We start from the raw sequence: 57,671 nt of genomic DNA on the forward strand, positions 1-57,671 counted from the left end.
AACCTCGAGCTCCTGTCCACCAAGGTCTACAAGACCGGAGTCATCCTGCTGCGTTACGCCGTCATGCACGGGCAGTGAACGGCCGCCCCCCTGGAGGGTAGGCGGAGCACCGAGGCATGGGGTGCTCCGCCGCCTCATTCAGGTCCACATTGACGCCGGGGTCGAGTCCATCCAATAGAGGCCCTATGGAGATCTTCAAGGAGTTCACCTTCCAGGCAGCCCACCGCCTGCCTCACGTCCCGCCGACCCATAAGTGCCATCGGATTCACGGTCACACCTTCAAGGCGGCTCTCCATGTCCGCGGCCCCCTGCAGGAGCCCTACGGCTGGGTCATGGACTTCGCCGACATCTCCAAGGCGTGGGAGCCGCTCCACCAGGTGCTCGACCACAACTACCTCAATGAGGTGGACGGCCTCTCCAACCCCACCAGCGAGAACATCGCCCGGTGGATCTGGCGCAGGCTGCGCCCCAGCATGCCGCTGCTCTACCAGGTGTCCATCCACGAGAACGAGACCTGCGGCGTCATCTACCGCGGCGAGGACGATTAGCTACAGCACGCTGCTGCGGCCCCCATCCACATTGATGGCCTGGCCGGTGATGTAGGGCGCCTGCGTGGCGAGGAACACCACCGTCCGGGCGATGTCCTCCACCGTCCCCTCTCGCCCCAGCGGCACATGGGCAAGTTCCTCCTGGCGCCGCTCCTCGTCGAAGTCCGTGGGGAACGCCACCGCCCCCGGCGCCACCGCGTTCACCCGCACCCTCGGAGCCAGCTCCAACGCCAGCGCTCGGGTCAGCATCAGCAGCCCCGCCTTGCTCACGGCGTAGTGCACGTAGCCAGGAACGACGGGCCGCTCGGCTCCCACGTCCGTGATGTGCACCACCAGCGGGGACTCCGCCGCCTCGAGCGCCGGCAACAATGCCTGCGTCAGGAAGAAGGGCGCATCCAGGTTCACCGCCAGCATCCGCTGGTAGGCCTGACGGGAGATCTCCGCGAAGGGGATCTGCTCGTAGAGCCCCGCGTTGTGAACCAGCAGATCCAACACCCGCGTGGCGCGGCCCACCGCCGTCGCCAGCGACTCCACTCCCAGGGGATCCTCCAGGTTCGCTCTCAGCACGGTGGCTGAGCGCCCCAGGCCCCGGATCTCCTCGGCCACCTGCTCGGCCGGCTGCACCGAGCTGTTCACGTGCAGCAGCAGATCAAAGCCTGCCCGAGCCAGTGCCAGAGCAATGGCGCGGCCTACCCGGACCCCAGCGCCAGTGACGAGAGCGATCGGCATACGCTCCGTATGATGCTCGGGCCTCCCGCACCTTTCCAGCGCCGAGACCTGCTCGCGACGCCCGAGGTGCAGTCAGAGGAGCCGCACGGGCCCGGCCTCGCCTGAGCCCGTGCCGCCCCTAACGCATCACGGGCAGACGCAGTTACCCGTACACGCGTAATCACGCTCGCAGGTAGACCCGCCACACACCGCGGTGCACGCCGCCTGCGTGGAGTAGTACACCCAGTTGGAATAGCACAACCACTTCAGCGGGCAGATCGCCATCTGGTTCACGTCTCCAGGAGCCTTCTGCTCGTCGACGACCACCGTGTCTGCTTCCGGGGCCTGCTCCGGCACGACCGCACCGCCGCAACCCGTCAGCGCCAGGGTCAGACCCGCAACGACACCCGCAACAACAGAAGTGATTCTCATGGACAGGACTCCAAGGTGAGGTGAGGACCGCTCTATTGGCGCCTGCTCCGACTCGGGTGACGACCTGGCTGGATGGAGTGGCACCAACGCTCTGCTACCGGCACGCAAGGCCCCGGCTCCGTGATGGACGCCTGGGTTTGCATGCCTTCCTGAAATTACCTTGAAGTCTTCTCACCTGCCCAGTCTGATCTCACACTGTCCGTGCCTGGCGGGTTCACTCACCTTGAAAGATTCCGCGTTCTCAAGCTGGCCCGAGAAGGCCCGAGAAGGCCCGCGCAAGCTCTGCGTCACTGACGTCCCCGAGCCCCGGCCCCACCTGGAGCTCCGTCTCGACGACGCCCGGCACGCGCGTGGGGCTGAAGCCGCCCGCAACCCAGATGCCCTGCTCGCTCGCGATCCGATTCCGCTGGGCGTTGAGCGCCGCCGGCTCTCCTCGAAGGAAGACGCGGAACAGGTTGGTCTGCACGGGCCTCGGCAGCACGGTGATCCGCGAGTCGCCGGCCAGTGCCTCCGTGAGCGTCTTCGCCCGCTGCGCGTAGCCCGGAATGCGTGCCAACGCGTCGTCCAGCCTCATCGCCGCGGACGCCACGTACGGCATCAGGTGGAAGACGTTGCCGCCGTGCCGATGCCTCCACAGACGCATGTCGCGGATGAAGTCCTTGCCGCCCACCACCATCGCGCCGCCCAACGCTCCCACCATCTTGTAGAAGGACACGTAGACGGAGTCGAAGCCACGGCAGATCTCCGCGTACGAGCGGCCGTAGAAAGGCTGGCTCTCCCAGAGCCTCGCTCCATCCATGTGCAGCTTCGCCCCGCGCTCGCGACAAGCGCGCTTCAGATCTTCGAGCTGCTCCCACGTCTGCAACTGACCGCCCAGCCACCGCACCGGCAGCTCCACGCTCACCGTGCCCAGCGGCTCGCGCGTCTCGCGCACGTCGCCACCGAGCACCGGCCGGTTCCACGGAGACAGCTGCACCGCCCGCAGCCCGTGCAGCACCGCGTAGCTGTCATCCTCGTGGAGCACGTGGTGGGAAGAGGGATGGAACCCCACGTTCCGGTTGCCACTGGCATCCGCGTACACGCGCAGCACGCTGAGCTGCGCCATCGTCCCGGTGGGCATGAAACACCCATCTTCGAAGCCGAGCAGACCCGAGACCCGCTTCTCGAAGGCCTGCACGAACTCTCCATTGCCATACACATCCGAAGACAGGCCTTGCTTCTTCACCCACTCGCCTATCTTGATCAGCTCGTCCCCCGCCTCCTCCGTGCTCCCCAACGTGAGCGAAGATCGACAGCTGCGCCTCAACCGTCCCAGTTGCTCCCCCGTGAGCCCCGGAGCACCCGAGGGTTGCGCCCGAGCGGCCCCCTTGTCGGACGCTCCCACGCTCGCTGGCACACCCTTGGGCGTCGCGGCACTCCCCGTGCGAGGAACAAGTGACGATCCGGCCAGTAGGCCAGTGAGGGCGAGAAACTCACCCCGACTCAAATTCCGGTGAAACATCGAAAATCCTTTCTTTAAATCCGGATTGTTGCATCCCCACGAGAAACCATGGCGAGACAGCGTGTAACATCCCCCGTGTTGAGCAGACTGAGTCCCATTCGGGCGCGCCCGCGCGGGACACCTTTCATCGAGCACGCTCCATCATGCTGAACATTCCAGGTTATCGCGTTCTGGGCACCATCCGAGGCACAGGCGCCAACGTGTTGTTCCACGCGGTGCGTGAGGCCGACGCCCTGCCGGTCATCATCAAGACGCCCATGGTCCCCGCGCCCGGCCCGCGCGAGCGCGAGCGCTACCGCCGGGAGTTCGGCGTGCTCCAGCGTCTGCAGGAGGTGCGCGGTGTGGCCCGGCCGTATGCCTATGAGCGGATCCACGAGCGGCCGGTGCTGCTGTTGGAGCGCGTGCTGGGCGAGTCCCTCTCCGAGGCCACGGGCCACCCCATGGATCCCGAGCGCTTCCTGCGCGTGGCCATCTCCCTGGCCTCCACGTTGGCCGCCGTCCACCAGCGCGGGGTGATCCACAAGGACATCAAGCCCTCCAACATCATCCTCGAGCCCTCCGGAGAGGCCCGGCTCATCGACTTCGGCGCCGCCACGATCCAGAAGATCGAGCACCTGGACGCCGCGCCCGGCACCCTCATCGAAGGCACGCTGGCGTACATGTCTCCGGAGCAGACGGGGCGGATGAACCGGGCCGTGGACTACCGCACGGACTTCTACTCGCTGGGCGTCACGCTCTACGAGCTGCTCACGGGGCAGCGGCCCTTCCAGGCGAGGGACGCGCTGGAGTGGTTCCACGCGCACATGGCGCAGACGCCGAAGCCACCGCACGAACTCAACGCGAAGGTGCCCCCCGCGCTGTCCTCCATCGTGCTCAAGCTGCTGGCCAAGGCCGCCGAGGATCGCTACCAGAGCGCAGAAGGGCTCAAGGCCGATCTCGAGCGGTGCCGCGAGGAGCTGGAGCAGGATTCGCGAGCCCTCTTCGAGCTGGGCGAGCACGACGCGCCCAACCGGTTCCAACTGCTGCAGCGGCTCTACGGGCGCGAGGCCCAGGTCTCCGCGCTGCTCCAGGGCTTCGAGCGCGTGGAGCGGACAGCACGGCCGGAGCTGTTCCTCGTCAGCGGGTACTCGGGCATCGGCAAGTCCTCGGTGGTGAACGAGCTGCACAAGCCGGTGGTGCAGCGGCGCAGCTTCTTCGTCACCGGGAAGTTCGATCAGCTCCAACGCGACATTCCCTATGCCACGCTGGGCCAGACCATCCGCAGCCTGGTTCAACAGCTGCTGGCAGGGAGCAATGAGGAGATCGCCCGGTGGCGCGAGCGGCTGAACGAGGCCTTGGAGGGCAACGGACGGCTGCTCGTGGACCTCGTGCCCCAACTGGAGATGGTGGCCGGCCCGCAGCCCGCCCTGACGGAGCTGCCCCCGAACGAGGCCCGGCACCGCTTCCAGCGCGTGTTCCGCCAGTTCCTCCAGGTCTTCGCCAGCCCCGAGCACCCGCTCGTGGTCTTCCTGGATGATCTGCAGTGGGCCGACCTGTCCAGCCTGCAGCTCATCCAGCAGTTGCTGTCCCAGCCGGAGACGCCTCCCGTGCTGTGGATTGGCGCCTACCGCGACAACGAGGTGAGCCCCGAGCACCCGCTGACCTCGGTGCTGACGGAGGTGCGCAAGGCCGGCGCGCGAATGACGGACATCCGCCTGGAGCCCCTGAGCCTGGCCCAGGTCGAGCAATTGGTCGCCGACTCGCTCGCGGGGGCCAGCCCCGAGGTCATCAACCCCCTCGCGGCGTTGGTGCACGAGAAGACCGGTGGCAACCCCTTCTTCCTGCTTCAGCTCATGACGACGCTGAACCAGGACGGACTGCTGGCGCGCGAGCCGGGGGGCGGGTGGCGCTGGGACGCCGAGGGAGTCCGGGCCAAGGGCTACTCGGACAACGTCGTCGATTTCATGGTGGGCAAGCTGCGCCAGTTCCCCCCGGACACCCAAAGCCTGCTGCGGCTGGCGGCGTGCGTGGGCAATGTCTTCTCCCTGCCCATGCTGGGCACCCTGGCCGGCCAGGCGGAGCCCGCGGAGGTGGAGCACGGGCTGGAGCCCGCCCTCCTGGAAGGCATGCTGGTGCGCACCGGCCCCGAGCAGTACCGCTTCCTGCATGACCGCATCCAGCAGGCCGCCCACGCCCTCATCTCCGAGGTGGAGCGCCAGGAGATCCACCTGCGCATCGGCCGGCTGCTGCTCCAGACGCTGTCGCCCGAGCAGCTGCGCGAGAACCTGTTCGACGTGGTCAGCCAGCTCAACGCTGGCGTGGAGCTGATCCAGGATCCCACGGAGCGGCACACGCTGGCGCGGCTGAACGCGGAGGCCGGCGAGAAGGCCCGGGCCTCCGTGGCGTATCGTCCCGCCGTCACCTACTTCGCCACCGCCTTCTCCCTCATCCCCGGCGCTCCCTGGGAGACGGATTATCCCCTGGCCTTCCAGATCACGAAGACCTGGGCTCAGTGCGAGCTGCAGAACGGAGGCATCGCCGAGCTGTACCGCCTGAGTCAGGAACTCCATGCCCAGGCGCGGACGCGCGCCGACAAGGTGGCCGCCGCCTGCATCAAGAGCGACGCGCACCTCTTCATGGGCCAGTTCGACGCCTCCATCCAGGTCATGTTGGAGGCCCTGACCACGCTGGGCATCCCCCTGTCACCGCACCCGACCTTCGAGGAGGCGGCCGCGGCCCATGACGAGGTGTGGAGCCTGGTGGGTCAGCGCTCCATCGAGAGCCTCATCGAGCTGCCGCTCATGACCGACCCGGACGTGAAGTTGGCCATGAGCGCGCTCGCCTCGCTCTTCGGGAAGGCCTACCTCACCGACAACAACCTGTTCCTCGCCGCCATGAGCCAGATGGTGTCGCTCACGCTGCGCCACGGCATCACCGCGGACTCCGTGACCGGCCTCGGTTGGTTCGGGGTGCTCACGGCGACCTTCTTCAAGCGCTACGCCGAGGGCCGGGCCATGACCCGGCTCGCTCTGGCCGTCGTCGACCGGTACAACCTGCCATTCCACCGTGCGATCGCCCTGGTGAGCCTGTGGAGCTGCGGCTTCTACGTCAAGCCGCTGCCCGCGGTGCAGGAGCGCGTGCTCAGCGCGTTCCAACATGGGCTCCAGACGGGCGACTTCCGCCTGGCGGGCTACGCCAGCGTCCTGGGCCTCTGGAACCGGGTCGCCATGGGCCACAACCTGGATGACCTCTACCAGGACGCGGTCGCGCGCGAGCCCTTCCTGCACAAGATCCGGATGCGGGATGGCGAGGCCTTGCTGCTCTCCTTCCAGCGCCTCATACAGCAGCTGCGCGGGCGCTCGGACTCGTTCGGAACCATGAACGGTGAAGGCTTCGACGAGCAGGCGCACGAGGCCGAGCTCGCGACCAGCCATCAGAGCAACACCCAGGGCTGGTATTGGATCGTGAAGCTCCAGTCCCGCTTCCTCTGCGGCGACTACCCCGAGGCAATCGCGGCCGCCGAGAAGGTCACCGGGCTCATGTGGTCCCTGGTCGGCGCCATCATCCCGAGGGAGTACCACCTCTTCCGAGCCCTCAGCCTGGCCGCCGTCTTCGACGACACGCCCCCCGAGGCCCGGCAGGACACCCTGGAATCCATCCGGAGGCATCAGCAGAAGCTGGCGGAGTGGGCCGAGAACGTCCCCACCACCTTCCGCGCCGTGGAGCGGACCGTGGCAGCGGAGCTGGCCCGGCTGGAGGATCGGCCCGACGACGCGACGCGCGCCTACGAGGAAGCCATCCGCACCGCCCGGGAGAATGGCGCGCCCCACCACCTCGGTCTGGCCAGCGAGCTGGCCGCCAACTTCTGGCGCTCGCGGAACTCCCCCATCGTCGCCCACTCCTTCGCCCGCGAAGCCCATGCCGCCTACCAACAATGGGGCGCCTTGGGCAAGGTGCAGCAGTTGGAGGCCCAGTGGCCCCACCTCTCGTCCTCCCTGGCCGAGATGAGCCAGGACACCAGCAGCACGAACTCCACGCAGATCGACGCGCTCACGGTCGTCAAGGCGCAGCAGGCCATCTCCGGTGAGATTGAGCTGGATCGGCTGGTGACCACGCTGATCCGGGCGGCGATCGAGAACGCGGGCGCGCAGCGAGGCGCCCTGCTGTTGCCCAACGGGGACATGCTCGTCGTGGCCGCCATCTCCGGGGAGTCTCCGACCACGGTGACGGTCCCCTCGGGCGAGGAGACGGCCCATGCGCTGCCGTGGACGCTGCTCTCCTATGTCCGGCGGACGCGCGAGCACGTGCTGATTGGCGATGCATCCAAGCCCCACCCGTTCTCCGGTGACGAGTACCTGGCGCGCAGCAAGGCCCGGTCCGTGCTCTGCCTGCCCCTCATGCGGCAGGAGCAGTTCTCCGGCGCGCTGTACCTGGAGAACAACCTGGCCACCAATGCCTTCAGCCCCCGGCGGCTGGTGCTCCTGGGGCACCTCGCGTCCCAGGCGGCCATCTCCATCGAGAACGCCCGGCTGTACGCGGACGTGCAGCGGGCCAGGCAGGAGCTCCGTCAGGCCAATGACGAGCTGGAGCAGCGCGTGGAGGAGCGCACGCGCGAGCTGAAGGAGGCCCAGGCCCGGCTGGTGGACACCGCGCGCGAGGTCGGCATGTCCGAGGTCGCCTCGAACGTGCTGCACAACGTGGGCAACGTGCTCACCAGCGCCGTCATCAACCTGGAGATGATGCAGCGGTCCGTGGGCTCCTCCCGCGTCGGACGGCTGAAGCAGGCCACCCAGCTGCTGCTGGAGAACCGCGAGAGCCTGACGGAGTTCCTCGCGCAGGGCTCCCGCGGAGGAACCCTGCCCAACTACCTGGCCGCCCTGGCCGATGAGCTGATCGGCGAACAGACCCGTCTGATGGAGGACGTGGACGCCATGGGCCGGCACATCGAGCACATCCGCGCCATCGTCCAGGTGCAGCAGGCCTACGCCCGCACCTCGCTCATGCCCGAGGAGTGCGACATGGGCCAACTCATCCAGGATGCGCTGCGCATCCAGATGGTGGCACTCCAGCGGCACGGCGTGGACGTGCGGCGCGAGCTGGGGTCCATCCCCCGGCTGAAGGTGGACAAGCACAAGGTGCTGCAGATCCTCATCAACCTCATCACCAACGCGAAGTACGCGCTGGATGTGCTGCCCGAGGGACAACGCGAGATGGTCGTCCGGCTGGACATGAACGGCGATCGGGTGCGCATCCAGGTGGTGGACAACGGGATGGGGATCGAGCCCGAGGTGAAGGAGAAGCTGTTCAACCACGGTTTCACCACGCGCAAGGAAGGGCACGGCTTCGGCCTGCATGCCAGCGCTCTGGCGGCTCAGATGCTGGGCGGCCGGCTCACGCTGGAGAGCGAGGGCCCCGGCAAGGGCGCCGTGGCCACGCTGGAGCTTCCCCTCTCACCGGATGGGGCGCCCCTGACGCCTCCTCACACCGCGTAGTCCTTGAGCATGATGGCGTTGCCCGCCTGCATCGCCATCTTCACCACCAGCCCCTTCCAGGGCATGTACGGCAGCGTCCGGCACATCAGGTTGCGCAGCCAGATCCTCGCCTGGCTCTGCGGCACGAAGTAGACGCCGCCCTCCTGCCCCTGCTTCTGGCACTCGCGGACATAGCCCCGCATCTGCTCCTCGTAGCGGGTGAGGTGAACCTGACTGATCGAGTCGAAGTAGAAGTCCGGCGCGTCCCTTCTACCAGGCACTGCTCAGCGGGGTGATCGTGCAGTGGCTGGTCGACCCGGAGCGCGCTCCCTCCAGCCAGGATCTACCCGAGGCGCTGCGCATCATCTCCGCGAGCGTCAGCAGTTCCGAGAGCTCTTGAGGGACGCGTCGCTCACCGGTGCACACTCGCGCCATTCAGCTCGCCCGTGAGGCCGGGACCGGGTTATGCCCCTTCTACTTTCCACAGGAGCGACCATGGATCTCATCGGACAACTCACGCAGCAGCTTGGAGTCAATCCCCAGCAGGCCCAGAGGCTTGCCGGTTCCGTCCTGGGGCTCGTGCAAAGCACCGTGAAGGAGAAACTGGGAGATGATGCCGCCGGGCAGGTGGCTCAAGCCGTTCCCGAGTTGCAGGGCTGGCAGCAGGCCGCTGCGCCTCAGGCTGCTCCCGCGGGCGAGGGGGGAGGCTTGATGGGTGCGCTGGGCGGATTGATGGGCGGCGGTTCCGGGCTGGGAGGCCTGGGCGGCGCCCTGGGCGCTCTGGGAGGAGCAGCCTCGCAGGCCGGAGAGGTGGCGGCGCTGGTCTCCATCGCGCAGCGCTTCACCATCGACGCGAGCAAGGCCACATTGATTGCCCCCATCGTCCTCAACTTCCTCAAGTCCCGGCTCGACCCCTCGCTGGTGAGCAAGATCCTCGCGGTGGCGCCCATGCTGGCGGGGGCGGGCGGAGGTGGCTCGGGACCTTCCGGTGGAGGCGGGCTGGGTGGCGCGCTCGGTGGGCTGCTGGGATGAACCCAACCGGGGCCACCGGCATCGTGGCCCCGACTCCGTCGCCCGTCTTGCCTCGAGCGAGCCGCTTCAGACGAGCTGCTTGCCCTGGACGAACTCGAGACCCAGCATGTTGCCGCGGTAGTGGATGGGATCCAGCAACACCTTGCGGATCCTCCAGCCCTCGGCTGTCTTCTCCACGGAGAAGGTGTAGCGGGCAATGATGGTCCACTCCTGCGGCACGCCGCCCAGCGGGAAGTAGTGAGCCACCTCCGCGTAGGCCATCACCTCGGCCTGGGTGTCGCTCTGGAACTGGATGGTGACGCTCGTGGCCGTGGCGTGCTGGACCCGCTTGAAGGCCTTCAGGGCCGTCCTGCCCACGTCCTGCATCTGCTCGCGCTTGAGGGTGACAATCCCGGAGCCCATGAACCGGCTGTAGTCCGCCGTCACCTCGGGCGTGAAGACGTTCGACCAGCGGCTCCAGTCGTCCGTGTCCTTGCCGTGGTCGATGGCCTGGCCGTACTCCGCCGCCAATTGCTGGATGGCGATCCAATCCAGGGCGTACTGAAGGTCTTGCTGTCTCATGGCTGTGCACCTCGGTGAAGGGCGCTCCGCCGTGGAGCGGGAGCACCCGAAGTGGGGGTGCAGGCTCCTACCGGCCGTGTCCGGAAATGGGAACCGTCTTCCCACGACTGGTCATGGCCCAAGCGCCGGTGCCTGGAATCCCGGGTGGTTAGCGTCGGCGTGCCCTGGCGCGCCCATTGCTCTCTGGACGATGCTCGGTCTTCAGGGCTCGGAGAGGCAGATGAGGGACTTCATCCAGGAGTTGCGCCACGCGCTGCGGACACTCGCCCGGCAGCCGGCGTTCACCGCCGTGGCGGTGCTTACGCTGGCGTTGGGCATCGCCGCCAACACCGCCATCTTCAGCGTGGTGGATGCGGTGCTGCTGTCGCCCCTGCCCTACCCGCAAGCGGACCGGCTGGTCATGGCCTGGAGCAACTGGCCGAACACGCCGCGCAACTCGGTGGCTCCGGCCAACTACCTCGACTGGCGCGAGCAGAACGACGTCTTCGAGGGGTTGACGGCCTTCCAGCTGCTGGAACTCAACCACTCCGGAGAGGGCACTCCGGAGCGCCTGCGCGGCGCCAGCGTGTCCGCCAACTTCTTCCAGGTGCTGGGAGTGACCGCGAGGCTCGGCACCACCTTCCAGCCCTCGCCGGACGGCTCCGTCCCTCAGCAGGTGGTGGTGCTCAGCCACGGGCTGTGGCAGCGGCACTTCGGCGGGGATGAGCACATCATCGGCCGGAGCGTGCGGCTCAATGATCGAAGCTATGAAGTCATCGGGGTGATGCCCGAGGGCTTCAGCATCCCGATCATCACCCCGACACGGATCCTTTCCGTCCTGCCACAGGAGCTGTGGGTGCCTGCTCCCATCAAGGACGTGCCCCAGCTCGGGCCGAATGCGGACGAGGATCGCAGCGGCTGGCGCGACACCAACTACCTGCGCGTCATGGGCCGGCTGAAGCCTGGCGTCACCTTGGAACGCGCTGCCAGCGCCATGTCTACGATCGCCGAGCGGCTGGCGCGCGAGTATCCGCAGAGCAATAAGGACTCCGGCATCACCCTGGTGCCGCTGCGCGAGCAGCTCGTCGGCAACGTGCAGGTGGTGCTGTGGGTGCTGCTGGGAGCGGTGGGGCTGGTGCTGGCGATTGCGTGTGCGAACGTGGCCAACCTGTTCCTGGCGAGAGCGTCCGCGCGGAGGCAGGAGTTCGCGGTGCGGGTGGCGCTGGGAGCACAGCGGGGCCGGCTGATGCGGCAGCTCCTGGTGGAGAGCGTGTTGCTCTCGCTGGGAGCCGGAGCGCTGGGGCTGCTGCTGGCGCTGTGGGGCCTGGATGGACTGCTCGCGCTGGTACCACCGGAGCTGCCCAGGGTGGGCGAAATCCACCTGGATGGGCGGGTGCTGGCCTTCACGCTGTGCGTGTCCCTGGGCACGGGAGTGCTCTTCGGCCTGGTGCCAGCGCTCCATTTCGCGGCGCCTGACCTGAGCGGAGTGCTGCGGCAGTCCGCTGGCGGGAAGCTGACGGCGGCGCGCAACCGTTCGCGCAGCGTGTTGGTGGTGGGCGAGGTGGCACTGGCGGTGGTGCTGCTCATCGGCGCCGGGCTGCTGCTGCGCAGCCTGTGGCGTCTGCAGTCCGTGGAGCCCGGCTTCCAGGCGGACCATGTGCTCACATGGAAGGTGGCGCTGCCGGCGGGCAAGTACCCGGAGCAGCGTCAGCAGGCCGCGTTCTTCGAGCAACTGCGGGAGCGGGTGGCCTCGCTTCCCGGGGTCCGCAGCGTGGGAGGCATCTCGGACCTGCCCCTCGGTGGTGCCGACATCGGGACGTCCGTGTTCCTCGAAGGGGATGGGCCTGACGAGCGCCGGGGCGCGGGCCACCAGGTCATCACCCCGGACTACCTGCGGACCCTGGGCATCCCGCTGCGCGCGGGCCGGGACGTCACGGCCACGGACACCGCGGACGCGCCGCAGGTCATGCTCGTCAACGAGACGGCGGCCCGCCGCTTCTGGCCTGGAAGGGACCCGGTAGGTCAGCGCGTGCAACTGGGTGGGCAGGATCAACCGTGGCACACGGTGGTGGGGTTGGTGGGGGACGTGCGGCACCGAGGCCCCACGGAGCAGGCCCGGCCGGAGGTGTATGTGCCGGCGGCGCAGAAGACCTTCTTCTTCATGTCCTTCGTCGCGCGGACGGAGGGGGAACCCACGGCGCTGGTGCCGGCGCTGCGCTCGGCGGTGGGAGCGCTGGACTCGGAGCTGCCCATCGCGGACGTGCGGCCCATGGAGCAGGTCCTCATGACGGCCACGGCCCGCCCGCGCTTCGTGTCGTTGCTGGTAGCGCTGTTCGCGGGCCTCTCGCTGCTGCTGGCGGGAGTGGGGCTGTACGGAGTGATTGCGTACATGGCCCGGCAGCGGACGCAGGAGATTGGCATCCGTATGGCTCTGGGTGCGCGGCCGACGGATGTGTTGCGGTTGGTGGTGGGACAGGGCATGCGGCTGTCGCTCTCGGGCGTGGGACTGGGGCTGCTGGGAGCCTGGGCCACCACTCGCGCCATGGGGAGCCTGCTCTTCGAGGTGAGCGCCACGGATCCGGTGACTTTTGGCGCGCTGGCGCTGCTGGTGATGGGTGTCACGTTGCTGGCCACATGGCTGCCTGCCCACCGGGCCACGCGCGTGGATCCGCTGGTAGCGCTGCGGAGCGAGTAGCCCGAGGACAAGGCCGCGAAGAGCCGGACAGCCCACCTGCGGTCCCGAAGGAGGGCCCCCTTCCGGGCGCAGTCCGAGCCAACCTGTATGCTTAGCAGACAGGTTCGTTTCATCGCCGCCCGGCGCGGCGCCCCGTCTCACCGGGAATTCCGACTCAGGCCCCAGGGATTCCTGTGTTCATGTACACAACCTGTTGAAGCGGGTTCCTGCCACGTCACCCATCCGGTAGGGTATCGTTCAACTCCACCTTCCGGAGGTGAACCCCTGAGCGACTCCCTGCAGACAGTCTTTGCGTCGCCTGCTTCCACGCAGGCCTTGATGGTGGGCCCGTGGCGGGTGCTCGCGCGCGTGGACTCGGGCAGCCACGGCGTGGTGTTCCGCGCACAACGCGCTGACCATCCGGAGTCCCCCTCGGTGGCCTTGAAGTTGGCCAGGCAGGTGGGAGATCCCCGCTTCGAGCGGGAGGCAGCGCTGCTCCAGCGTGTGCAGCATCCAGGCGTGCCCCGCTACGAGGACTCCGGGCTCTGGACGTCTCCAGAAGGAGACCGCTACCCCTATGTGGTGATGGAGTGGGTGGAGGGCTCCACCCTGTACGAATGGTTCAGGGAACAGCCGCGCTCCTCCCGTGAAGTCCTCCGGATGCTCGCGCAGGTGGCCCGAAGCATCGAGGCAGTGCATGCCGAGGGCGCCTTTCACCGGGATGTGAAAGGGGACAACGTCCGCGTCACCCCCGAGGGCCGCGCCGTGCTGGTGGACTTCGGTGCGTCCTGGCTGCCCGGAGCTCGCCCCCTCACGGACACTGCCGCCCCTCCGGGCACGACGCCCTACCGCGCTCCAGAGTTGCTGCGTTTCATGTGGCACTTCCGCAGGGATGCCGAGGCCCGCTGGCACTCTCGTCCATCTGATGACCTGTACGCCCTGGGCGTCACGGCCTACCGGCTCGTGACAGGAACCTATCTTCCTCCCGTCACCGAGGACGACGAAGCACCTGGGAAGCTCGTGCCTCCCCGCGAACTTGCCACCGTGGCGCCAGAGCTGGAGTCCATCATCCTCCGCCTGCTGTCCGAGGCGTGCGATGCCCGAGGCACTGCCGCGGAGATCGCCCAGGCCCTGGAGCAAGCGGAGCAACGGGCAGGCCCGGATGCGGACAAGCCCATCCGTCTCACGTTGGCAGCCACCCGGACAGAGAGAGGGGCACCGCACTTCTCCTCGAGCTCAGAGCCTCCCCGCCGGCCCAGCCATCCGCGCCCGTCTCCGAACAGGCGCCGGGTCACCCGAGCCACATTCCTGTGGTTCACCTGGGCCAGCGCGGCCCTTGCGGGCGGACTCCTCCCGCTGACGGTTCTGAAGTTGTGGCCTTCGGGAGAAAACCATTCCGTGGACCTGCCTCCTCTCGTCGAGGAGTCGCACGCCCCCCCCGTGGAAGCACCTGACGCCGGTGTCGGAGATGAAGCCTTGGCGTCCACGCAGAACTTCCCACGAGTCGGCGTGCCCCCCAGTGCACTGGGGCGCCCCATGCCCAAGCAGCCGTACCCCGGGCAGCGCAAACCTCCTTGCTCAGCGCGAGGGGAGCGATCCATCAACGGCGGATGCTGGGTCATCGTAGGAGCCGAGGAAAGGCCACCGTGCGGCCCGACCATGTTCGACCACGAGGACCGCTGCTACTACGCCTCCTACGACGCTCCTCGGCAGCCCGCCTCTTCGGATCCATGAGCCCAGCCTCTCCGGTTTTCCCTCACCGTACAGGGGAGCCCTTTCCCTGGCCCCCCCGCATCAGTAGCGTCCCGAGCACACCTGCTCAGGGAGAGACATGATGCCGGAGACACCTCGCGCCAGCCTCCTCAAGGATCTTCAGCGCGTGGTCGAGGGCGAAGTGACGCAGGCCCCGGAAGTCCTGGAGCGCTACTCGCAGGACTTCGGTCGCATCGTCCAGCGGACACCCGCCGCCGTCGTCCTCCCCCGCCACGCCGAGGATGTAGCGCAAGTCGTCCGCTACGCCCACGCCCAGAGCATTCCCGTGTCCTCCCGCGCCATCGGGCATTCCATGCGCGGCCAGACATTGAACGAGCACGGCATCGTCATCGACATGAGGGAGCTGCGCCGCATCGAGCCCATCACTCCGGACGCGCAGACCTTCGTCTCACAGCCCGGAGCGCTCTGGCGCGAAGTCGCCGAAGCCTCCACCGCACAGGGGCTCGCGCCGCCCGTGCTCACGGGCTACCCATACACCTCCGTGGGAGGCACCCACTCCGCCTGTGGCTGGGGTATCTCCTCGTCACGCTACGGAGCGCAGATCGACAACTGCGTGGAGTTAGAGGTCGTCACCGGCACCGGCGAGCGAGTGCGCTGTAGCCGCGACCAGGAGCCGGACCTCTTCAACCATGTGCTTGGTGGCATGGGGCAGTTCGGGCTCATGACGGAGGTCCGCCACCGGCTCCGCCGCTACCAGCCCATCGTGAGGACGTACGTCCTCGAGTACGACGATCTCACGGCCTACATAGAGGACAACCGGACCCTCGGCGCCGGAGAGGTGGCCGACTACCTCGACTGCGCGCTCCACCAGAAGCCCGACGGCCAGGGGATCCGGTGGACGGGCACCATCCGCGCCTCCGTGGAGACTACTGATCCCAGCCGGATCGATGATCAGCGGCTGCTCGCGGGCCTGCGCTTCAACCGCCACGTCTCCACCCTGGACGAGCCCACCAGCACCTTCCTCATGCAGGACAGCACCCCCGTGAAGAACCCGCTCCCGGGCGAGGCCTACCCGTGGATGGTCACCTTCCTGCCCTGGTCCCGCTTCCAGCCGTTCCTGGAGATGTGCTTCCGGCGCGTGCCTCCCACCGCGCTCGGCGGCACCCACGGCCCCATCCACGTGTGGCCCGCGCTTCGGAAGGTCGCTCGCATCCCCACGCTCCAGCTGCCGCAGGAAGAGATGATGGCGCTGATCAGCATCTGCCCCACTGCCGCCAGCTCCAGCCTCCCCATCATGATGGCGGTGATGAGCAAGCTGAGCGACGCATCCATGGAGGCAGGCGGCCGGCGCCACCTGGGAACATGGGTTCACTTTGACCAGGTGCGTTGGAAGATGCACTTCGGGGACGCCTGGACCACCGTCAACCGCATCAAGCGTACGTACGATCCCTTAGGCATCCTCAACCCCGGCTTCATCGAGTTCGAGCTCGGAGCCGCGCCCTCCCCCTGAGGTGTCTCCGTCCTTTGAATTCCGCTTTCACGGGAACGGCTTACCTTTCAAGAATAATTTTTTATTACCCATTCCCATTTTTTTCATTCTTCACGTATTATTCAACTTGCTGTGACGTTCAGGTTGTGAACCCCGGGGAGGGATGTTTCACCCATGAGCGAGGGGCCATCCGAGAGTGGCGTGCCTGCTGGCAATCAGGTCGTGTATCGACCTGAAGCCATCACGGCTCACCGGAAGGCGCGTGAGTTCACGCGAGCCCCCCAGTTCATGTCCCCCCGGAAGCTTACGGTGCTCTGGGCCGCGTCACTGGCGACCGTCCTCTTCGGCCTGGCGCTGACCGCGGTTCCCGTCCCCGTGCACGTGCCGGGCACAGCGGTGATCATCCCTGCGGCGCGAGTTCCAGGAGCTACCGAGGAAGGGCTCGTGCTGGTGGCTTTCTTCCCTCCGGAGGCACGCGCGAAGCTGGCAGCCGGGCAGCGGATCCTCGTGGACGTGGGCGGGAGCGGCGTGCGCGTGGAGAGCCGCCTTCGAGAGGTGTCGCCGTCCGTGCTCAGCCCGGAGGTGGCGGCGGAGCGCTTCGGACTCAAGAGCGGCTCTGGGCAGGCCCCGAGCGTACCGGCCTCGTATGCCTTCGCCGTGTTCGTTCCGCCGCAGACCGGGCTCTCCGCGGAGTCCTGGCTCGGCAGCAGCTTCCGAGTCGATGTGGAGGTGGGCCAGCAGCGCCTCCTCGCGCATGTTCCTGTCCTCGCGCAGTTCCTGGAGGGGTGAGCCGTGGCCGAGTCCGGACGCGCCCCCCATACTGAAGCGAGGAGCCTGTGGCGACGGCTCTTCCCGCCCCGACTGCCGCTGGTGCTGCAGGCCACGGCGACGGAGTGCGGCGCGGCGTGCCTGGCGCGGATCCTCGCGTACTACGGGCGGCCCACCTCCGTGGCGGACTGCCGGGAGCGCCTGGGCGTAAGCCGGGACGGAGTCCGGCCGCGCATGTTCGTGGAGGCGGCGGCCGAGCTGGGCATGCGGGCCAAGGCCTTCTCCACCAACCCCGAGAACCTGGGGCAGCTGCCGCTGCCGGCCATCGCCCACTGGCGCTTCAACCACTTCGTCGTGATCGAGCGCTGTTCCCCGAAGGGGGTGGACCTCTTCGATCCGATGGTGGGGCGTCGCCACGTCTCGGCCCAGGAGTTCAGCGAGGGCTTCACGGGCGTGGTGCTGACGTTCGAGCTCGGCCCCCAGTTCGTGCGCGGAGGGAGTCTGCCTTCGCCGTGGGGCTCGTTCCTGCGCCCGCTGCTGCGCATCCCGGCGGTGAAGAGCCTGGCGTTCCAGGTGCTGGCGGCCTCGCTGCTGCTGCAGGTGCTGGGGCTGGCGGTGCCGCTGCTGACCAAGGTGCTGGTCGACCATGTACTGCCACTGCGCGGCGCCAGCCTGATGGCTGTGCTGGGCGTGGGCATGGTGGCCGTGGCCGTCTCCCAGGCGGTGACGGGCTACCTGCGCAACGTGCTGCTGGTGTCCCTCAAGGGGCGCTTTGACGAGCAGTTGGTGCTGGGCATGCTGGGCCACCTGCTGAAGCTGCCCTTCCGCTTCTTCATGCAGCGCACCAGCGGCGATCTGCTCGCGCGGCTGAGCAGCACGGGGATGATCCGCGAGGTGCTGGCCAACCAGACGCTGACCACCGTGCTGGATGGCGCGCTCATGGTGACGTACCTGGCCATCCTCTTCGCCCAGGCGCCGCTCTTCGGCGCGCTGGCGCTCGGGCTGGGACTGCTGCAGTTGCTGCTGGTGCTGGCAACGGCCCGGCGGATGCGCGAGCTGATGCAGCGCGGCCTCACCACCGAGGCCGAGTTCCAGAGCTTCACCGTGCAGGCCTTCAAGGGCATGGCGGTGGTGAAGGCCTCCGCGGCGGAGGACATGACGCTGCGCTTCTGGTCCTCGCTGTTCCACCGGCAGCTGGACAACTCGTTGGAGCGCGGCCACCTGACGGCCTTCATCAACGCGGCGCTGGGCACGCTGCGCACCTTCGCGCCGTTGGCCCTGCTGTGGGTGGGCGCCCTGCAGGTGCTGGACGGGAAGATGGGGCTGGGCACCATGCTGGCACTCAACGCCGTGGCCGTCGCGGTGCTCACTCCGCTGGCCCAGCTGGTCACCACCTGGCAGCAGCTGCACCTGACGGGAGCCCACCTCGCGCGCCTGCTGGACGTGCTCGAGGCGGAGCCCGAGCCCCAGCCAGTAGAGGCGCGACCGGCTCCCAGGCTGCGCGGGCACATCCACCTGGAGAACGTGGGCTACCGCTACGGGCGAGGCAGCGCACCGGTACTCCAGGGGCTCTCGCTCACCATCGAGCCGGGACAAAAGGTGGCGGTGGTGGGCCGCAGCGGCTCCGGCAAGAGCACCCTGGGCAGCCTCGTGCTCGGCCTGCTCGATCCCACCGAGGGGCGCATCCTCTTCGACGGCATGCCGCTCAAGGAGCTGGACGTGCGCCAGGTGCGCGCCCAGTTCGGCGTGGTGATGCAGGAGCCACTGCTCTTCAGTGGCTCGCTCCGGGAGAACGTGTCACTCAACGCGCCGGGGCTCTCCCTGGCCCAGATCGAGGAAGCCGTGCGGCTGGCGGCGCTGGAGGAAGAAGTCCTCCGGATGCCCATGCGCTACGAGACGTGGGTGGGCGAAGGTGGCGCGGGGCTCTCGGGCGGACAGCGCCAGCGTCTGGCCCTGGCACGCGCCCTGGCCACCCGCCCCTCCCTGCTGTTGCTGGACGAGGCCACCAGCCACCTGGACACCGCCACCGAGGCGCAGGTGGACGCGCACCTCAGCCGGCTGTCGTGCACGCGTATCATCATCGCGCACCGGCTCAGCACCGTGCGCAACGCCGACCTCATCCTCGTGCTGGATCAAGGGCGCGTCGTCGAGCAGGGCACGCACGACACGCTCATGGAGAAGAACGGACTGTATGCCGCGCTGGCCCGAGGCCAGGCGGCGGATGTGGCCCCCATCCCTCCGCGTGAGGCGAGGGGCGAAAAGGATATGGCGTCCGGGCCCGAGCGAGAGGCACGGGCCTGACGCCGCGAAGCTCCCCTCCTGGAAAGGCCAGGCAGCGGAGAAACAAAGGAGCAGAACACAATGAAGAAGACCATTCAGGCTTGGAAGGATGAGGATTTTCGTCTGTCGCTGACCGAGGCGGAGCGCGCCCAGCTGCCGGCGAACCCGGCCGGCATTGTGGAGCTGACCGACGAAGCTCTGGACAGCCTGATCTCCGGTGGTGCCTCCGAGCAGCTGGACTCCTGCTGCTGGAGCTCCTGTAACTCCGCGGAGCAGTTCTAGTCGTCCCTGAAGTCCCCAATCGATGAACCCCCGGCGAGCGGGCTGCATGCTGTCCCCAGCCCGTTTCGCCACCCCATTCCCGCCATGCGCGAGTCAATGGAAGTAAACCTCAACCTGGTGGACTCCCATCTCGACAAGCGGCTCGCCTCGGAGGAAGCGCGAGGGGATCTGCGGCGCATCGCGCGCATGCTGCCAGCCGTGCTGGGCTTCCAGTTCGAATGCCGCCTGGACTCGGCCCTTCCTCGCGTGGATCTGCTGCCGCGCCTCCTGCTGACGGATGGGAGCTGTGATGCCCTGCTGGGGCTGGGCGATGCACCACCCACGCTGCCGGAGGCGGCCCGGAAGCATCCCACGTGGCAGGCGCTGGAGAACCTGTGCCGCGAGTGGCGCATGCCCGGAGGCGCGCTGAGCACGGGGGTGATGGACGTCTTTCTCGAGTTTGATCTGGAGCAGTCCGCGGCGGAGGTGCCCACCCCCTGCGTCTTCGTGGACTTTGCCCGCTCCGTGCGACACAGCCAGAGCCTGGCAGAGCAGGGGCTGGATCTGCTGCTCGGGGACAGGCTGCCCGCGGGCATCCGTCGGCGGCTCGCCGCCTGCTACGAGGCCCTGCCGGAGACGGCGCGAGCGTACGCGGTGGGCGTCATGTTCCCGCGAGGCACCTCTCCTCTGCGCCTGTGTCTGTCGGGTGCGACGCTGCCTCAGTGGTTGACCTACCTGGAGCGCATCGGCTGGCCCGGCCAGCTCTCCGAAATAAAGGCTCAGCTCGGGCGAATGCCGGAGCTGGCGGAGCGGATCACTCTGGACATCGACGTGGGCGAGAGCGTGGGACCGAAGGTGGGCTTCGAGTTCTTCATCGACAAGCCCTTTGGCCCGAGCCGGCCCTTTTGGGAGACGCTGCTCGGGTACCTCGTGGAGCGCGGGCTGGCGAGGCCCGAGAAGGCAAGCGCGGCCCTATCGTGGGTGGGCTACACGCCGCAGCGAAACAAGCCGGAGGACGAGTGGCCAGAGGGGCTGCGCCGCGCCTCGCGCGAGCTGGGTGCCAAGGCCATGAGCCTCTTCGTGCGGCGGCTGAGCCACCTCAAGGTCGCCCACCAGCCGGGCCGCGCGCTGGAGGCGAAGATCTACCTGGAGAACCTGCACCGCTGGCTGTCCTACAACGAGGCCAAGCAAGGATACGTGCTCGATGACAACGCTCCCTGGGGCAACTGAGGCCGTGGAGGGGACGAGCGCGGAGAACCAGGGTTGGCACAAGGGCACCAGCTTGTTGGAGCGGGCCCGACGCCTGGCCGAGCTGCCTCCGGGAACACCGGCCGAAGTCCAGGGAGATGCTACCCGAGCCGCGCGCCGACTCGCCCGGTGGCGCGCCAGGCCCCCGCTGGATCGCAATGACGTCTTCGCGAAGAGGCTCGCGCTGGACGGGCTGACCGAGGAACAGCTGCTGCGGCTCCTCGGGGAGCCCGCGGAGACACTCGTAGCTCGCCACGGACCAGCTCCCGAGTGGCAACAGCGGCTGACGCGGCTCGCCGCGAATACCGCCGCTGACGAGGCACGGCTGGCTCGGATGATGCCGGGGATGTCTCAAGCGACGGCCACCTTCGCGGTGCTCGTCGAGCCGCTCATGGTCGAGATGCGGACCCGCCTGGTGGAAGCGCTGAAGCCAGTGGTGGCTCGCTATCCGGCGGCTCCCTTCGAGCCCGAGGGCGCGGCGGACCTGTGCGTGCCCTACCTGGGCAAACGGCTGCTCCTGCTGATCTCGCGCACGCTGGTGCTGGAGCTGAACGTCGCACGAGAGGAGGGTCGGCTCCAGGGAAACAGCGCCGAGGAACGGTTCCGAAGCTTCGCCCAGAGCCTCCGCCAGCCCGAGGTGGCACTGGCCCTCTTCGCCGAGTACCCCGTCCTGGCGCGCAGGCTCGTCATCACCGCGGATGGCTGGCTCGCCACCTGCCAGGAGATGCTGGAGCGGCTGGCCGCCGATCGCGAGCTGATCCGCGAGCGCCTCGGACAGACGCACGAGCCGGACCGCCTGAGCGCCTGCAACCTGGGGGTGGGCGATGCTCACAAGGGAGGCCGGGCGGTGGCCATCCTCGGCTTCGCCTCGGGGCTGCGCGTCGTCTACAAGCCCCGCTCGCTGGCGGTGGACGTCCACTTCCATCAACTGGTCGAGTGGCTCAACGCACGAGGCGCCACCCCACCCTTGCGCGCGCTGAGCGCCATCGACCGGGGGACCCACGGTTGGGTGGAGTTCGTGGAGCAGCGGGCCTGCACCACGCGCGAGGAGGTGACGCGCTTCTACGCGCGGCTGGGCGGCCTGCTGGCGTTGACGTACGCGCTCGAGGCGACGGACGTCCACTTCGAGAACATCATCGCCGTAGGGGAGGATCCCTGCCTGGTGGATCTGGAGTCCCTCTTCCACCCGCACTTCGCGGTGGGCGAGGTGCGGGGCGCGGACGATCTGGCCTCGCGAGCAAAGGCGGACTCGGTGATGCGCATGGGGTTGCTGCCCCGGCGCGGCTGGGCGGAGGAAGGCTCGGAAGGCATCGACTTCAGCGCGCTCGGCTCTACGGGAGGGCAGCTCACCCCGCGCGCCGCGCAGATCTGGACGGGGACGGGCACGGACGAGATGCGCATCACCCGCCAGCGCGTGGAGGTGACGGCGAGTGCCAACCGGCCCACGTTGAACGGCCAGGACGTCAGCGTCCTGGACTTCAACGAGCCCTTCCAGGAGGGTTTCGCGCGGATGTACCGGCTGCTGCTCGCGAACCGCGAGGCGCTGATTGCCTCCGACGGTCCGCTCGAGCGGTTCGCCCAGGACGAGACGCGCGTCATCCTGCGGCCGACGTACTTCTACCACCTGCTCGAGAGAGAGAGCACCCACCCGGATCACCTGCGGGACGGGCTGGATCTGGATCGCTTCCTGGATCGGCTCTGGGGGACGATGGATCAGATCCCCTACACCGAGCCGCTGATCTCCCACGAGCGCGAGGACCTGTGGCGCAATGACGTGCCCTTCTTCGGTTCGCGGCCGAACTCGTGTGACGTGTGGAGCAGCGCGGGCCAGAAGCTCGCGGGGTTCTTCCCGCGCTCGGGCCTGGAGCTCTCGCGCGATCGGCTCCGCCGGTTCTCGGAGGAAGGGCTGACCCGGCAGCTGTGGTTCATCCGGGCGTCCTTCACCTCGCTGTCGGTGCTGGCGGGTGGTGGGCGGATGCCGCGCTACGAGCTCGAAGCGCCACGCGAGCCTCTCTCCCGTGAGCGCCTGCTGGAGAAGGCGAACGCCCTGGGAGATCGGCTCGCGGAGCTGGCCTTCCGAGGCCAGGGAGACGCCTCGTGGCTCGGCCTCATGCCGGTGGGCGAGCGCTACTGGACACTCAACCCTCTGGACGTGGACCTGTACAGCGGGCTGTCCGGCATCATGCTCTTCCTGGCCTATCTGGGGCATCTCACGGGTCAGCCACGGCACACGGCGCTGGCGCGCGAGACGCTGGCCACGGTGCGCCGCCGGGTAGGCAATGCCTCCTTCACCCCGCGCCAGGTGGGTGCCACCGGTGAGTTGGGCGTCATCCATGCCCTGGTGCACCTGGGAGCGCTCTGGGACCAGCCCGCGCTGTGGGACGAGGCCGAAGCGCTGCTGCCCCGGTTGGGCGCTCGCATCACCGAGGACACGCGCTTCGATGTCTTCACGGGAGCAGCAGGCTGTATCGCGCTGATGCTGGAGTTGCACCGCTGTCGCCCCTCACCTCGTGCGCTCGCGGTAGCTGTCCAGTGTGGAGAGCGGCTCCTGGCCGCGGCACAGAGCACCGAGCACGGCCTGGGCTGGGTGACGCCCCTGGGGCCTCGACCGTTGACGGGCTTCTCGCACGGAGCCGCCGGCATCGCCTGGAGCCTGTTCGCGCTCGGCGCCGAGACGGGCGACACCCGCTTCCGGGAGGCGGCGCTTCGTGCCCTCGCCTACGAACGCGCCGAGTTCTCCCCCGAGCAGCGCAACTGGAAGGACCTCCGGGCCACTCCGGCGGAGGGAGGCTTCATGACGGCGCTCTGCCACGGAGCCCCCGGAGTGGGGCTGGGACGAGTGCTCTCGTTACCGTACCTGGATACACCGGAGGTTCGAGAGGAGCTCCGGGTGGCGGTGGAGACCACGCAAGCGCGAGGCTTCGGCGGCAACCACTGCCTGTGCCACGGCGACTTCGGCAACCTGGAGGTGCTGGTGCTCGCCGCGCAGGCGCTGGCGAATCCGGAGCTGGCGCGCGAGCGAGACAGGCTCGCGGCGAGCATCGTCGACAGCCTCGACAGGGTGGGCGTGCTCTGCGGAGTGCCTGCGGGCGTGGAGACGCCGGGCCTCATGTCGGGACTGGCGGGCATCGGCTATGCGCTGCTGCGGCTGGCCGAACCGGCACGCACTCCATCCCTCCTCTCCTTCGAGCCGCCGCGTGGCGCATGAAGAGCTTCCGCGTCGACATCCTGGAGGGCGCGCGCATCGCGCTCTTCTCGCTGAAGGCGAACCGGATGCGCACGGTGCTCACGACGGTGGGCATTGGCGTGGGCGTGGCGACGCTGCTGGCCATCATCGGAATCATCCAGGGGATGAACTCGACCTTCGAGCGCCAGCTGTCCACGATGGGCGCCAACACGCTCTACATCGCGAAGTTTCCCTGGGGCTTCAACGGGGACTGGTGGATCTACCGCAACCGCAAGAACTTCACGATGGCGCACGTGGACCAGATCCGCGCGCAGTCGACCTACCTCACGGCTCTCTCGCCCATGGTGTCACGCAACGCGGATGTGGCGCATGGACAGGAGCAGCTGTCCGCGGTGCGAGTGGATGGAGTGACGGACGAGTACCTGAGCATCTCGGGGTTCGAGGTGATCCAGGGGCGTTTCCTGGCGGACTCGGACAACGAGACGACGCGCTCGGTGGCGGTGCTGGGCTCGGAGGTGGCGCAGGGACTCTTTCCGGGCATCGATCCGCTGGGGCAGACGATCCGCATCGAGGGTTCCCCGTTCAAGGTGGTGGGCACACTGGCGCGCAAGGGCAAGCTGGTGGACCAGAACCAGGACCTGGTCGTGCTGATCCCTTTCAAGACGTTCTACGCGCGGTTCGGCAAGCAGCGTCCGTTCACCATCGCGCTGGCCGTGACGAGCGCCAGTGACGTGAAGCGGGCGGAGGATCAGCTGGTAGGCATCCTGCGGCGCGCGCGCGGCACGCCTCCTGGGACACCGGATGACTTCGCCATCAATCGGCCGGACATGATCGCGAAGACGTACGACCAGCTCACGGGAGCGCTCTACGCGGTGGCCACAGGGGTGGGGCTCATCACCCTGCTGGTGGGCGGCATCGGCATCATGAACATCATGCTGGTGTCGGTGCGCGAACGGACACGGGAGATCGGCATCCGCAGGGCACTTGGGGCGCGCAAGCAGACCATCGTGCTGCAGTTCCTCATGGAGGCCTCGGTGGTGTCCGCGATGGGAGGTGGCATCGGGACGGCCGTGGGCTTGGGGACAGCGAAGGTGGTGTCGCTCATCACGCCGCTGGCCGCGGACGTGCAGCCGCTCACGGTGGTGGCGGGCGTAGCCTTCGCGGCGGTGGTGGGCCTGCTGTTCGGCATCTGGCCAGCGGCGCGCGCGGCGAACCTGGATCCGGTGGAAGCGCTGCGCTACGAGTGAAGCCCCCACCGCATCAGCGCCTGAACCTCACTGGACGCTCGCGCGCGCCAGATTGCACTCCTCGCAGCCTGCGGACACAGGGCAGAGGAAGATGAGCGGATCCGCGGCAAGGTGTTCGACCGCGACCGCGACAACATCCCGGGAGTTGCACAGACGGGCCTCTGCGTTCCCCACCTTGCCCATCCTCTGAAGACCGCGCGACAGCAGCCATTCATCCGCGCGGCGGAACCCCGTACAGCAGTGGTCCGTCTCCGCGATCATCTCCGTGCGCGCGACTCCGTCGGCCTCGACGACACAGGGATGCGAGACCGAGTACGGCACGTGGGCTACCGCCTCAGCCATGTGGAGGGTGGTGTCCTCGCTGTGTGTCACACCGAGGAGCAACACCTGCCCGTCGAGGTCGTGGACCCGGCCCACGGGGCTGTCCGGGCCGTGAGGCGGCGAGAGGGGCTGCGGGCGGCAGATCTCCTCGGCGTGCGGGCCCTGGGCGGCGAACGAGCCTCCGGGATGAGTGCTCCGCACGACGCCAGGCTGCCGCCAGAAGAGTTCGGCGGTGATGCCCATGTCCGCCGTGGGCGTGGACCTGGGATCGAACACGGTCTCGCCGTCGGTCATCGTGGGCATCACCAGGGTGCCCTGGGGGCCGAGTGCGGTTCGCAAGGCTTCAATCAGCCCCAGCGGACCGCCCTCGACGGGACGAACGGCCTTGAACGACGTGTGGACGAGCAGGACACCGCCCGGACGCACGCCGAGCGCCTTCAATTGCTCCACCAACTGAGCGGTTGTCATCATCCTCCCCCCTACGCTACGTGCGAGCCCGCCCAGACAAGAAACCTCACGTCACCGGCGATGCGTCCCCGTGAGCCTCTCACCAGGCTGCCGCACGGGGTCGACCATGGCCACTCTGGCCGACTCAGCCACACGGAAGAAGCCCATCAACTGCAACAGGCTCTCGGACTGGGACGCCATCTCTTCCGCCATGCTCGACAGCTCCTCGGCCGCCGAGGCATTCCTCTGCGTCGCCAGGTTCAGGCTGCGCATCGCATGGTTGATCTGGCCTACCCCCGAGGATTGCTCGTTCGACACGGCGGAGACTTCCCTCACCAACTGGGCCGTCGTCCCGATGGAGGGCACGAGCTCGCGCAGCAGCTTTCCCGCGCGCTCGGCGACCTTCACGCTCTTCGTGGTCAGCTCGACGATCTGCTTCGCTGAGGACTGGCTTCCCTCCGCCAGCTTGCGGACCTCGGCCGCGACCACCGCGAACCCTCTCCCATGCTCACCCGCCCGCGCCGCCTCGATGGCCGCATTCAGCGCCAGGAGGTTCGTCTGGTACGCGATGTCATCGATGACGGAGATGCGCTCGGCAATCTGGCTCATCGCCTCGAGGGTCTCGGAGGCAGCCCGCGTGCAGGCCTCGATATCCGAGGAGCCCTGGAGCGCGAGCGACTCGACACGGCGGCTGCTGTTGGCGTTCTGGGCGATGGAGGCACTCATCTGATGGAGGTTCGACGACACCTCCTCCGCGGTCGTGGCCTGCTCGCTCGTACCCGTGGAGAGGGACTGGGACATCGTCGACAACTGCGCGGACGCCGAAGAGAGAGTGCTCGCCCCTGTACGTACCTCGCCAATCACTTGCGCCAGCCGGTGCTGCATCGCCCGGAACGCATCCGCCAGGACGCCGACCTCGTCGGTGGATTGGTAATCGAGCTTCGCGGTGAGATCGCCCTCCGCGATGCGCGTGGCCACATGGGAGATCTGCCCCAGCGGCTTCGTGATGCGCCGTCCCAGGATGATGACGGAGATGGCGAGCACCCCGAGCGTGAGCAGCCCCATCTTGCTGATGAAATCGCTCAACCCACGGGCCGGACCAAGCACCTGGTCGATGGGCAGGATCACGGCGAGCGCCCACGGCGTCGTGGTGTTTCCCACTTGAAAGGGAACCACCGCTTCAATCGCATCTTCGTGGAGCAGCTCGGAGTAGACCCGGCCAGAGGACAGTTGGCCGTTGGCGAGCGTGGACTTCACCACCTGGTCGATCTGCGAGTCGCCGAGCGGCTTTCCGAGCAACTCCGCCGACGGGTGGGAGACGAACTCGGCATTGTTCGACACCAGCAGCGCATATCCCGTGTCGAAGGGGCGGATCTTCGAGACCTCCTGATGGATGTGCTCGAGCGTCAGATCGGCCCCCACCACCCCGAGGAACTTGCCATCGAGCATGATGGGCGCGATGGCGGCGGTGAGCAGCGTCGGCGTGCCGGCCACGGTGTAGTGGAGCGGGTTCAGGATGATCTCCTGTCCGGTCCTCTTCGGCACCAGGTAGAAGTCGCTCTCGCCGCCCAGGGTCTCGCCCTGATAGCCGACGCTGGGCTCGACCATGAGGTCTCCGGCGCCTCGGTGCCAGTAGGGGATGTAACGCCCCGTCGCATCCGTCCCGGGCGTGTTCACGAAGCTCGCATCGCGCCCGTCGAACGCATTCGGCTCCCACACCGTCCAGAAGCCGAGCAGCTCCGGGTTTCCTTCCACGGCCTTCCTGAGCAGCATGTCCGCGTGGCGCCGGTCGGTGGCGCCCACTGCCTTCTGCGAGGCGAACACCTGCGCAATCGTCCTCACGGGGAGCATGGCCCCATCGAGCCGGTTCTTGAGCAGGATGGCTTGGTACGTGGCCAGATCCTTGGCATTCGCCGTCACCCGCGCCTCGGCGACGGCGGACAGCCGGTAGTTGACGGTGAAGACCAGGATGGCGAGAGCCACGGCGATGACGGCACACAGGGCGCCGAGCAGCTTCGTCGCGATGCGCTGATGGAAAACCATGTTAGGGGGCCTGCTCAGATGGCAAGGGGCTCGGGAGCTCCAGTAGAGCATGGAGCGCGCCCGCCGTGTTGGGGGCGGCTCAGCCTGGATGGGGCTCCAACTTCTCACCGGAGCCGGACAGCGGCAGCTCCAGGGTGGCCGTAGCGCCCTTGCCCGGTCCCTCGCTCTCCAGTGAGAGCGTCCCCCCCAGCATGTGAGCCGCCAGCGCACTCGAATGCAGGCCGAGTCCATGCCCTCCCTCACGGGTGGTGAACCCCTGTGTGAAGAGCCGCTCCCGGATCTCCGGCGCGAAGCCTGTGCCGTTGTCCAACACCTGGATGCGCGCCACGCCGCCCCGGACCTCCAGCCGCACGTGCAGGTAGCGCTGCCCCTCGGGCAGGTTCATCATGGCGTTCTTGGCGTTGCTGATCAGGTTGATGAGGATCTGCAGCACCTTGTGCTTGTCCAGCTGGACCCGCGACGCCATCGGGGCAAGCTCCTGGAGGACGTTGATGCCATGGCGCTTGAGGGCGGGCATCTGGATGCTCAGCGCGTCCTGCACCAGTTGGGGCAGATCGCACTCCTCCGTGACGAGCGTGCTGCGCGCGTAGGTCTGCTGGACCTGGACGATGGCTCGGATGTGCTCGATGTGTTTCCCCATCGACTCGAGACTCTCACGCAACATCGCCTGCTCGCGGAGCAGCTCCTCGGTGAGGATGGAGAGGTACTCCGGCAGCCGAGCCCCTCGCTTGTCGTGAGCGAAGAAGTGGGACAGGGAATGGCGGTGCTCCTGGAGGATGTCGGACACCTGCTTCAGCCGTCCCGTGCGCGAGTCCTCCACCACCTGGCCCATCACCTGGACGTTGATGATGGCGCTCGTCAGCACATTGCCCACGTTGTGGAGCACGCTGGTGGCCACCTCGGCCATGCCCGCCGAGCGCGCCGTCTCCATCAGCTGCGTCTGGGCCTGCTTGAGCTCCCGAGTGCGCTCCTCCACCCGCTTCTCCAGCTCGTCATTCACCCGCCGGAGCGCGGACTCGGCGCGCTGGACCTCCGCGTACAGGCGCGCGTTCTCCAGGGAGATGGCGGCCTGCGTGGCGATGTGCCCGAGCAGCGCGCTGCGCGACGGCGTGAAGGCGTTGGTGGCCAGGCTGTTCTCCAGGTAGAGCACCCCGCGGAACTCCTCCTGGCGCAGCAGCGGCACGCACAGCACGGAGCGGACCCCACTCCGCTCGAACCAGGGATCGCCCGAGAAGGCGTGAGGCTGGGAGGCATCCCCGATGAGCACCTGCTCATGCGCGCGCCGCACGTAGGAGATGAGGGTCCAAGGCAGTGAGGCCTCGTCCGCGTCCACGGAGGATCCCTGGGTGCTCTGGCCCGAGATGGCCACGACCGAAAGCTTGTCGCCACGCGGCAGCAGCAGGGCTCCGCGCTGAGCCCCCGCGTTCTCGATGGCGACGCGCAGGAGCGTCTCCGCCAGTTGCTCGAGGACGATCTCTCCGGAGATGGCCTGCTGGGTCTTCACCACGGTGAGCGCGTCGACCTGCGTCGTGTTCGTGTCCGTCGCGGTCTCCGAGTCATCGGAGGAATCCACGTGGGGCCACTCCTCCCGCAGGTGCTGGGCCTTGCCGTGGGCGCCCCAGCGCAGCCAGGCATCGTGGGCCTTGCGCGCATAGGCATCGGCGATGGTGGTCATCCCCTGAGCGAACCAGTAGCGGGCCGCCAGCTCGCACGAGAGGGCCGAGTGCTGGACGAAGCCGTACTCGCGGGAGGCCTTGAAGGCCTCCTCATAGGCACGCTCGGCCTCCTTCTCCCGTCCCAGGACGCGGGCCAGCTCGGCGGCGACCATCCTCTCGGGCGCGCGGAAATTCTCGGGACAGTAGCTGGCCCACTCCACCAGTTGCTGGTGGTGCTTGCGCATCTCCGTCAGGGCCACTCCCTGCTCTTCGGGGCTCATTTCTCCGAGGTAGGCGGCCAGCGTCAGCGCACGGAAGAGGTGGAGGTCCAGCAGTTGGATGTGACTGATGGAGGAGGCCGCCAGCTCAGCGGCACGGGCCCCCGCCTCGCGCGCCTCCGCGTACGCGCCGCACAGGAAGCGCGCCTGCATCTTGAGGATCCAGTACCAGCAGCGCATGGTGCTCATCTGCTCTGGCGTCAGCCTGGCTTCGAAGGACGCTTCGTCGAAGTCGTCCCCGCTGAGCGAGCCGAAAATGGGCGACAGGCCGCGCAGTTGCTGCACGTAGCGCTGGGTGTGGTGAATGACGTGGCTGACGTCCACGAAGCCTGCCTTGCGCGCGAAGTCCAGGCGAGCGACCGACTCCTGGTAGACCTCCTCCAGGTCGTGCCCCAGGCTCAGGCGATTCGTGACGATGTGGTTGCAGCAATAGCAGGCCACCTGGTAGTCGCCGGCCCGGAGCGCGGCATCGAAGGCATCGCGAACGAGCTCCAGGGAGAGGGAGATCGGCCGGGTCCAGTAGCTGATGAGCTCCATGCTGTAGAGCGCCCTGCCGCGGGAGGAGAGGAAGCCGTGGCGCTCGACGAAATCGCAGGCCAGCTTTCCGAAGGCATAGCCCTCCCGGTACTGCTTGAAGGTGGAGCCGAGCACCACGCCATACCATGCGTACCCGTGCACGGCGGCAGCGGCGTTGCCATGACGAAGGCTGAGGGAGACCATCCGGCACAGGTGCAGGGTGAGTAGATTCCCATCGGTGAACAGCGAGGGCGTGAACAGGGACGCCAGGACGTTCAGCACCGCCTCCCGGTCCGGATCGGTCATGAGCGGCAGTTCGAGAAGACTCTCGATGGGGCGATCTCCCAGCAGGGCCTGGACCTCTTCCTGGGCGGCCACCACCTCTTCCCAGGAGGGGTGAGCGGATATCGGCATGCCGAGCCGCGCCAGGCATTCCAGGAGGCAGGAGATGCAGTCCTGGATTTCCCCGGCGGCGAGGTGAAGCTCGCTCTTCAGCCGGAAGGCATTCCCCAGCTCCGCGGGGGTGCGAGCCCGAGGCAGGAGTTCCTGCACCAGCCGGCGGGCCTCCGCGGCATTGCCGTTCATGAACTCACAGCCGGCCTGATCGAAGCGAAGCCGGAACGCCAGCTCGTGGACCGTCTCCCACGGATCTCCAGGCAGGAGCTGGATGGCGGTGGCGAGGTAGTCCGCGGCCGAGCGGAACGCCGTGGAAGCCCGAGCCTTCCAGCCAGCCTCGGCGTTCAGGAGCGCGACGCGGTGGCGCTCGTCGGGGTCGGTGATCAGCTCCGCGCCGGCGTTGAGCTGGCTGGCGACATCGAAGATCCTCTCCTGCACCTCCTCGGCATTCAGGCTCGCCAGCATCAGGCGGCCGATGCGCAGGTGGACCGCCTTGCGCTCCTGCTCGGGGATGAGGGCGTGGGCCGCCTGCTGGATGCGGTCATGGAGGAAGCGGTACTGCTCCGGGCCGGCGCTCATCAGCAGGCCCTCCTGGAGCGCGGGCTCCAGGCCCTGCTCCACTTCGAGCGTCTCCGACATATTGGAGGTGAGCAGCAGGATGCGCAGCGAGAACGAGTTCCCCACGCACGCCGCCAGTTGCAACAGGTGCTGCGTGTTCAACGGGAGCTGGCGCAGCTTGCCCACCATGAAGTCGACGACGTTGTCCGAGTAGGCCTTGGCCCGTGCGCCCTCCGCATCCCAGCGCCACGAGCCCTCGGAGGTCCGGGTGAGCAGGCCGTCTTGGTGCAGCGTCAGCAGCAGCTGCAGGAGGAAGAAGGGGTTGCCGCCCGTCTTCTCCCGGGCCAGCGCCGCCAGTGGCATGACGATGTCTGCATCAGCCCCCGGCAGCGTGTCAGCCACCAGCCGCAGCACCTCCTCGAGGCTCAGCGGCGCCAACTGGAGATCCGTGATTCGTGCACCGGCCTTGTACAGCTCCTCCAACATGAGGGAGAGCGGATGAGAAGGGCTGACCTCGTTGTCGCGGTAGGCGCCGATCAACAGCACCGGCGGCGTCTCGGGATGCGTGAGCAGGTGCTGGAGGAGCTTGAGGCTGGCCAGGTCCGCCCACTGCAAGTCGTCGAGGAACACCACCAACGGGTGCTCGGGGCTTGCGAACACACCGAGGAACTTGCGGAAGATCCGATTGAAGCGGTGCTGCGCCTCGGAAGGCGGTTGCTCCTGAACACGGGGCTGCTTGCCGGCGACGAGCTCCAGCTGGGGCACCACCTCCACGAGCACCTGGCCCTGGCCCTCCCACGCCTCGAGCAGGTGCTCGCGCCAGCGAGCCAGCTCCTCGTCCGTCCCCGACAGCAACTGCTGCGTCAGCTGACGAATGGCCTGGGACAGCGTGGAGTAGGGAATGTCCTGCTGGAACTGATCGAACTTGCCGCTGAGGAAGAAGCCGTGCTGGCGCACCACCGGCTTGTGCAGCTCGTGCACCACCGAGGACTTACCGATGCCGGAGTAGCCGCGGACCAGGATGAGCTCCGGCCGGCCGTTGCGGGCCACACGCTCGAAGCCCTGGAGCAGGGCCGCGGCATGCGTGTCGCGCCCATAGAGCCGCTGCGGCAGCTGGAAGCGAGTGGGAACATCGCGCTGGCCAGGCGTGAAATCCTCCTGCACGTCCCGGAGCAGATTCTCCCGGCACCGCACGAGGTCGGCCTTCAGTCCCTCGGCGCTCTGGTAGCGCTCCTCGGCCACCTTGGCCAGCAGCTTGAGCACGATGGCTGCCAGCACCGGCGGCAGGCTCGGCACCCGATCCAGAGGGGGAGGAGGCGCCAACGCCATGTGGGCATGAAACCATCCCAGCGCATCGCGCCCGTGGAAGGGCCGGCTGCCCGTGAACAGCTCATAGAGGGTGACGCCCAGCGAGTACAGGTCCGTGCGGTAATCCACCGAGCGGTTCATGCGCCCGGTCTGCTCCGGGGACATATACGCCAGCGTCCCTTCGATGAGCGGCCCATGCAATGCGTCCACATGCTCGACGAGCTGGAGGCTGGCGCTTCCGAAGTCGATGAGCCGCGGCTCTCCCGACGGGGTGAGGATGACGTTGGAGGGCTTGACGTCCTTGTGGACGATGCTGCGGCGGTGCAGCTCCGCGAGCGTGGACGCCAGGGAGATTCCCAGCTCCACGGCTCGCAAAGGCTCGAGCGGTTGACCGGTGAGTTCCGACAGGGGAGTGCCTTCGACCTCCTCCAGGAGCAGCACCGGCCGATCCTGGACCTGCTCGCAGGCATGGACGCGCATCACTCCCCGCACGTCCCGGAGCCGCTGCAGGATGCTGAACTCGCGGCGGTAACGCTCCTGCTCGCGGGGTCCCGGAGAGGCCACCACGGGCGTCTTCAGGATGAGCGCCAACTCATCCGCGTCACGAACGGCGTGAAACAGCAGGTTCGTCCCCGTAGCCTTGATGGCTCTTCGAAGTGTGTAACCAGGAATGTTCAGCGTGCGGAACGGAATGGCTCCGGGAGCTGTTGTCATGCGTTTCACCGCCGGGGTTCGCGATGATGTGAACACGCAGGAGGCATGTTTCACAACCAGACAGCAGGCTCTGGCAGCGCCTTCGCGGCCTGGGTCATCCCTGCCCGGTCATGGGGTGGCGGTGCGTTCAGGGCCCTGAACCTGTGAGCCGTTGTGCCACGTCTCGTGGGACGAAGCCCGGAAAGCCCGGGGCACGCGTGCCGGGGAATTCGGGCAGGATGGCGCGCATGCTCATGAACTCCTTGGTGATGGTGGCGCTGCTCGCAGCTCCAGCCCAGCCAGCTCCCGCCAGACCGCTCACATGGAAGGTGACCGGTACGGACGTGACGTTCGAGATGTCCGCGACGGATCTGCGTGCCCTGCGTGGAGGCAAGGAGGTGTTCGGCCTGCAGTCGCGCGAGGCGGATTTCCTGTCCCCCTTCGAGTCCGAGGACAAGGACACCGACATGTCCGGCTGGGAGGCGTTCCTATCCTTCGACGTGCTGTCGGTGGTGGGCCCCTGGGTGAGCTATGAGGAATCGAACTCTGGCTATACCGGCGGCGCGCACCCATACGCGGGCATCCTCTACGTCACCATGGACGTCACGAAGGACCAGGGCGCCTTCTCACTGCTCGACGTGTTCCCCGAGAAGGACGTGCTCAAGGCACTCAAGGCCGATGGTTTCATCCGCAAGCACATCCAGGACGAGGAGGCGTTCAAGAAGGCCTCGACAGTGGAGATGATGCTGCAGAGCCTGGAACCCGGTGAAGACTGCGTGGGGTTCTCACACGGGCTCGGCGCGGTGAAGCGCTCGGTCGCCTTCCACCACATCGAGGGCAACAAGGTCGCTGTGCGCATCGCGTTCAGCTACGACACCGAGGTGTGCCGCGGAAACAAGTTCGTGGTGGGCGTGCTGTTGCCCATTCCCGCGTCGCTGCGGCCCGCGCTCGACCGCGCGGCCCGGCGCGAGGAGGGCTTCCTGATGAAGGACGCCAAGGCCGTGAAGGCGCCGTCCGTACGGTTCTCGTGGGAGCCACCCGAGAGCAAGAAGGAGTGACCCGGCCCGGCCCACCAGAGACCGCGCTATCCTGGAGCCCCCTGAAGGAGGCCTCCATGCGCATCCGTGCTTCGCTTGCCCTGCTGCTCACCGTGACGGGCTGCAGCACCACCTACACCATTCCCAAGCACGAACTGGCCCGCCTCGATGGCTGGGCTGGCAAGGACACCACGCTGCTCCAGGACATCGAGGGCTCCTTGCGCAACGAGCGCAAGGACGTACGGCGGCTGCGCGACACCGAAGGCAACGAGCACGTCTTCAACACGGACACGCCCCTGGTGCTCGAGAAGACCGATGGCGACGTCATCACCGAGAAGTACCGGGAGGTGAACGTCGATGGACAGAGCTTCCGCGGCGTGCCCAAGGAGGCGCTCGGGCGCACCGTCGAGGTTCCCCTGACGGAGGTTGGCTCCGCGGGCGTGCGCAAGTTCAGCCTGGGCAAGACGGTGCTGCTGGGCTCGGGCATCGCCGTGGGGCTGGCTGCCGGGCTCATTGCCCTGGGGCTGGCTTTCGGCGGCTCGGAGGGAGACTCGGATGATGGCCCCGGCATCCCCTGCGGCCATGGCTGCTCGCTCTGAGGATCCGGCGCCAGCCTCGTAGCCCGGTGGCGCCCCCCGCTCCGCGCTCAGGGCAGGTCAGGAGCCGCCGAGCCAGGAGCAAGCTCGTTTCGCACCACGAGCCCGCCCTTCATCACGAACCGCACGCGCTGCAACTCCGTCACGTCCGCGAGCGGATCCCCGGAGACGGCGATCAGGTCGGCGTACCTGCCGGGCTCCAGCGTACCAACGTGCTCCTGGAGCCCGAGCAGCTCCGCGGCTCGTGAGGAGGCGGCTCGAATCGCCTCGATGGGCGGCAGCCCGGCCCGCTGGAGCGCCACCACCTCCCAGGCATTGCGCCCGTGGTTGCGAGCCGAACTCGCGTCGAACCCGCTGACGATCTTCACGCCAAGCTTGTACGCGAGCGCTACGCCCTTGCGCAGGGACTGGAGCTTCTTGTCGAGGAACTGCCGTGCCTTCTCGTTGGGAGCCTCCTCCAAGGACAGCTCGAAGTAGCCGATGGTGGGAACGAGAAAGACTCCCTGCTTCTTGATGAGCTCCAGGGCGGCGCGGTCCGCCTCGTGCCCGTGCTCGATCGAGTCCACGCCTGCCGCCAGGGCGTTGCGGATGCCTTCGCTCGTCACGGCGTGTGCGGCCACCTTGCGGCCAGCCTTGTGCGCTTCCTCTACGATGGGCCGCATCTCCTCGACGGTGAGCGTGGGGTGGTGCCAATCCGCGTAGATCTTGAGGAGATCCGCGCCATGGCCGAGCTGCTCCCGGGCCGCGCGCCGAGCCTCGTCAGCGCCGGTGATGAGCTGCGCGCCGGTGGGAGGATCCTTCAAGTCGGGCGAGAGGCCCTCCGGGTAATAGGTACCCACCGCGGCAATCGCTCGGGTGGACACGAGCATCCGGGGACCTTCGACCAGCCCCTGACGGATGGCATCTCGCAGTGCGACGTCCGCGTAGAAGGCCCCCTCGCTCTCGACATCCCGCACGGTCGTGAAGCCGGCGTACAGCGTGGCCCTGGCGTTCGCCGCACCCTCCAGGGCTCGAAGCGCCTGGGACTTGGTGATCAGGTTCAGGACATAGCCCTCAGGTACATCGGGCTCCCGCGCCAGCAGGTGCGTGTGGCCGTCGATCAATCCCGGCAGCACGGTGGCTCCGCCGAGATCGAGCACCTCCGCCCCTTCAGGAACCGGCAGCCCCGTCCCCACCGCCGAGATCCGCTCGTTCTCGATGATGATGACGGGGTTCTTGAGGAAGATGCCGGTGCGAACATCGAGCAGCCGGGCCGCCCGAACGACCCTCGGCTTTCTGGGCGCGCTCTGAGGCGAAGCGGGCTGGGCCGCCGCGCTGCCAGCCACGAAGAGCAACAACCACACGCTGACGAATCGTCTCATGCCTCCCCTCTACTCTCTCCCTCTCAGCGTGTGAAGCGAGCGCTCTTCCTGTTTCCGATAATCCTCAACCGGCAGGCCTCCGACACCCCAGTCCTCCAACTCCACCTCATCGATGACGACGAAGGTCGCGGCCAGGGGCTTGTTGAGCACCTTGAGCAGCAGTTCACTGACTCCTTTGATGAGGGCGGCCTTTTGGTCGCGGGTCGTGTGGCCTTCGCGGGTGATCTTGATGTTGACGTAGGGCATCGGATTTTCCTCGCACGGGGCTGCGGGTGATGGGCTACCAGCGACCAGCGTGTGCGCCTCCATCGACATGGAGGATCTCACCTGTGACGAACGCGGCCGTGTCGAGGTACAGCACCGCGTCGACGATCTCCTCGACCTCGCCCAGGCGCCGCATGGGCTGGAGCCCAGCGAGTGCCGCGTGAGTCTTCTCCGGGTGCATGGGCGTCTTGATGATGCCGGGGGAGACTGCGTTCACGCGCACACCCTTCTCGGCGTATTCGATGGCCAGGGAGCGGGTGACGGCGTCGAGCCCACCCTTGGTCAAGGAAGCCAACGCCGCTGGCACCCCTGCCATCGGCTGCACGACCAGGCTGGTCGTGATGTTGACGATGTGCCCGGTGCCCCGCCGCAGCATCTCGAGCGCCGCCCGCCGCGAAACATAGAAAAAGCCCGCCAGGTTCACCGAGAGCATGGCGGTGAAATCAGCCTCTGTGTACTCGACGAAAGGCTTCGGAATGAAGATGCCGGCGTTATTGACCAGGGTGTCCACCCGGCCGAAACGCTCGACGGCCGCGTTGATGATCCGGTCGGCGGTGCGCGGATCGCCGACGTCACCCTCGACGGTCAGGATGTTCGGATCGCCACCTGTGACACTCGGCTGTATCGAGCGCGAGTTAGCAACCACTCGGTAACCGCGGCTGCGGAAGCCTTTGACCAGGCCCGCGCCGATTCCTTGAGACGCACCCGTAACGATCGCGACCTTCTGTTCGCTGCTCATGACACGACTCTCTTTGAGGGGGCCGCGCATATGTCTCCAGCGGCGCGGCTTGCGTTGACACCGCATGAAGTACTCAGTTGCGCCCCCCGAATGAATCGCTACGGTGCGCAAGTCACTTTTACGCCTGGAGCAAAGATGGACCAGATCCACGCCATGCGGGTGTTCGTGAAGGCGGTGGACGAAGGCAGCCTGTCCGAAGCGGGCCGCAAGCTCGGCCGCTCTCCCGCAGCCGTGTCCCGAGCTGTTGCCTTTCTCGAGGCCCACGTGGGCGTGCAGCTGCTGCACCGCACCACCCGCACGCTGAAGTTGAGCGAAGCCGGTGAGCGCTATGCCGCCGCCTGCCGACGGGTACTGGCCGATCTGGAGGAAGCCGACCTGATGGCCGCGGGCGAAGGGGCTGCGCCACGCGGCACGCTGACGATCACGAGCCCCGTGGTCGCCGGCGCGCGCGTCCTGAGGCCCATCGTCGATGCCTTCCTGGACGCGCATCCCTCCGTCACCGTCAGGCTCCAGATGCTCGACCGGCAGGTGAACCTGGTGGAGGAAGGAGTCGACGTGGCGATGCGCATCGCGCACCTACCCGATTCCAGCCTTACAGCCATCCGTGTTGGCGAGGTGCGAAGGCTGGTCTGCGCCTCTCCGGCGTACCTCGCATCGCGGCCGCCCATCACCCGGCTCACGGATCTCTCGAAACATGCGTGCATCGCAATGACGGTGTTTGGCCAGGATGCATGGACGTTCCACCCCGAGGCAGATCGGACGAGTCCGCAGTCCATCCGCATCACGCCGAGGCTGGAGGTGAACACGGTGGAGGCCGCTGTCGCCTCGGCGCTGGAAGGCCGGGGAGTGACGCGGGTGTTCTCGTACCAGGTGGCCGACGAGCTTCGTCAGGGACGCCTGGTGGAGGTGCTGCCAGCGGCCGATGCCTCGAGATCGCCAGTGCATCTGCTCACGCCCGAGGGACGTCTGTCGGTACCCAAGGTGCGAGCCTTCGTGGACTTCGCGGCGCCGCGGCTGAAGGCGGAGTTCGCGCGAATCGCCCGCGTCTGACCCGCGCTGATCCGATGTTCGTCCACGGAACGGACCTGGGGTTTTCCCCTAAGAACTGACACACGCTGATGTTGGATTGAGAGTGAATAGGCCACCTTCCCTCCTCGTCCACCCGCCCGCACGTTACTCACGTCGGGAGAGAACACGATGAAGGCTGCGGCACTGGGGCTTGTTGCGTGGTTGTTCGTGGGGCAGGCAGCGTGGGCCGAACCCAGCAGCAAATCGACGGAATTCCTGAACGAGCGAACCGACGACATCGTGCTCGGACTTCCGGAGGCTCCCGTCAAGTTGGTCGCCTACGTCGAGTACGCCCTCATCGCCAAGGACACGGTGGCGCCGCTGTTCCAACAGATCCGGCGCTCCTGGCCCAACGATGTTCGCATCGTGGTTCGCGACTACCCCATGACCTTCCACGAAGGAGCCGCACTGGCGGCCCAGGCTGCGCGGGGGGTGTTCCTGCTCAAGGGAGGAGAGGCGTACCTCCGCTTCGTCGAAGAGGTCACCCCGTACAAGGGAACCCGCGACGCGGCCTACCTCTCGGCGGCCGCGGAGCGCGCGGGGGCAGGGCCGGCGCAGCGCTTCGAGGCCAGCCTGACCCAAGGCAAGTGGAAGGCGGGCCTCGAGCAGAGCCTGGCGGATGTCGCGGCCGTCAAGATGTCTGGCTCTCCTCACTGGTACCTCGACGGCGTCGACCTCAAGGCGGGGTTGCTGGCGGACAAGGTGCTGAGTGCCGTGGAGCAGGCTGTCAAAGCAGCTCAGGAGAGGCGCAATACGCCGGTGCCGACTCTCAACCCGAGCAAGGGCATCGGGCCGTTCTTCCTGGGACAGACCGAGGCGGAGGTCAAGCGCCTGGGGCTGCGCACCGGCCGCCGGAACAACGATTGGCTGTGCGTGGCGGGAGAAGCGGGAAGCGACTTGTGCACCTACGAGCTGCGAATGAAAAAGGGGGGCGTTACCCGCATCGACTACGTCCTGAGCCGCTCCGCCCTGGGGCTGCAGATTGGCTCCGAGGTGTTCCGGCGAGACCGACCGGCACTCCTGGAGGACCTGCGGGCGCGAATGGGCTGTGGGGCCACCGAGTTCGGGGAAGGCGGGAGCGAGACGCCCTGCCCGAGCCCGTCGAAGAACGTCGGAATCCACCTCTCTCAAAGCATGGAGTCTGCGTGCAGTGACTGGGCGCGGCTCGATCCCTCCATCACCTGCACGGGCAGTGATGAGCAGCGGCTTTCCACGGTCGTGTCGGTGGAGAAGCCGTGAATCACGCCAGCGGCTCAAAGAGGCTCATCCCATGCTCCTCGCACTGACCCTTGTTGCCGTCATCACCGGCACCCACCCCCAAGCCGAGTGCAAGACCGCCTACGGAAAGACTGTCTGTGGCTACGACTGCAAGGCGGCCTTCGGCGAAGTGAAATGCGCTCAGACGCCGCACGGCATTTGCGAAGCGGCGTACGACCGGTTGGTGTGCTTCGACCCGCCTGCGTACGTGGTGCGCGCCTTTCAGGGCGAACCGCCGCGACCGAGCTGCAAGAGCGGCTACGGGCTCATCACCTGCGGCTACCAGTGCGCATCCGGTTACGGGCAGGTTCAATGTTCGCAGACGCCGTGGGGGGTGTGCGAATCCGGCTACGATCGAGTCCTCTGCTTCGATCCATCTGAGAGGGTCATCCGCCAGTACGGAAGTGACCTGCCCACCCCTCAATGCAAGAGCGGCTACGGCAAGATCGCGTGTGGCTACTCGTGCGCTTCCGGAAACGGCGAGGTTCGTTGCTCCCAGACACCCGAGGGCATCTGCGTCGCCGCGTCGGGCGCCGTGCAATGCTTTGACCCCAAGACCCGCCGTCCATAGCCATCGCGTCCCGCCAGCGGGGAGTGCCTATCGGAGGGAGCCCACAGCAGCCCGGGCTCCCTCGACTGTGGGTGCCGTTACTGAAGCGTCCACTGCTGGTGGGTGCCGCTGCTGCAACTCGCCTGCTTCACACTCGCCCCATCGTTGAGCGCGGCGCTGACGACCTCGGCGCACTTGCTGCTGTTGATGTTCACGAGCGAGTAGCCACCTCCGCTCAACGCGTTCAGGGTGAACACCTGGGCGTTCGTGCCGTTGCAATCCCACTGCTGGATGATGCCCCCATCCGCGGTGCTGGAGTTGCTCACGTCAACGCACATGCTGCTGTTGACGTTCACGAGGTTGAAGCCCCCGGTGACGGCCTGCAGGCGGAAGGCCTGGGCGTTCGTTCCATTGCACCCCCACTGCTGGAGAGCCGTCCCCCTCGTGGTGCTGGAGGAGGGAACGTCCAGGCACTTGCCGCTGTGCTTCGCGGCGAGCCGCACGATGGAGCCATTCTGGGGCCCGGAACCGCCGGGGACCGTGCCGTCACTGCACGTGTTCACGCCCGAGCCGCCGTTCGGGAAGGTGACACGCACCGTGGCCTTGTCGCTGGTCTGCGAGACCACGGTGATGCTGACGCGGCCATCGGGATCCTGGAAGGTGCGGCCGGCGGTGAGACGGGGATCGCGGTGGGTGTTGGGGTAGTTGGGCGCCAGGTCCAGCAGCAGTGGGTTGCGATTGCCGCTGCCCGAGCGGAAGTCCTGGGCGACGTCGATGTGCACGCCCGTGCTGGTCTCGGGTGCGCCTGACGGCCCCGCGTTGAAGGTGGCGAGCGCGGGATTGCGGTACTCCACCCAGTAGTGGAGCGGCTTGTTGTCCACCGTGTCGCCCGTGGGGATCTGCAGGGACTGAATCCCGTTGGAGGCGCTCTGGATGGGCACGAGATCGTACGTGGCGTCGCGCGTGGCCCGGACGTTGTTGCACTTGTCCAACCACAACATGGCGGACTTCTGGAAGGCGTTCATGTGCCCCAGCCCTCCTCCCATGGTGTTGAAGCGGTTGCCGTACTCGTCGGGGCTACAACTGGAATAGGGGCTGCGAAGGTACGCGACGCCGGTGCCGCAGCGAGCGGTGGACGCGTGTCCCAGGCCAAAGCCATGGCCCATCTCGTGCGCGAAGGCGTTCGCGTCCGTGCACGTATACAAGCTGGCGTTTCCGAACGAGTTACCCGAGGCCGGAGGCTGACCCACCCACGCAAGGCCACACGCGCAATCGGTGAAGCCCGAGTTGGTGGGAATCACAAAGCCCACGTGGGCATAGACGCTCAGGTTGATGCCCTGGCTCTGTGCCGCCGCGCGCGCCGCGTTGCTGATGGTGTCCAGGTTGCAGTTCGCCGGCTTGGGCAGGCTCAGGGGCGCGAGGGCGTCTCCCTGGACGTTCCAGATGCCGTAGGAGATCTCCTTGTAGTACGCGGTGACCGTGTCCAGGCGCTGCCGCGCCGTGGTGGTCGTGATCGACGCCGTGCTCCCGGGGAAGACCAGGGGGAGGATGGCGACCCGGATGGTCCTCGGCGAACCGCCGACGAGGGCGGCTTCCGACGTCGCCAGGCCGTCGTCCGCGGCGGGGAGAGCGTCGATGGACTGCACCTCGAGCCGCTTGCCGACCCGCCCCAAGGGCCCCTCTGCGACGCTCTCCTCAGGGGCGAGCTGCCCCCGGACGATGACGCGCTTCCCCGCTTGGAAGGACGGCTCTCCCTCGAAGGCCAGCTCGAAGGCCTCGCCCTCCGGAGTCTGCAACCCATATCCCATCCGGTGGGTGCCATCCGCGGCATCCACGGAGAACATCCGCAGCTCCCCTTCGTAGGTTCGCGCCTCGTCCGCGCCCGAGCACGCCAGAGCCAGCCCCAGGGTCAGAGCCAGCCCCGTCTTGCTCCCCCGACTCCACCGGTTTTTGGAAATAGCTCTCACAACGCCATATGGCGACATGTCTGCCTCGTGTCTGGGTTGAGTGAGCTCCTTTCTAGCTCATTCTCATCCATATCAGAAGCAGCAAAACACGCTTTAATTGCTATTCCAGCATAAACCCGAAAAATCGACCTGTGTTCTCGATGTCTCCGAGCTGTTGGAATTATCGCGGCAGATTGAAGTCTCAGGTGCCCATGAATGACTTCCAGAGCGCCTCGGCGAGATGCTCATCCGACATCGTCTCGCGCATCTGCACCAACTGCGAGGTCAGCCCACCCTGAGGGAGGATGTAGCGGAGCCGGTCCGTGCCGTCGGTGACAGCCCCGAAGATGTCTGCCGCGACCGACTCGGGGGAGGCATTCAGGGAGCTCCCGTTACTGCGGTAGGCCGCCAGGCACTTGTCGTGGGCCTCCGAGTACGCTTCGAAGCCCTCCCTGGAGAACAGCTGCAGGGAACTCCCGTTGAAGTCGGTGCTCACCCCTCCGGCCTGGATCAACTTCACCGTGATACCGAGAGGCTTCAGTTCGAAGCGCAGCGACTCCGAGAAGCCCTCGAGCGCGAACTTCGTGCCGTGATACAGGCTGTAGAACGGGAAGGTCATCAGGCCGCCCACAGACCCGATGTTGACCACCATGCCACCGCGCCGGGCCCGAAAATGGGGCAGGACGGAGCGGATGACCCGCATCGTTCCGAACAGGTTCGTCGAGAACTGATGCTGGATCTGTTCCTCGGTGGCGGCCTCGAAGGGGCCGAACGTGCCATAGCCGGCGTTGTTGATGACCATGTCGATACCGTCGGAGTCCCTCAGCACTTCGCTGACGGCCTTGCGAACGGATGCGTCGTCGATCACATCCATGCCGTACACCCGGACGTGCGGCAGCAGGTGCAGTTCCCGCTCCGCGTCGGGTGCCCGCATGGTGGCGGCCACCTGCCAGCCCTTCTGCTGAAAGTGCTTCACCAAGGCGCGGCCGAGGCCTCTGGAACTTCCGGTGATGAGAACCGTCTTCATGGGGTGCATCCCCTCCCTCTTTCCTGCATTGACCCCACGAGGTTCCCGTGGATCCAGTTCGCCGCGGAGAGGCCTGAGCGAAGCGTGACACGCCGCTCCAGGCCTCCCCGCAGGGCCCTACCCCAAGAGGATAGGGCCCTGTCTGCCACGACACGGGGAGGAACTACGGGAGGAACGTCTGGTAGACGGTGTTGGTCGTGCAGAGGTCCTGGTTGTTGGGCCCTCGGATGACGATGTACCTCTCATAGTAGCCCTGGAGGCCGGGGGAGTTGAGGACGAGGAAGGAGAACGTAAGCTGGTCGTAGGAGAACGAACCGCTCGTATCCACCACGCCATTCCTCCTTCCATACAAGTAGGCCTTCGAGCCTGCGGGGTAGGAGCCTACCGCCGAGAAACCGAAGGTCGCCGTGCCGCCGCTGGGGACCGTGGCACTGCTGAACCACGCCGAGCACGAGCAGCCTTCGTCGAGTGAGCCATTGCAATTGTTGTCTACCCGGTCGCATACCTCGGCGGCTCCGGGACGCACGTAGGAGCTGCTGTCGTCGCAGTCGTCGGCATTGGCGACATAGCCCGCAAGCTGAGTGCATCCCAGGTAGGAAGAGGGGCCGGGGGCGGGGCCCGCAACAAAACCACCCTGTCCATAACCATCCCCATCGGCATCCCAGGAGTAATAGCGAGGCAATGAGGCGTTATTATCTTCGCAGTCGTCGGAGTTGGACACGTAACCGGCCGGTGCCGAGCACGCCTGGATGACCGATGATGGAGTACCGCGCCCGTCAGCATCCGCGTCGCGGTACCAGGTACTCACAGGAAGCCCCTCGTCGACGGAACCATTGCAATTGTCATCCACCTTGTTGCACACCTCGGTGGCTCCAGGCTTCACGTTGGCGTTGGCGTCGTTGCAGTCCGCGGAGTTGGACACGTAGCCCGCGGGCTTCGCGCAGGCCTGGGTGCTCACCGCTGGATTGCCATACCCATCGTTATCCGCGTCGCGATACCAGGTGCCCCCGGAGGCTCCGTCATCCACCTGTCCATTGCAGTTGTTGTCCTGGCCATCGCATACCTCCGTGGCTCCGGGATTGATCGTGGAGTCGAAGTCATTGCAGTCCAGGCCCTGCTCCACGTACTCGGGGCTGGGAGGCTGGCAATCCTCCACGGGGTCAAACAGATCGCCGCCATAGTTATCGGTATCGATATCGTAGAAGTAGATGTTCACCAGCTGCGTCTGGATCATCGTGAACTGGTTGGTCTGCGTGCCATTGCCCAGTTGCCCCGAGGAGTTCAGTCCCCAGGCCCAGAACGGGCAGCCGGGGCGCACCGCCAGGGCGTGGAAGGGTCCCGCGGAGACCGCCAGCGCATCACTCAACCCCTGCACTCGCACCGGGCTCGTGCGCTGGTTCTGCGTCCCATCACCGAGCTGACCAAAAGTGTTCTGGCCCCAGCTCCAGGCGGCTCCAGTGGAGTCGATGGCCAACGAGATGCTGCCTCCCGTGGAGATGGATTTCACCGCCCCCGAGAGGGCCACCGCCACGGGCGTGCTCTGCGCCGTAGCGGTCGTCCCATTGCCCAACTGTCCATAGGTGTTCTGTCCCCACGCCACCACGCTCTGGTTGGAGAGCAGTGCCAACGAGTGGGTGCCTCCGGCAGCAACGGCGGTGGCTGCGAGCACCAGGCTCACCTGGTACGGCGTGAGCTGGGCAACGCTCGAGGCGCTCCCATTGCCGATCTGCCCATTGACGTTGCGGCCCCACGTCCACACGCGTCCGTCCGCTCCCAATGCCATCGAGTGGAACCACCCCGCCGAGATGGCCACGATGCTGACAGGGAAGACGATGCGGGTCGGTGTCAGCCGGGGACTTGTCGTCCCATCGCCAAGCTGACCATCACCGTTGGCGCCCCACCCATAGACACTGCCATCGGCGGCAATAGCCAGCGAGTGGCTCAGACCTCCGGCGATGGCCACGGCACCGCCCGGAACGGTCACGGACACGGGCGTCAGGCGGGAGGTCGCCGTTCCATCACCGAGTTGGCCCGAGGTGTTCTGCCCCCAGGCCCAGACCGAGCCGTCCACCCCAAGCGCGAGCGAGTGGTTCATGCCCGCGGCGATCACTCGGATGACGGGGAGACCCGTCACGCGGACCGGGACGGTGCTGAGGGCCTGCGTCCCATTTCCGAGCTGCCCATACGTGTTCTGTCCCCATGCCCACACGGAGCCGTCCGTGCGCAGGGCCAGGGAGTGGGTGTTACCGACGGAGAGAGCCTTCGTGATGGGGCCGCTGGCGACGAGCGCGGCGGCCACGGTCCGCTCGCCCTTTGCGTCGGAGGGGAGCGCTGCTCCCGTTTGCGCCGAGAGCTCGCTCTCGAGCCTGTCACCGTCCGGGTCATCCACCGCACAGCCTGTCACGCACAGGCCACAAAGCACCGCCCACAGAATCCGGGCGCCCGACAATTGCCGCTGCATTGCACGCTCCTCTGCTGCGAAAAAATCGGCGCGCACCCTACAGAGCGGTCACCCACCGCGAAAGCCCATTTTCGCTGGGTGCTCTTCCGGGGCGCTACTGAGCGAGCCCGATCTGCTTCATGAACGTCTGGTTGTCCCAGAACAGGAACTCCTCGGCCATGACGCCGTCCTTCCAGCGGCCGACCGTGCTCATCTCCAGCTTGAAGGGCTTGCCCGTCGGGGCAATGCTCGTGCCGTCGGGCATGGGCATGGGCTGGGTGAAGGTTCCCTCCATGGTGCCGACGACACTGGTCCACTCCCCGTCTCCGAACTTGATCGGATGCACCTGGATGCGCGTGTCCGGCGCATAGACGAACATCGCCTTGAGGTCCTCGATGTGGACGTCGATGCCTCGCGTCTGGTGGCCATCGGGCCAGTGCACGATGACGTCCTGCGCATGGCTGTGGTGGAGCTGGTCCCAGTGCTGGTTCGTGAAGACGTTGAAGTCGAGGTCATCGAACGTAACGAGGTGCTCGTTCACCTGGCGCTCATTCTCCTGGTAGCGCTCCAGCTCCTGCTCCGGACTGGAGCACGCGCCCAGGGCCAGGAACGCGAGCCCTGCCAAGGTGGCCCTCTGGAGGCTGCGGAGGTTCATCGTCTGGAAGCGGGGAGATCCGATTTGCTTCTTCATGACTGTCCCTTTCTGGGGTGATGCCGGGCTCTGGAAGCGGTCGAGGAGGGAGGTCCCCCGCACTCGGCCAGCCACCCGCCGCGGTCGTGCTGTGCTGTCGAGCAATATGTCGGTGTGCCGGTGCTGCCACTAGCTGGCATTCGCTCGCTTCACTGTTGCTCATCTGGAACAGTGCCCGCCTTCGACAGCCCTTATTCCGGTGGACCCATGGATCTGAACCTCCTCGGCTTCTTCGTGGCCGTCGCGGAGACGAACAGCTTCTCGGAGGCGGCCCGCAGGCTCGGGGTGCCCAAGTCGTCCGTGAGCAGGGGCGTGGCGCGCCTCGAAGCCTCGGTGGGAGCGCAGTTGCTCCACCGCACGACGCGTCACGTCTCGCTGAGCACCTCGGGCGCGGCGTTGTACGAGCAGGTGTCGCCACTGCTCGCCTCACTGAAGAAAGTGGTGGGAACCCTGCCCGAGCGGGAGGAGGCACCTTCGGGCGAGCTGCGGCTCACGGCGCCGCATGACATGGGAGCCACCTTCCTCCCCGAGGTCATCGCCCGCTTCACCGCGCGCTATCCCCTGGTGCGAGTCGACTGCCGCCTCACCAACCGGACCGTGGACCTGGTGGCGGAGGGGTTCGATCTCGCGCTCCGAGCCTCGGGAGCGAGGCTGGCGGACTCATCGCTGAAGGTCCGGCGACTCGGCGCGATCGACGTGCAGCTCTTCGCGTCGCCGACGTATCTGGCCCGCCGTGGCGTTCCCCGCACTCCCGAGGAGCTGGCGCACCACGACTTCGTTGCGTTTCGGGGGCTCAAGCACCTGGGAGAGCTGGGCCTCTCGGAGAAGAAGGCGCACGTGGTCGCCGACGACATGCTCTTCCTGCGCGAGGCGGTGAAGGCGGGAGCGGGGATCGCCATCCTCCCCACGTTCCTCGCGCAGGCGGAGGTGACGTCCGGGCAGCTCGTCCGCGTGCTGCCGCGCTACACGCAGGCATCGACGTCTCTGATGATGCTGTACCCGCGGGCTCAGCACCTCCCCAGGAAGGTGATGGTCTTCCGCGACTTCCTCGTCGAGTTCCTCCAGAGCCGACCGCTCTCGGCACCTCCCACCGGGGGCTGAGCACTCCCCAAGCGTCGAGCTCGAACCTGTCGCCTTGAGAACATGGCCCCAGGAGGCACGAGAGACTCTTGCATGGTCAGGAGTAGGCTCGACATATCTGATTGGAGGGCTTCCCTGAGCCTGTCCTCGCCACTCCCATGGCTTCATCTCAGCGCTCTCGTGCTGCTGTTCATGCCGGGGTGCATCGGAGCGCAGCTCAAGTTCTATCCAGTTATCGCGAAGAGCGGGCCAGGACCGGGCGGCTGGCAGGAGGCGTGTCTCGAAGCGCGGATGGAGAACATGACGACCCACGACTCCCACATCTGTGCGCTGGGCATCGGAATGCCCATCGAGACCCGCGACAACGGCTACATCCCAGCGTGGGAGGCTGCGGAGATCGCCACGGAGTGCATCAACCTGGCCTCGGAGCGGATCGTTTTGCCAGCCCCACCCGATAACCCTTCTGCGCTGGTATGCCTGCAGTTCAAGGATACCTTTCACCTGCTTTTGACGGAGCGGGTTCTGGGAGCTCGGGTCAATCTGGGGTGCCGGAAAGACATTTCGCCTACCCGTGTGGGGTTCTGAATCCATGGCGATGACTGCCGAGCAACTTCTGTCCATTGCACGGAACTACTGGCCCGCGGACAAGGACGAGTACCTCAGACCCGAGAAGAGCCCCGCGGTGGCCAGGTTCCAGGCATTGTGGCGGCAAGAACTCGGAAAGATGGATGGCTGGACCGCGTTTGTCCGCTCACTGGACGCAGCACTCTCGGGTTTTACAGTGACGAACGTCACAGTCCCCGTGGATGCCTGCTTGCGCTGCGCGGCCTATCCGGAGGCAGCCCTCGAGTCTGCCTCGTCGCGGTGGGTAGTCGTCGGCTGTGTCAGCATTCTCGCTCCCGTCTATACCGTCTACGGTGTGCGCTACGAGTTCAGCGGGAAGCGGCGGGTGGGTGATCACGTTTTCTTCGAACCCCTCCCGGCAGAGATGCAGGCACCTGCGGCCATCATGGGCCGGAACATCGAGACTCGATGGGGCATCCATCTGCTCCCACGTGAAGTGTCGGAGACACCCATTCACCTCTTCGTGGATCCCCAGCAACCGCCCCACACCACGTTGTTTCATGCGCTCTTTACGAGCCAGCCAGCAAGTGTTCCCTGAGCAACCTGGATTTCAGCGGAGCTGACCTCACGGGTGTATCGCTCGTCCGAGCGAATCTGATGGGGACGACTCTGGTGGGAGCGAGGCTCCAACGCGCGGACTTGTCGGAGGCCAACCTGGAGCGGGCGGATCTCAGCGGGGCGGATATGAGAGGTGCCCGGCTCCTGGAGGCCAGCCTGCTGGGCGCGACGCTGAGGGGGACGCGGTTTCATCAGGCCAAGCTCCTCAAGGCAAGGTTTGACTCAGGCGCGCTGGACGGGCGCGAGGATGATCTCTGGGGTGCAGCACACTCCCTGAGCGGAGCGCCGACGCCCACTGTGTCAGCGAGCTCGCCTTACCACTCAGTCGCCTACAGCCGCGATGGGCGACTCCTGGCTGCGGACTGTGGCAGCTCGGTCCAACTCTGGGACATGGAGAGCGGGACCCTCCTCCGCGTCTTACAGGAACACGAGGGCCAGGTCATGAGCGTGGCCTTCTCCCCCGACGGCAAGACGCTCGCCTCGGGCTCCGACGACGCCACCGTGCGCCTGTGGGACGCCGACAAGGGCACCCAGCGCCGCGTCCTCAAAGGCCATTCAAGCAGCGTCAGGAGCGTGGCCTTCTCCCCCGACGGCAAGACGCTCGCCTCAGGCTCCGACGACGCCACCAGGCGCCTGTGGAACATTGCCTCGGGCGAGTGCCTGGCTGTGCTGGTCTCTCTCGCCGAGGGCTGGGTGGCCTTCACGCCGGATGGCCGTTACCACTCCGAGGGGCCGCTCGGCGGCTCCTTCTGGCACGCCATCAGCCTATGTCGTTTTGAACCCGGCGAGTTGGAGCCCTACTTCCCACTGCGCGTCCCCCAGAACGAACCCCTCTACTCTCTGCCCCGTTAACCACGCGTACACCATCTCTTCCCGCTGAGTTGGACGCGTTCCGCCTGGGAGACTGTGCGCTGCCTCGGCTACGAGCAGGACATCGGCTTCCTCGAATTGCCCGTTCGGTAACAAGAGGAGCGGTCCCGTGCTCCGGAATGCTCGGAGTTTGGGGCCACACTTTTCTTGCTCCACGCCCTGGGGCAGGCTGCGACGCATGTCCAGAGTTCCTTCGTCCTCGCTCTCACCCGCAGCGCTGCCAGAGGGAACGCTCGTGGGCCGGTGGCGCATCCTGGACTGGACGGGCCAAGGCACCCATGGAGCTGTCTATCGAGCGGTGCTGGCGGACAAGGAGCACGCCTCTCCGGTGGCGCTCAAGCTGGCCCTGGTGCCGCGCAATCCGCGCTTCGCACGTGAGGCGGAGCTGCTGTCCCGGCTGCGCAATGGCAGCATCCCCCGGTTGTGGGAAGGCGGCGAGTGGCAGCACCCCGGTGGGGACGTCTTCCCTTACGTTGTCATGGAGTGGATCGAAGGACTGCCGCTGTACGCCTGGGCTCGGCAGCAGCCGTTCTCCACGCCCCAGGCGTGCCAGATGCTGGCTCAACTGGCCCGAGCGCTCCAGAACATCCACGCCTCCGGGTGCGTGCACCGCGACGTCAAAGGCGACAATGTGCTGGTCCGCCGCTCGGACGGGCGCGCGATGCTCATTGATTTCGGCACGGGGCTGTACCCGCAGGCCGAGACGTTGACGCCGCCGGATACATACCCGGGGACACCTGCGTACCGCTCGCCCGAGTCGGGGCTCTTCGAGTTGCAACACATGCGCACCCGAGCCGAGCGCTACCGGGCGGGACCTGCGGATGAGTTGTACGCGTTGGGAGTGACGGCGTGCCGGTGGCTGACGAGCGAGTACCCGCGATTCACGGATCCGGAGAAGGATGCGCAGGGCGTCTGGAGGATGGAGGCGATAGACGTGCCGAGGGCGCTGGAGCAGGTGGAACCTGTGCTCCAAACGCCGGTGAGGCGGCTGTTATCGGTGCGACCCGAGGAGCGAGGTACGGTGGCGCAGTTGGTCGAGGAGATGGAGCGAGCCGCGCGACCCTCCACTCGCGTGGCGGTGCAAGCCGCCGAGCCTTCACCTCCCGCTGCGAGCCCCGAGGTGAAGCAGCATGGCACCGAGCCACTCCCCGACAAGAAGCCCTCCGCCGACAGCACGCTGTCCCAGAGGAGGGCGCGCAAGGTGTGGCCGTGGCTGGCTACCGCCGCAGGGCTGGTGGTGGCCGCATGGGCGGGAGACAAAGCGGTTGGAACGCTCGAAGCGAGGTTCTCCGTCCATTCTTCCGGGGCAGACCGGGCTGACGCAGGTACAGCAGGGCTCGGCGAGACGGTGTCCTCCACCTCATCCGCCGTGGACGCTCCCGAGCCTTCCCTCCCCGTCGTGGCAGCGGAGCCCCTCCCCGAGCCGCAGCCCGGGCAGATACGCCCCAATACCAAGGGGCGCTGCCCGCATAAGGGACAGGCCGTGCTCAACGGGGCATGCTGGTGGATTCCTCTCGCTCCTGATTCTGAAGGGTGCGAGTCCTCTGGAGGCTCACTGTTCCGGGGGCAGTGCTACGTGCCAGCCCTGCCGCGGAAGGCTCCCTCCACCGCGCAACCGCCCCCCAAACCATGAAGCTGCGGGGGCTACACCTCCACTGAGGCGGGCGATCGGTGGAGAGCCCACAGCAGGTCTGATGCGCCAGGGCTGCCCACCGCAGGGGTCCCCGCGGTGGGCAGAGGTTCTGTCTAGAAGCAGCTGACGTCGCAGCTCAGCTGACAGCCTTCGTAGGCGTCCATGCACAACGCCTTGCAGTCGTTATCCCTGCCACAGTTCAGCTTGCAGCTCGTGAACGCCGAATAGCAGGACGAGCAGCAGTCCGCCGCCAACTCGACAACGGGATTCTGGCTCCCCAGCGCCGCACCCGCGGCCAGACCCACCGACATCGCCAGCCCCACCACTGCCTTCTTCCAGATGTTCTTCACGCTTCCTCCCGACATGCATGGCAAGACCGTGGCCGCCATGCCTGACGGTGCCACGGGCACACCGGCCTGACCGGTCTGCGAGAGCCAAGCTACAGGCCAGCGCGAGAGCGCACCGCCACCGTTCAGTGAAGCGCTCCACCGGGCGGTGAAGCGGCCTTCCGCACCCGTGAACTGTCAGACCCGGCCCAGCAGCGCATCCAGACGCTCGCGGTAGCTGCGACTGAGCTTCAGATGCGTGCCGTTGCGCAGGATGACCTGATACTCGCCGTGAACCAGAGGCCTCAGCTCCTTCACCCGCTGGACGTTGACGATGACCGAGCGGTGGATGCGCACGAACTGGCGAGGATCGAGCTGCATCTCCAGCTCTCTCAGGGACTGGCGCACCAGGTGCGTCTGCTCGCCCGCGTGCACCTGGACGTAGTAATCCTCGGCCTTGAGCCAGTCCACCTCGTCCACGGCGAGAAAGGTCACCCTTCCGATATCCTTGAGCGCCAGCCGCTCCAGGTAGTGCGCCGGTGGAGGTGCCGGAGCCGCGCTCAGAGGGGAAGGCGGTGGCGAGGAAGGCCCCATGAGCCCGGCAAGGTGGCTGGCCAGTGTCTGGATGCGGCCTCCGCGCACATGCTCCTTCGCACGGGCCAGCACCCTGCCGAAGCGCTCGTCATCAAAGGGCTTGAGGAGGTAGTCGAGAGCGCGCGCCTCGAAGGCCTTGAGGGCGTAGGCGTCGTATGCGGTGACGAAGATGACGGCGAGCCTCTCGGGGCGGGCCTCCCGCAACACATGGAAGCCATCCGTGCCCGCCAACTCCACATCCAGGAAGAGCACCTCCGGGGGGGACCGGCGCAGGGCTTCCACGGCCTGGGCGCCGGTGGCGCACTCGCCCACCACCTCCACCTCGGGGTCTTTGGACAGCAGCGCCATCAAGTTCTGCCGGGCGATCCGCTCATCGTCTACCACCAGGACGCGGATGAGTGCTGAGACCGCTGGCGGGCTCACGGCGTCACCTCCACGCGACGGAAGGGGATCACCGCCTGGGCCAGCGCACCTCCGCCCTCGGCAGGCAGCAACTCCAGCCGCTGAGCGTCGCCATAAAGATGGCGCAGCCGGGCTCGCGTGTTGGACAGGCCAATGCCGCCTTCCTCGGGTACGCCTGGCTCGGGCGCGGCGGCTGGGGGAGAGAGCGGGCCTTCCCCGGTATCTCGCACGCGCAGCCACAGCTCATCCTCCTCACGCGTGATCTGGATCTCCACCCTGCTCTCGGTTGTGTCGCTGCGCACTCCATGGCGCACGGCGTTCTCCACCAGGGGCTGGAGCAGCAGGTGCGGCACCAACGCGTCCGCTGCCTCCGGATCCACCTGGATGTCGATGCGCAACCGCTCCTGGAAGCGCAGTTGCTCGATGCGCAGGTACCGCTCCACGAAGTCCAACTCCTGGCGCAGAGGCACCTCTTGAGATCCGTCACTGCGCAGCACCGCGCGCAGCAGGTCCGCCAGGCCCGCCGTCATCTGGACAGCGCCGCGCGAGTCACCAGTGCGGATGAGTCCTGTGATGGTGTTGAGGGAGTTGAAGAGGAAGTGCGGCCGCAGTTGCATCTGCAGCGCCAGGAACTGGGCGCGCAGCAACTGGGTCTCCAGCTCCGAGGCGCGAAGCCGGCGCTCCATATAGAGGCGGTGGAAACGAAGCGCGTGGCCCACTCCCGCTCCGACGAAGTAGCAGAAGATGGAGAGGACCAGGGACCTGGCGAGCTGAGCGACGAAGGGATAGGTGGGCTGGCTCAGCCACGGTGCCAGCACGTACCTCATCGTCGCGGTGATGACCCAGAGCACGGCCAGGAGCAACAGGTGGACTCCCAGATTGCGCCACCGCGACGGCCGGACCAGTGGGTAGCGATCGCAACAAGCAAACATGAAGGGCGTCATCAGCGCCCACAGCCAGTCGCTCTGCAGGGACCACAGCAGGTCGTGGAGGTCGGGCGGCGGTGTGCCAGCGCCCCAGGAGGACACCCACAGGCCTCCCACGGACAACAGGCTGACGAGCGTCCAGAGAGAGAAGACCAGCGCTCCCGCGCGCCAGCTTCTCCACGTCGGAGGGGGCAATCTCGGCTCGGCTCTCATGGCGAAGCATCGCTTCCGTACTGAAGTCTCGGTTCACTCACGGGTGTCTCTGCTCGCCGCTCTCGGTAAGGACAGTGAACGTCCACTGGCGGCGGCCGATTCGCATCTGCCCCATGCATCTATGTGTTCAAAAGCGGCAAACCGAGCCTATTCCTTTTAATTTGAAATATTAGCAGGACCCACTCCGTCGCGCGGAATGTGTCAGTCACTCCAGCTGGCCCAGCATCCCGGTGGGAGACGCTACGGAGCGGGCGCTACGGGCCTGCCCTGCTCCAACCGGAGCGTGTGCGTGGTGCCGAGGGGGAAGCGGAGGAATTCACTCTCCGTTCGAGGCTCGTAGGTGACGGTCTGCCCCCGGTCGCCCGCGAAGAACACGGAGTAGCGTGCCTGGGTGGACTTCCGCTCCTTCTCCCCCGCCCCCAATTTCCTGCCGAGAGCCACCTCGCCCTCGGTCGGCCAGCGGAGTTCGCCTGTCGCGATGCCCTCGGCCTTCACCCGCCGGTCCAGCCTCCAGTCCCACACCTTCCAGGAGTACCACTCCGCGGTACGTGACTCCTGGCGATAGCGCGGCTCCCGGCGCGAGCGCTTCACGTTCACGTAGCGAGGCACCTGCCGCGTCTTCTTCACCGTGCAGTAGCGAGTGCTACAGCGCCTGTCGCCTCCGCTGCACTCCTCCTTGCATGTGGCGAAGCCGTTGTTGTTGCTCGTGCATTTCTGGCGGCAGCGGCGAGGCGTGGTGGTGCAGTCCTCTCCGCAAGACTCGCGAGCAGTGTACTTCTCGGTGTCATAGCCGTCCCGCACCTTCTCCGTGAAGTAGACGGTCTCGTAGCCGTCCTGCACCTTCTCATGGTGATGGTGCCGCTTCCCCATGGCGCGGACATCGAAAGCCCCGGCCGGCCGTTGCTCGGCGAAGCCTTCCTGCGCGAGCGACTGATAACGCTCCACCATCACCGTGTGCTCCCAGGAGACGGCCTCCACCCGCAGGGACACGCTCTGCAGCTCGTACACGGTCCGCAGGGAGGCGGCCTCCTCTGCTTCCCGCACGTTCCGCACCACTCCGACGGAACAGACGCTCACCACTCCGCCCACGATGAGCATGATCAAGCACCCCAGAGCAGTCGAGCCGGGAGGAGGTGGCGGCGCAGGAGGGGGCAGAGCCTTGCCTGCCGGAAGCGAGGCACCACAGCTCTTGCACTTGCCGTCGTACGCCCGCTGGTCACTGTCGCACCAGGCGCACCGCCAGTTGGGGCCCGCGGTCGCCATGCGCAACAGGGCCTCGTCGGTCACCGTCGCCGCGGCCTCCGGGTTCTCCGGCATCTCGTACTGCTCGCTGCCGTCCTTGGCGTTGCCGCAGCTCTGGCACGTCTGATGTCGGCCGAGGTTGCGGTGCTTGCAACTCGAGCACCTCCAGAACATCTCTATCTGCCGCTCGGACACACGCTCCTCCAGCCCCTGGGGCCATGAGGACAGTAGCAAGGTGTCTCATGATCCGAAACCGAGCCGCTGCGCGGATTCACCGAGGCCGTCCAGCGCAGGCTGCCGGGACGAACGGAGCCCGTGAAGCGCGGCGCGAACCTGGGGCTCCGCGCCGCCACCTGAAGGCGAAACTCGCCGAGCCAATCCGGTGATGCCCGATCGAGTCCGCGATAGCTGGCACGATCCCGTCCGCTTCCTCGAATTGCCCGTGCGGTAACAAGGAGTATTGGGGTAGCGAGGCTGTGCCGCTATTGGAGAGACATCACTCCACCCTGGACCTTGACGAAGGTTGAAAAGGAGCTGCGGGTCCCACGAACCGCCACACGCAGTCGGACGTAGTAGGGGGAGAGCTGGTAGGGGATGGTGTTCGGGTACTGGGGATCCGGTTGGAAGGTACAGAAGCTGGGGCCGCCGTCGAAGAGCGGCCCCCATTTACCGACGTACCTGGCAGTCCCCGTTTTCTCCCACTTGCTCAAAAGATACTGGCCGTACACGCCCACCTCGAGGCGGGCATATCCGCAGGTGACTTCACTGCCCGGCATGAGTTCGGAAGCAGCCCATCCGGCGATGGGGGTGAGGTTGCGGTCTCTCGTCTGCCGCACCTCCACCACGAACTGACTCGGGCACGAGCCTGAACCGTAGGAGTTGGTCAGGGAGGTGGCGCTGTACGTTTCGCTGAACGAGCCCGGGTCCAGCGGCTCATCGATGATGGCGTTGGCGGCGACCGTCGTACAACCCATCTCGCCCAGAGGGCTCTGGAGCTGGCCCGCTGGCGCAGCGGCGCTCTCGTCGAGGGATGCGTCATCGATTGAGCCGCCACAGGCACCGGCGCTGGTGATGACGGCTGACAGGAAGAGGAGCTTCATCGAGTTCATGTGCGAATCCTGGGTTTGGGGTCTCGTCGCTGCATCCAGCGCTTGCGCCGGACAGACAGACTCATGAGCAATCCTCAGACCAACCGTCGCACCGATGATTTCGAGCAGTTGCGTGAGCTGGCACCCTCGAACGACACACGTGGCACAGGCGCTGGCACACCCGTCCGGCGGCGGCTCCCCTCGGTTCCTTGCACCAACCCACCTCCCAGGAGGCCGCTTTGACATGGTTGCCATCTCCGATGCGTGAACACAGAGGACTCACGGCTGGGTGGATGTTCTGCCTTCCCTACCTTTTCATCCGGCGCTGGCACTGGGCTTGCTCCAAGAAATCGGGCCGCACCCGAAGTCCAACCCGTTGCAAGAGCACGAGGCAGCCATGGCTGACGTAAAGAATGTGGGTCTCAGCATCATCAACGCCAACGCACCCAATCAGAAGAAGGTGACGGTGAGCTACACACTGCAGTTCGATCCCGCGGAAGCCGGAAAGCAGTTCCAGGTCGTGATCAGGCTCTGGGGAGAGGACCTCCCAGGGGATGAGGAGCAGCCTCCCGATGATCTGCGCTACACGTTCATGTTCGGGCTGAAGTCGTACACCTCGGTGGTTGCGCAAGCAGGGTCGATGAACTTCCACCAGACGCGCGACGTCATCACGGGCACCCTGAACGAGGATCCCGGCTTCCGCGAGATCCCGGTCGCCCCCGATACGACCATCAAGATCCCTCATGGCGATGAGGTCTACGCGACCGTCACCCTCAGCCAGCTCAGCACTACTGCTCGTTCGAGCACGGTCAAGATGCTCCTCTGAGCAACACAGACAGGCCGCCTTCCTCAGGGAAGGCGGCCTTCAAGGCGGCTCAGACGAGAGCTGGCGTCGGCCGGATGAACCCGGTTCGACGCCAGCCCTCACGTGCTTCACTACGGCAGCCAGCCAGAGTCCTGGCAGGGCTTGGGGCAGTGGGAGGTACACACGGCCTGCATCTTCGGTTTGCTGAACTGATAGTCGTGGCTGCACGCGAGCGACTCGTAGTCGTAGTGCTCGTTGGTGGTGGGGCACCGCCAGAACCCGTAGCTGCAGATGGCCGCGTGCACCTCACCGATGTCGCCCGGCTCATTCGGCTCCTGGAGCTGGCCGTCGTGCTGCTCCGGGGACTCGGCGTCCATGGAGCCTCCACAGGCCGCTCCGAGCACCACCGCCAACGCTGCGCCCACGACGCGGTGGTTCCAATCCCTGACAACCCTCTGGATGCAATGCTTCAGGTTCATACTTCCTCGCAGTCCCGCTCGGGGTGCTTGTGGTGTTGCTCCCCAGCCTCCATGGCCGGCAAGCACTCCGGAGATGAGCAATGAGCATGCCGAACCTGGGTGCTGCTCGGCTCCTTCATGGCAACCTGGCGGTGAGCCCCGCCGAGGGCTGAGGAGAGCGAGCCCTGCACAGCGCCTTTTGCCAGCCTGGGCAAATCTTGCCTATCCCGCGGCTGTCCGCTGCCTCAGTCCCCGCCCTCGCCTCCTCCACACCTGCTTGGGACAGCGGCTTCCTGACACAGGTCCGTCCTGTGCCAAAGGCACACATGGCACAGGCCGCTCCTGTGCCAACAGCTTGCTCCCATGATGCGACTGTATAGAGAGGCAGAGGAGTGCAATCCCCTGTGATCTTTAGGCATTTGGTTTCGGCCCGCGAGGCCAGCCCATATGGCCTGGGCCCGGCACGCGAGGTGCAATCGAGGGGATTGGCTCAGCGCTAGACAGCGCGGAGCCAAGAAGCAGGGATTGGCATGCCGGAAGCCCGGGGCCGCCTTCCCATCTCAACCGGGCTCCACTGGGAACG

At 66.8% G+C, this 57,671-nt stretch carries 45 protein-coding genes and 1 pseudogene (1 of these 46 running past the window's edge); 25 read left to right on the top strand and 21 right to left on the bottom strand.

Going from position 1 to position 57,671, the window contains the following annotated elements:
- Window positions 1-78: the 3' portion of a dihydrofolate reductase family protein gene (locus KY501_RS33670; RefSeq protein WP_224367783.1), read on the top strand. It extends 468 nt beyond the left edge of the window; only the last 78 of its 546 coding nucleotides appear in the window; its start codon lies off the left edge, out of view; its stop codon occupies window positions 76-78.
- A gap of 107 nt (window positions 79-185) precedes the next feature.
- Entirely contained in the window at window positions 186-548 is a 363-nt protein-coding gene (queD, locus tag KY501_RS33675) for a 6-carboxytetrahydropterin synthase QueD (protein ID WP_224367784.1), read from the top strand.
- On the opposite strand, the gene KY501_RS33680 is transcribed toward queD, so the two are convergent.
- The 3 genes from KY501_RS33680 to KY501_RS33690 all read right to left on the bottom strand — a co-directional run bounded on the left by KY501_RS33680 (window position 549) and on the right by KY501_RS33690 (window position 3,072).
- On the bottom strand, window positions 549-1,277 hold the full coding sequence (locus KY501_RS33680) for an SDR family oxidoreductase (RefSeq protein WP_224367785.1): 729 nt from the start codon (window positions 1,275-1,277) through the stop codon (window positions 549-551). It abuts the gene before it with no gap.
- A 126-nt stretch (window positions 1,278-1,403) separates the two neighbouring features.
- The gene (locus KY501_RS33685; protein WP_224367786.1) at window positions 1,404-1,688 is read right to left on the bottom strand and encodes a hypothetical protein; all 285 of its coding nucleotides are present in this window, start codon (window positions 1,686-1,688) and stop codon (window positions 1,404-1,406) included.
- Window positions 1,689-1,929: 241 nt separating this feature from the next.
- Complete coding sequence (locus KY501_RS33690; protein WP_309243019.1) at window positions 1,930-3,072, bottom strand: threonine aldolase family protein; 1,143 nt, start codon at window positions 3,070-3,072, stop codon at window positions 1,930-1,932.
- Window positions 3,073-3,332: 260 nt separating this feature from the next.
- On the opposite strand from KY501_RS33690, the gene KY501_RS33695 reads away from it, so the two are divergent.
- Complete coding sequence (locus KY501_RS33695; protein WP_224367788.1) at window positions 3,333-8,660, top strand: trifunctional serine/threonine-protein kinase/ATP-binding protein/sensor histidine kinase; 5,328 nt, start codon at window positions 3,333-3,335, stop codon at window positions 8,658-8,660.
- Here the strand turns inward: KY501_RS33695 and KY501_RS33700 are convergent.
- On the bottom strand, window positions 8,648-8,920 hold the full coding sequence (locus tag KY501_RS33700) for a hypothetical protein (protein WP_224367789.1): 273 nt from the start codon (window positions 8,918-8,920) through the stop codon (window positions 8,648-8,650). The two genes, KY501_RS33695 and KY501_RS33700, sit on opposite strands and share 13 nt — an antisense overlap.
- A 214-nt stretch (window positions 8,921-9,134) precedes the next feature.
- Here KY501_RS33700 and KY501_RS33705 point away from each other — a divergent pair, with 214 nt between their 5' ends.
- Complete coding sequence (locus tag KY501_RS33705; protein ID WP_224367790.1) at window positions 9,135-9,671, top strand: DUF2780 domain-containing protein; 537 nt, start codon at window positions 9,135-9,137, stop codon at window positions 9,669-9,671.
- Between the two features lie 66 nt (window positions 9,672-9,737).
- Here the strand turns inward: KY501_RS33705 and KY501_RS33710 are convergent, their stop codons facing one another.
- Window positions 9,738-10,232, bottom strand: a complete 495-nt coding sequence (locus tag KY501_RS33710) for a nuclear transport factor 2 family protein (RefSeq protein WP_224367791.1) — start codon at window positions 10,230-10,232, stop codon at window positions 9,738-9,740.
- 220 nt (window positions 10,233-10,452) lie between these two features.
- Between KY501_RS33710 and KY501_RS33715 the strand changes: the two genes are divergently transcribed.
- The 9 genes from KY501_RS33715 to KY501_RS33755 all read left to right on the top strand — a co-directional run bounded on the left by KY501_RS33715 (window position 10,453) and on the right by KY501_RS33755 (window position 25,078).
- Window positions 10,453-12,906: an ABC transporter permease gene (locus KY501_RS33715; RefSeq protein ID WP_224367792.1), complete on the top strand. Its 2,454-nt coding sequence runs from the start codon at window positions 10,453-10,455 to the stop codon at window positions 12,904-12,906.
- Window positions 12,907-13,224: 318 nt separating this feature from the next.
- The gene (locus tag KY501_RS33720) at window positions 13,225-14,619 is read left to right on the top strand and encodes a serine/threonine-protein kinase (protein ID WP_224367793.1); all 1,395 of its coding nucleotides are present in this window, start codon (window positions 13,225-13,227) and stop codon (window positions 14,617-14,619) included.
- Window positions 14,620-14,716: 97 nt separating this feature from the next.
- Complete coding sequence (locus tag KY501_RS33725) at window positions 14,717-16,108, top strand: FAD-binding protein (protein ID WP_224367794.1); 1,392 nt, start codon at window positions 14,717-14,719, stop codon at window positions 16,106-16,108.
- Between the two features lie 153 nt (window positions 16,109-16,261).
- Complete coding sequence (locus KY501_RS33730; RefSeq protein ID WP_224367795.1) at window positions 16,262-16,876, top strand: hypothetical protein; 615 nt, start codon at window positions 16,262-16,264, stop codon at window positions 16,874-16,876.
- A 3-nt stretch (window positions 16,877-16,879) separates the two neighbouring features.
- Entirely contained in the window at window positions 16,880-19,156 is a 2,277-nt protein-coding gene (locus KY501_RS33735; RefSeq protein WP_224367796.1) for a peptidase domain-containing ABC transporter, read from the top strand.
- Between the two features lie 60 nt (window positions 19,157-19,216).
- Entirely contained in the window at window positions 19,217-19,417 is a 201-nt protein-coding gene (locus KY501_RS33740) for a mersacidin/lichenicidin family type 2 lantibiotic (protein WP_224367797.1), read from the top strand.
- A 96-nt stretch (window positions 19,418-19,513) separates the two neighbouring features.
- Window positions 19,514-20,626 (top strand): hypothetical protein, encoded by a 1,113-nt coding sequence (locus KY501_RS33745; RefSeq protein ID WP_224367798.1) that lies wholly within the window; start codon window positions 19,514-19,516, stop codon window positions 20,624-20,626.
- Window positions 20,601-23,852 carry a type 2 lanthipeptide synthetase LanM family protein gene (locus tag KY501_RS33750; protein ID WP_224367799.1) on the top strand — a complete coding sequence of 1,084 codons (3,252 nt, stop codon included), beginning with the start codon at window positions 20,601-20,603 and terminating at the stop codon, window positions 23,850-23,852. Before KY501_RS33745 ends, KY501_RS33750 begins: the two co-directional genes overlap by 26 nt.
- Window positions 23,849-25,078, top strand: coding sequence for an ABC transporter permease (locus tag KY501_RS33755; RefSeq protein WP_224367800.1), 1,230 nt, complete (start codon window positions 23,849-23,851; stop codon window positions 25,076-25,078). Before KY501_RS33750 ends, KY501_RS33755 begins: the two co-directional genes overlap by 4 nt.
- Window positions 25,079-25,105: 27 nt before the next feature.
- On the opposite strand, the gene KY501_RS33760 is transcribed toward KY501_RS33755, so the two are convergent.
- The 3 genes from KY501_RS33760 to KY501_RS33770 all read right to left on the bottom strand — a co-directional run bounded on the left by KY501_RS33760 (window position 25,106) and on the right by KY501_RS33770 (window position 33,314).
- The gene (locus KY501_RS33760; protein WP_224367801.1) at window positions 25,106-25,870 is read right to left on the bottom strand and encodes an AAC(3) family N-acetyltransferase; all 765 of its coding nucleotides are present in this window, start codon (window positions 25,868-25,870) and stop codon (window positions 25,106-25,108) included.
- A 48-nt stretch (window positions 25,871-25,918) separates the two neighbouring features.
- A complete protein-coding gene (locus KY501_RS33765) occupies window positions 25,919-27,889 on the bottom strand; it encodes a methyl-accepting chemotaxis protein (protein ID WP_224367802.1) in 1,971 nt (656 codons plus the stop codon).
- A 79-nt stretch (window positions 27,890-27,968) separates the two neighbouring features.
- Complete coding sequence (locus KY501_RS33770; protein WP_224367803.1) at window positions 27,969-33,314, bottom strand: trifunctional serine/threonine-protein kinase/ATP-binding protein/sensor histidine kinase; 5,346 nt, start codon at window positions 33,312-33,314, stop codon at window positions 27,969-27,971.
- Window positions 33,315-33,541: 227 nt separating this feature from the next.
- Here KY501_RS33770 and KY501_RS33775 point away from each other — a divergent pair, with 227 nt between their 5' ends.
- Window positions 33,542-34,351, top strand: a complete 810-nt coding sequence (locus tag KY501_RS33775; RefSeq protein WP_224367804.1) for a polysaccharide deacetylase family protein — start codon at window positions 33,542-33,544, stop codon at window positions 34,349-34,351.
- A 56-nt stretch (window positions 34,352-34,407) separates the two neighbouring features.
- Complete coding sequence (locus KY501_RS33780; RefSeq protein ID WP_224367805.1) at window positions 34,408-34,929, top strand: hypothetical protein; 522 nt, start codon at window positions 34,408-34,410, stop codon at window positions 34,927-34,929.
- Between the two features lie 47 nt (window positions 34,930-34,976).
- Here the strand turns inward: KY501_RS33780 and KY501_RS33785 are convergent, their stop codons facing one another.
- Genes KY501_RS33785 through KY501_RS33795 form a run of 3 tightly spaced genes read right to left on the bottom strand, consistent with a single transcriptional unit; the run spans window position 34,977 to window position 37,290 of the window.
- The gene (locus KY501_RS33785; RefSeq protein WP_224367806.1) at window positions 34,977-36,287 is read right to left on the bottom strand and encodes an amidohydrolase family protein; all 1,311 of its coding nucleotides are present in this window, start codon (window positions 36,285-36,287) and stop codon (window positions 34,977-34,979) included.
- Between the two features lie 9 nt (window positions 36,288-36,296).
- The gene (locus KY501_RS33790; protein WP_224367807.1) at window positions 36,297-36,533 is read right to left on the bottom strand and encodes a tautomerase family protein; all 237 of its coding nucleotides are present in this window, start codon (window positions 36,531-36,533) and stop codon (window positions 36,297-36,299) included.
- Window positions 36,534-36,567: 34 nt separating this feature from the next.
- Window positions 36,568-37,290 (bottom strand): SDR family NAD(P)-dependent oxidoreductase, encoded by a 723-nt coding sequence (locus KY501_RS33795; protein ID WP_224367808.1) that lies wholly within the window; start codon window positions 37,288-37,290, stop codon window positions 36,568-36,570.
- A gap of 135 nt (window positions 37,291-37,425) precedes the next feature.
- On the opposite strand from KY501_RS33795, the gene KY501_RS33800 reads away from it, so the two are divergent.
- The 3 genes from KY501_RS33800 to KY501_RS33810 all read left to right on the top strand — a co-directional run bounded on the left by KY501_RS33800 (window position 37,426) and on the right by KY501_RS33810 (window position 40,186).
- Window positions 37,426-38,340: a LysR family transcriptional regulator gene (locus tag KY501_RS33800; protein WP_224367809.1), complete on the top strand. Its 915-nt coding sequence runs from the start codon at window positions 37,426-37,428 to the stop codon at window positions 38,338-38,340.
- Window positions 38,341-38,487: 147 nt separating this feature from the next.
- Complete coding sequence (locus KY501_RS33805; RefSeq protein WP_224367810.1) at window positions 38,488-39,597, top strand: DsbA family protein; 1,110 nt, start codon at window positions 38,488-38,490, stop codon at window positions 39,595-39,597.
- A gap of 31 nt (window positions 39,598-39,628) precedes the next feature.
- Entirely contained in the window at window positions 39,629-40,186 is a 558-nt protein-coding gene (locus tag KY501_RS33810) for a hypothetical protein (RefSeq protein WP_224367811.1), read from the top strand.
- 77 nt (window positions 40,187-40,263) lie between these two features.
- Here KY501_RS33810 and KY501_RS33815 read toward each other — a convergent pair whose 3' ends face one another.
- The 4 genes from KY501_RS33815 to KY501_RS33830 form a co-directional block, all read right to left on the bottom strand.
- Window positions 40,264-42,150: an RICIN domain-containing protein gene (locus KY501_RS33815; protein ID WP_224367812.1), complete on the bottom strand. Its 1,887-nt coding sequence runs from the start codon at window positions 42,148-42,150 to the stop codon at window positions 40,264-40,266.
- Window positions 42,151-42,313: 163 nt separating this feature from the next.
- Window positions 42,314-43,138: an SDR family oxidoreductase gene (locus tag KY501_RS33820; RefSeq protein ID WP_224367813.1), complete on the bottom strand. Its 825-nt coding sequence runs from the start codon at window positions 43,136-43,138 to the stop codon at window positions 42,314-42,316.
- Window positions 43,139-43,301: 163 nt separating this feature from the next.
- The gene (locus tag KY501_RS33825) at window positions 43,302-45,599 is read right to left on the bottom strand and encodes an RCC1 domain-containing protein (RefSeq protein ID WP_224367814.1); all 2,298 of its coding nucleotides are present in this window, start codon (window positions 45,597-45,599) and stop codon (window positions 43,302-43,304) included.
- 94 nt (window positions 45,600-45,693) lie between these two features.
- Window positions 45,694-46,269, bottom strand: a complete 576-nt coding sequence (locus KY501_RS33830; protein ID WP_224367815.1) for an ester cyclase — start codon at window positions 46,267-46,269, stop codon at window positions 45,694-45,696.
- 207 nt (window positions 46,270-46,476) lie between these two features.
- On the opposite strand from KY501_RS33830, the gene KY501_RS33835 reads away from it, so the two are divergent.
- The 6 genes and pseudogenes from KY501_RS33835 (at window position 46,477) to KY501_RS33855 (ending at window position 51,034) form a co-directional block, all read left to right on the top strand.
- A complete protein-coding gene (locus tag KY501_RS33835) occupies window positions 46,477-47,370 on the top strand; it encodes a LysR family transcriptional regulator (protein ID WP_224367816.1) in 894 nt (297 codons plus the stop codon).
- A 159-nt stretch (window positions 47,371-47,529) separates the two neighbouring features.
- Window positions 47,530-47,934: a hypothetical protein gene (locus KY501_RS33840; RefSeq protein ID WP_224367817.1), complete on the top strand. Its 405-nt coding sequence runs from the start codon at window positions 47,530-47,532 to the stop codon at window positions 47,932-47,934.
- Window positions 47,935-47,938: 4 nt separating this feature from the next.
- The gene (locus KY501_RS33845) at window positions 47,939-48,511 is read left to right on the top strand and encodes a hypothetical protein (protein ID WP_224367818.1); all 573 of its coding nucleotides are present in this window, start codon (window positions 47,939-47,941) and stop codon (window positions 48,509-48,511) included.
- A 5-nt stretch (window positions 48,512-48,516) separates the two neighbouring features.
- A pseudogene (locus KY501_RS54575) lies at window positions 48,517-48,564 on the top strand (hypothetical protein); the annotation flags it as partial.
- A 6-nt stretch (window positions 48,565-48,570) separates the two neighbouring features.
- Window positions 48,571-49,383, top strand: a complete 813-nt coding sequence (locus KY501_RS33850; RefSeq protein WP_444881614.1) for a WD40 repeat domain-containing protein — start codon at window positions 48,571-48,573, stop codon at window positions 49,381-49,383.
- Window positions 49,384-49,579: 196 nt separating this feature from the next.
- Window positions 49,580-51,034: a serine/threonine protein kinase gene (locus KY501_RS33855; protein ID WP_224367819.1), complete on the top strand. Its 1,455-nt coding sequence runs from the start codon at window positions 49,580-49,582 to the stop codon at window positions 51,032-51,034.
- Between the two features lie 113 nt (window positions 51,035-51,147).
- Here the strand turns inward: KY501_RS33855 and KY501_RS33860 are convergent, their stop codons facing one another.
- From KY501_RS33860 to KY501_RS33880, 5 genes are all read right to left on the bottom strand, one after another.
- Complete coding sequence (locus KY501_RS33860; RefSeq protein ID WP_224367820.1) at window positions 51,148-51,384, bottom strand: hypothetical protein; 237 nt, start codon at window positions 51,382-51,384, stop codon at window positions 51,148-51,150.
- A gap of 174 nt (window positions 51,385-51,558) precedes the next feature.
- On the bottom strand, window positions 51,559-52,377 hold the full coding sequence (locus KY501_RS33865; RefSeq protein WP_224367821.1) for a LytR/AlgR family response regulator transcription factor: 819 nt from the start codon (window positions 52,375-52,377) through the stop codon (window positions 51,559-51,561).
- Entirely contained in the window at window positions 52,374-53,477 is a 1,104-nt protein-coding gene (locus KY501_RS33870; protein ID WP_224367822.1) for a sensor histidine kinase, read from the bottom strand. Before KY501_RS33870 ends, KY501_RS33865 begins: the two co-directional genes overlap by 4 nt.
- Window positions 53,478-53,735: 258 nt before the next feature.
- Window positions 53,736-54,971, bottom strand: coding sequence for a hypothetical protein (locus KY501_RS33875; protein ID WP_224367823.1), 1,236 nt, complete (start codon window positions 54,969-54,971; stop codon window positions 53,736-53,738).
- Between the two features lie 248 nt (window positions 54,972-55,219).
- Window positions 55,220-55,846, bottom strand: a complete 627-nt coding sequence (locus KY501_RS33880) for a hypothetical protein (protein WP_224367824.1) — start codon at window positions 55,844-55,846, stop codon at window positions 55,220-55,222.
- Between the two features lie 376 nt (window positions 55,847-56,222).
- On the opposite strand from KY501_RS33880, the gene KY501_RS33885 reads away from it, so the two are divergent.
- Window positions 56,223-56,651, top strand: a complete 429-nt coding sequence (locus tag KY501_RS33885) for a hypothetical protein (protein WP_224367825.1) — start codon at window positions 56,223-56,225, stop codon at window positions 56,649-56,651.
- 110 nt (window positions 56,652-56,761) lie between these two features.
- Here KY501_RS33885 and KY501_RS33890 read toward each other — a convergent pair whose 3' ends face one another.
- Complete coding sequence (locus KY501_RS33890) at window positions 56,762-57,109, bottom strand: hypothetical protein (protein ID WP_224367826.1); 348 nt, start codon at window positions 57,107-57,109, stop codon at window positions 56,762-56,764.
- Window positions 57,110-57,671 lie beyond the last annotated feature (562 nt).

Origin of the sequence: Hyalangium versicolor, from assembly GCF_020103695.1 — a bacterium.
Taxonomy (GTDB): Bacteria; Myxococcota; Myxococcia; order Myxococcales; family Myxococcaceae; genus Hyalangium; species Hyalangium versicolor.

Coding starts and splice junctions, on each gene's coding strand:
- KY501_RS33855 (WP_224367819.1), top strand. CDS start 49,580: ATGTCCAGAGTTCCTTCGTCCTCGCTCTCACCCGCAGCGCTGCCAGAG.
- KY501_RS33765 (WP_224367802.1), bottom strand. CDS start 27,889: ATGGTTTTCCATCAGCGCATCGCGACGAAGCTGCTCGGCGCCCTGTGT.
- KY501_RS33695 (WP_224367788.1), top strand. CDS start 3,333: ATGCTGAACATTCCAGGTTATCGCGTTCTGGGCACCATCCGAGGCACA.
- KY501_RS33685 (WP_224367786.1), bottom strand. CDS start 1,688: ATGAGAATCACTTCTGTTGTTGCGGGTGTCGTTGCGGGTCTGACCCTG.
- KY501_RS33705 (WP_224367790.1), top strand. CDS start 9,135: ATGGATCTCATCGGACAACTCACGCAGCAGCTTGGAGTCAATCCCCAG.
- KY501_RS33710 (WP_224367791.1), bottom strand. CDS start 10,232: ATGAGACAGCAAGACCTTCAGTACGCCCTGGATTGGATCGCCATCCAG.
- KY501_RS33815 (WP_224367812.1), bottom strand. CDS start 42,150: ATGTCGCCATATGGCGTTGTGAGAGCTATTTCCAAAAACCGGTGGAGT.
- KY501_RS33720 (WP_224367793.1), top strand. CDS start 13,225: ATGGTGGGCCCGTGGCGGGTGCTCGCGCGCGTGGACTCGGGCAGCCAC.
- KY501_RS33725 (WP_224367794.1), top strand. CDS start 14,717: ATGATGCCGGAGACACCTCGCGCCAGCCTCCTCAAGGATCTTCAGCGC.
- KY501_RS33885 (WP_224367825.1), top strand. CDS start 56,223: ATGGCTGACGTAAAGAATGTGGGTCTCAGCATCATCAACGCCAACGCA.
- KY501_RS33715 (WP_224367792.1), top strand. CDS start 10,453: ATGAGGGACTTCATCCAGGAGTTGCGCCACGCGCTGCGGACACTCGCC.
- KY501_RS33845 (WP_224367818.1), top strand. CDS start 47,939: ATGGCGATGACTGCCGAGCAACTTCTGTCCATTGCACGGAACTACTGG.
- KY501_RS33750 (WP_224367799.1), top strand. CDS start 20,601: ATGACAACGCTCCCTGGGGCAACTGAGGCCGTGGAGGGGACGAGCGCG.
- KY501_RS33755 (WP_224367800.1), top strand. CDS start 23,849: ATGAAGAGCTTCCGCGTCGACATCCTGGAGGGCGCGCGCATCGCGCTC.
- KY501_RS33890 (WP_224367826.1), bottom strand. CDS start 57,109: ATGAACCTGAAGCATTGCATCCAGAGGGTTGTCAGGGATTGGAACCAC.
- KY501_RS33770 (WP_224367803.1), bottom strand. CDS start 33,314: ATGACAACAGCTCCCGGAGCCATTCCGTTCCGCACGCTGAACATTCCT.
- KY501_RS33850 (WP_444881614.1), top strand. CDS start 48,571: ATGGGGACGACTCTGGTGGGAGCGAGGCTCCAACGCGCGGACTTGTCG.
- KY501_RS33790 (WP_224367807.1), bottom strand. CDS start 36,533: ATGCCCTACGTCAACATCAAGATCACCCGCGAAGGCCACACGACCCGC.
- KY501_RS33785 (WP_224367806.1), bottom strand. CDS start 36,287: ATGAGACGATTCGTCAGCGTGTGGTTGTTGCTCTTCGTGGCTGGCAGC.
- KY501_RS33780 (WP_224367805.1), top strand. CDS start 34,408: ATGCGCATCCGTGCTTCGCTTGCCCTGCTGCTCACCGTGACGGGCTGC.
- KY501_RS33805 (WP_224367810.1), top strand. CDS start 38,488: ATGAAGGCTGCGGCACTGGGGCTTGTTGCGTGGTTGTTCGTGGGGCAG.
- KY501_RS33740 (WP_224367797.1), top strand. CDS start 19,217: ATGAAGAAGACCATTCAGGCTTGGAAGGATGAGGATTTTCGTCTGTCG.
- KY501_RS33810 (WP_224367811.1), top strand. CDS start 39,629: ATGCTCCTCGCACTGACCCTTGTTGCCGTCATCACCGGCACCCACCCC.
- KY501_RS33680 (WP_224367785.1), bottom strand. CDS start 1,277: ATGCCGATCGCTCTCGTCACTGGCGCTGGGGTCCGGGTAGGCCGCGCC.
- KY501_RS33820 (WP_224367813.1), bottom strand. CDS start 43,138: ATGAAGACGGTTCTCATCACCGGAAGTTCCAGAGGCCTCGGCCGCGCC.
- KY501_RS33835 (WP_224367816.1), top strand. CDS start 46,477: ATGGATCTGAACCTCCTCGGCTTCTTCGTGGCCGTCGCGGAGACGAAC.
- KY501_RS33880 (WP_224367824.1), bottom strand. CDS start 55,846: ATGAACTCGATGAAGCTCCTCTTCCTGTCAGCCGTCATCACCAGCGCC.
- queD (WP_224367784.1), top strand. CDS start 186: ATGGAGATCTTCAAGGAGTTCACCTTCCAGGCAGCCCACCGCCTGCCT.
- KY501_RS33800 (WP_224367809.1), top strand. CDS start 37,426: ATGGACCAGATCCACGCCATGCGGGTGTTCGTGAAGGCGGTGGACGAA.
- KY501_RS33730 (WP_224367795.1), top strand. CDS start 16,262: ATGAGCGAGGGGCCATCCGAGAGTGGCGTGCCTGCTGGCAATCAGGTC.
- KY501_RS33745 (WP_224367798.1), top strand. CDS start 19,514: ATGGAAGTAAACCTCAACCTGGTGGACTCCCATCTCGACAAGCGGCTC.
- KY501_RS33830 (WP_224367815.1), bottom strand. CDS start 46,269: ATGAAGAAGCAAATCGGATCTCCCCGCTTCCAGACGATGAACCTCCGC.
- KY501_RS33795 (WP_224367808.1), bottom strand. CDS start 37,290: ATGAGCAGCGAACAGAAGGTCGCGATCGTTACGGGTGCGTCTCAAGGA.
- KY501_RS33825 (WP_224367814.1), bottom strand. CDS start 45,599: ATGCAGCGGCAATTGTCGGGCGCCCGGATTCTGTGGGCGGTGCTTTGT.
- KY501_RS33760 (WP_224367801.1), bottom strand. CDS start 25,870: ATGATGACAACCGCTCAGTTGGTGGAGCAATTGAAGGCGCTCGGCGTG.
- KY501_RS33775 (WP_224367804.1), top strand. CDS start 33,542: ATGCTCATGAACTCCTTGGTGATGGTGGCGCTGCTCGCAGCTCCAGCC.